General features: G+C 73.1%; 43 protein-coding genes (1 of these 43 running past the window's edge). 15 read left to right on the top strand and 28 right to left on the bottom strand.

Annotation, left to right across the window (positions count from 1 at the left end; all coding sequences use genetic code 11):
• Positions 1-311: 311 nt before the first annotated feature.
• The gene (locus tag ABZ312_RS03890) at positions 312-530 is read right to left on the bottom strand and encodes a hypothetical protein (protein WP_500331156.1); all 219 of its coding nucleotides are present in this window, start codon (positions 528-530) and stop codon (positions 312-314) included.
• A gap of 133 nt (positions 531-663) precedes the next feature.
• Positions 664-1,059 carry a superoxide dismutase, Ni gene (gene sodN / locus ABZ312_RS03885; protein WP_018563636.1) on the bottom strand — a complete coding sequence of 132 codons (396 nt, stop codon included), beginning with the start codon at positions 1,057-1,059 and terminating at the stop codon, positions 664-666.
• A gap of 138 nt (positions 1,060-1,197) precedes the next feature.
• Between sodN and sodX the strand changes: the two genes are divergently transcribed.
• The gene (gene sodX / locus ABZ312_RS03880; protein WP_499513909.1) at positions 1,198-1,632 is read left to right on the top strand and encodes a S24/S26 family peptidase; all 435 of its coding nucleotides are present in this window, start codon (positions 1,198-1,200) and stop codon (positions 1,630-1,632) included.
• Here sodX and ABZ312_RS03875 read toward each other — a convergent pair.
• Positions 1,536-2,165 carry a CGNR zinc finger domain-containing protein gene (locus tag ABZ312_RS03875; protein WP_499513910.1) on the bottom strand — a complete coding sequence of 210 codons (630 nt, stop codon included), beginning with the start codon at positions 2,163-2,165 and terminating at the stop codon, positions 1,536-1,538. The two genes, sodX and ABZ312_RS03875, sit on opposite strands and share 97 nt — an antisense overlap.
• Before the next feature lie 79 nt (positions 2,166-2,244).
• Here ABZ312_RS03875 and ABZ312_RS03870 point away from each other — a divergent pair, with 79 nt between their 5' ends.
• Positions 2,245-3,009 carry a methyltransferase domain-containing protein gene (locus ABZ312_RS03870; protein ID WP_500360311.1) on the top strand — a complete coding sequence of 255 codons (765 nt, stop codon included), beginning with the start codon at positions 2,245-2,247 and terminating at the stop codon, positions 3,007-3,009.
• Between the two features lie 69 nt (positions 3,010-3,078).
• Here the strand turns inward: ABZ312_RS03870 and ABZ312_RS03865 are convergent, their stop codons facing one another.
• The 3 genes from ABZ312_RS03865 to ABZ312_RS03855 are packed head-to-tail and all read right to left on the bottom strand — an operon-like array spanning position 3,079 to position 5,782.
• Positions 3,079-3,867: an amino acid ABC transporter ATP-binding protein gene (locus tag ABZ312_RS03865; protein ID WP_500331162.1), complete on the bottom strand. Its 789-nt coding sequence runs from the start codon at positions 3,865-3,867 to the stop codon at positions 3,079-3,081.
• Positions 3,864-4,814 carry an amino acid ABC transporter permease gene (locus ABZ312_RS03860; RefSeq protein ID WP_500331163.1) on the bottom strand — a complete coding sequence of 317 codons (951 nt, stop codon included), beginning with the start codon at positions 4,812-4,814 and terminating at the stop codon, positions 3,864-3,866. The genes ABZ312_RS03865 and ABZ312_RS03860 overlap by 4 nt, the downstream gene beginning before the upstream one ends.
• Positions 4,815-4,840: 26 nt before the next feature.
• Positions 4,841-5,782: an ABC transporter substrate-binding protein gene (locus tag ABZ312_RS03855; protein ID WP_500331165.1), complete on the bottom strand. Its 942-nt coding sequence runs from the start codon at positions 5,780-5,782 to the stop codon at positions 4,841-4,843.
• 499 nt (positions 5,783-6,281) lie between these two features.
• On the opposite strand from ABZ312_RS03855, the gene ABZ312_RS03850 reads away from it, so the two are divergent.
• The 3 genes from ABZ312_RS03850 to ABZ312_RS03840 all read left to right on the top strand — a co-directional run bounded on the left by ABZ312_RS03850 (position 6,282) and on the right by ABZ312_RS03840 (position 11,738).
• The gene (locus ABZ312_RS03850) at positions 6,282-7,529 is read left to right on the top strand and encodes an NAD(P)-dependent malic enzyme (protein ID WP_500331167.1); all 1,248 of its coding nucleotides are present in this window, start codon (positions 6,282-6,284) and stop codon (positions 7,527-7,529) included.
• 133 nt (positions 7,530-7,662) lie between these two features.
• Positions 7,663-8,625 carry a zinc-binding dehydrogenase gene (locus ABZ312_RS03845; RefSeq protein WP_500331168.1) on the top strand — a complete coding sequence of 321 codons (963 nt, stop codon included), beginning with the start codon at positions 7,663-7,665 and terminating at the stop codon, positions 8,623-8,625.
• A 224-nt stretch (positions 8,626-8,849) separates the two neighbouring features.
• Complete coding sequence (locus ABZ312_RS03840) at positions 8,850-11,738, top strand: helix-turn-helix transcriptional regulator (RefSeq protein WP_500360312.1); 2,889 nt, start codon at positions 8,850-8,852, stop codon at positions 11,736-11,738.
• A gap of 15 nt (positions 11,739-11,753) precedes the next feature.
• Here the strand turns inward: ABZ312_RS03840 and ABZ312_RS03835 are convergent, their stop codons facing one another.
• The 3 genes from ABZ312_RS03835 to ABZ312_RS03825 all read right to left on the bottom strand — a co-directional run bounded on the left by ABZ312_RS03835 (position 11,754) and on the right by ABZ312_RS03825 (position 14,851).
• Entirely contained in the window at positions 11,754-12,047 is a 294-nt protein-coding gene (locus ABZ312_RS03835; RefSeq protein ID WP_500436382.1) for a hypothetical protein, read from the bottom strand.
• 1,027 nt (positions 12,048-13,074) lie between these two features.
• Positions 13,075-13,980, bottom strand: coding sequence for a PadR family transcriptional regulator (locus ABZ312_RS03830; protein WP_499513919.1), 906 nt, complete (start codon positions 13,978-13,980; stop codon positions 13,075-13,077).
• Between the two features lies 1 nt (position 13,981).
• Positions 13,982-14,851: a DUF4097 family beta strand repeat-containing protein gene (locus ABZ312_RS03825; RefSeq protein ID WP_500331173.1), complete on the bottom strand. Its 870-nt coding sequence runs from the start codon at positions 14,849-14,851 to the stop codon at positions 13,982-13,984.
• 258 nt (positions 14,852-15,109) lie between these two features.
• Between ABZ312_RS03825 and ABZ312_RS03820 the strand changes: the two genes are divergently transcribed.
• Positions 15,110-15,679 (top strand): DUF4232 domain-containing protein, encoded by a 570-nt coding sequence (locus ABZ312_RS03820; RefSeq protein ID WP_500331174.1) that lies wholly within the window; start codon positions 15,110-15,112, stop codon positions 15,677-15,679.
• A 24-nt stretch (positions 15,680-15,703) separates the two neighbouring features.
• On the opposite strand, the gene ABZ312_RS03815 is transcribed toward ABZ312_RS03820, so the two are convergent.
• From ABZ312_RS03815 to ABZ312_RS03770, 10 genes are all read right to left on the bottom strand, one after another.
• On the bottom strand, positions 15,704-15,883 hold the full coding sequence (locus ABZ312_RS03815; protein ID WP_431967379.1) for a DUF6104 family protein: 180 nt from the start codon (positions 15,881-15,883) through the stop codon (positions 15,704-15,706).
• A gap of 154 nt (positions 15,884-16,037) precedes the next feature.
• The gene (locus ABZ312_RS03810; protein ID WP_500436380.1) at positions 16,038-19,880 is read right to left on the bottom strand and encodes a multifunctional oxoglutarate decarboxylase/oxoglutarate dehydrogenase thiamine pyrophosphate-binding subunit/dihydrolipoyllysine-residue succinyltransferase subunit; all 3,843 of its coding nucleotides are present in this window, start codon (positions 19,878-19,880) and stop codon (positions 16,038-16,040) included.
• A 204-nt stretch (positions 19,881-20,084) separates the two neighbouring features.
• Positions 20,085-21,182 carry a HAMP domain-containing sensor histidine kinase gene (locus ABZ312_RS03805; protein ID WP_500325557.1) on the bottom strand — a complete coding sequence of 366 codons (1,098 nt, stop codon included), beginning with the start codon at positions 21,180-21,182 and terminating at the stop codon, positions 20,085-20,087.
• Positions 21,179-21,925: a response regulator transcription factor gene (locus ABZ312_RS03800; protein ID WP_500325555.1), complete on the bottom strand. Its 747-nt coding sequence runs from the start codon at positions 21,923-21,925 to the stop codon at positions 21,179-21,181. Before ABZ312_RS03800 ends, ABZ312_RS03805 begins: the two co-directional genes overlap by 4 nt.
• A 61-nt stretch (positions 21,926-21,986) precedes the next feature.
• The gene (locus tag ABZ312_RS03795) at positions 21,987-22,670 is read right to left on the bottom strand and encodes a spermidine synthase family protein (RefSeq protein ID WP_500325553.1); all 684 of its coding nucleotides are present in this window, start codon (positions 22,668-22,670) and stop codon (positions 21,987-21,989) included.
• Between the two features lie 45 nt (positions 22,671-22,715).
• Entirely contained in the window at positions 22,716-23,327 is a 612-nt protein-coding gene (locus ABZ312_RS03790; RefSeq protein ID WP_500358886.1) for a hypothetical protein, read from the bottom strand.
• 31 nt (positions 23,328-23,358) lie between these two features.
• Positions 23,359-24,684 (bottom strand): hypothetical protein, encoded by a 1,326-nt coding sequence (locus ABZ312_RS03785; RefSeq protein ID WP_500436378.1) that lies wholly within the window; start codon positions 24,682-24,684, stop codon positions 23,359-23,361.
• Positions 24,681-25,466 (bottom strand): ABC transporter ATP-binding protein, encoded by a 786-nt coding sequence (locus tag ABZ312_RS03780; RefSeq protein ID WP_500325547.1) that lies wholly within the window; start codon positions 25,464-25,466, stop codon positions 24,681-24,683. The genes ABZ312_RS03785 and ABZ312_RS03780 overlap by 4 nt, the downstream gene beginning before the upstream one ends.
• On the bottom strand, positions 25,463-26,353 hold the full coding sequence (locus ABZ312_RS03775; RefSeq protein WP_500436376.1) for an anti-sigma factor family protein: 891 nt from the start codon (positions 26,351-26,353) through the stop codon (positions 25,463-25,465). The genes ABZ312_RS03780 and ABZ312_RS03775 overlap by 4 nt, the downstream gene beginning before the upstream one ends.
• Positions 26,347-26,913 carry an RNA polymerase sigma factor gene (locus ABZ312_RS03770; protein ID WP_500325543.1) on the bottom strand — a complete coding sequence of 189 codons (567 nt, stop codon included), beginning with the start codon at positions 26,911-26,913 and terminating at the stop codon, positions 26,347-26,349. Before ABZ312_RS03770 ends, ABZ312_RS03775 begins: the two co-directional genes overlap by 7 nt.
• Before the next feature lie 183 nt (positions 26,914-27,096).
• Between ABZ312_RS03770 and lon the strand changes: the two genes are divergently transcribed.
• Both lon and ABZ312_RS03760 read left to right on the top strand, forming a co-directional pair.
• Positions 27,097-29,538 carry an endopeptidase La gene (gene lon / locus ABZ312_RS03765; protein ID WP_500325541.1) on the top strand — a complete coding sequence of 814 codons (2,442 nt, stop codon included), beginning with the start codon at positions 27,097-27,099 and terminating at the stop codon, positions 29,536-29,538.
• Between the two features lie 284 nt (positions 29,539-29,822).
• A complete protein-coding gene (locus tag ABZ312_RS03760) occupies positions 29,823-30,251 on the top strand; it encodes a MarR family winged helix-turn-helix transcriptional regulator (RefSeq protein WP_499516945.1) in 429 nt (142 codons plus the stop codon).
• Between the two features lie 40 nt (positions 30,252-30,291).
• Here ABZ312_RS03760 and ABZ312_RS03755 read toward each other — a convergent pair whose 3' ends face one another.
• Complete coding sequence (locus tag ABZ312_RS03755; protein WP_500325539.1) at positions 30,292-31,137, bottom strand: hypothetical protein; 846 nt, start codon at positions 31,135-31,137, stop codon at positions 30,292-30,294.
• 357 nt (positions 31,138-31,494) lie between these two features.
• Here ABZ312_RS03755 and ABZ312_RS03750 point away from each other — a divergent pair, with 357 nt between their 5' ends.
• The 5 genes from ABZ312_RS03750 to ABZ312_RS03730 all read left to right on the top strand — a co-directional run bounded on the left by ABZ312_RS03750 (position 31,495) and on the right by ABZ312_RS03730 (position 36,942).
• A complete protein-coding gene (locus ABZ312_RS03750) occupies positions 31,495-34,089 on the top strand; it encodes a sensor histidine kinase (protein ID WP_500436374.1) in 2,595 nt (864 codons plus the stop codon).
• Positions 34,089-34,604 (top strand): roadblock/LC7 domain-containing protein, encoded by a 516-nt coding sequence (locus ABZ312_RS03745; RefSeq protein ID WP_500325535.1) that lies wholly within the window; start codon positions 34,089-34,091, stop codon positions 34,602-34,604. The genes ABZ312_RS03750 and ABZ312_RS03745 overlap by 1 nt, the downstream gene beginning before the upstream one ends.
• Complete coding sequence (locus tag ABZ312_RS03740; RefSeq protein ID WP_499513934.1) at positions 34,604-35,029, top strand: DUF742 domain-containing protein; 426 nt, start codon at positions 34,604-34,606, stop codon at positions 35,027-35,029. The genes ABZ312_RS03745 and ABZ312_RS03740 overlap by 1 nt, the downstream gene beginning before the upstream one ends.
• 1 nt (position 35,030) lies before the next feature.
• Positions 35,031-35,633: a GTP-binding protein gene (locus ABZ312_RS03735; protein WP_499513935.1), complete on the top strand. Its 603-nt coding sequence runs from the start codon at positions 35,031-35,033 to the stop codon at positions 35,631-35,633.
• 73 nt (positions 35,634-35,706) lie between these two features.
• Positions 35,707-36,942, top strand: a complete 1,236-nt coding sequence (locus ABZ312_RS03730; protein WP_500325532.1) for a styrene monooxygenase/indole monooxygenase family protein — start codon at positions 35,707-35,709, stop codon at positions 36,940-36,942.
• A 293-nt stretch (positions 36,943-37,235) separates the two neighbouring features.
• Here ABZ312_RS03730 and ABZ312_RS03725 read toward each other — a convergent pair whose 3' ends face one another.
• On the bottom strand, positions 37,236-37,862 hold the full coding sequence (locus tag ABZ312_RS03725) for a DUF4328 domain-containing protein (protein WP_500436372.1): 627 nt from the start codon (positions 37,860-37,862) through the stop codon (positions 37,236-37,238).
• Positions 37,863-38,105: 243 nt separating this feature from the next.
• Between ABZ312_RS03725 and ABZ312_RS03720 the strand changes: the two genes are divergently transcribed.
• Positions 38,106-39,530 carry a selenium-binding protein SBP56-related protein gene (locus ABZ312_RS03720; protein WP_500325528.1) on the top strand — a complete coding sequence of 475 codons (1,425 nt, stop codon included), beginning with the start codon at positions 38,106-38,108 and terminating at the stop codon, positions 39,528-39,530.
• A gap of 13 nt (positions 39,531-39,543) precedes the next feature.
• Here the strand turns inward: ABZ312_RS03720 and ABZ312_RS03715 are convergent, their stop codons facing one another.
• From ABZ312_RS03715 to ABZ312_RS03685, 7 genes are all read right to left on the bottom strand, one after another.
• On the bottom strand, positions 39,544-40,563 hold the full coding sequence (locus ABZ312_RS03715; protein ID WP_500325526.1) for a zinc-dependent alcohol dehydrogenase family protein: 1,020 nt from the start codon (positions 40,561-40,563) through the stop codon (positions 39,544-39,546).
• A gap of 88 nt (positions 40,564-40,651) precedes the next feature.
• A complete protein-coding gene (locus tag ABZ312_RS03710; protein ID WP_500325524.1) occupies positions 40,652-41,236 on the bottom strand; it encodes a TetR/AcrR family transcriptional regulator in 585 nt (194 codons plus the stop codon).
• A gap of 101 nt (positions 41,237-41,337) precedes the next feature.
• Positions 41,338-42,486: a C40 family peptidase gene (locus ABZ312_RS03705; protein WP_500325522.1), complete on the bottom strand. Its 1,149-nt coding sequence runs from the start codon at positions 42,484-42,486 to the stop codon at positions 41,338-41,340.
• A 126-nt stretch (positions 42,487-42,612) separates the two neighbouring features.
• The gene (locus ABZ312_RS03700) at positions 42,613-44,202 is read right to left on the bottom strand and encodes a chitinase (protein ID WP_500325520.1); all 1,590 of its coding nucleotides are present in this window, start codon (positions 44,200-44,202) and stop codon (positions 42,613-42,615) included.
• A gap of 154 nt (positions 44,203-44,356) precedes the next feature.
• The gene (locus ABZ312_RS03695; protein ID WP_499513943.1) at positions 44,357-44,623 is read right to left on the bottom strand and encodes a DUF8847 domain-containing protein; all 267 of its coding nucleotides are present in this window, start codon (positions 44,621-44,623) and stop codon (positions 44,357-44,359) included.
• A gap of 34 nt (positions 44,624-44,657) precedes the next feature.
• Positions 44,658-45,413, bottom strand: a complete 756-nt coding sequence (locus ABZ312_RS03690; protein WP_499513944.1) for a TetR/AcrR family transcriptional regulator — start codon at positions 45,411-45,413, stop codon at positions 44,658-44,660.
• A gap of 30 nt (positions 45,414-45,443) precedes the next feature.
• Positions 45,444-46,346 (bottom strand): AurF N-oxygenase family protein, encoded by a 903-nt coding sequence (locus ABZ312_RS03685; RefSeq protein ID WP_500436370.1) that lies wholly within the window; start codon positions 46,344-46,346, stop codon positions 45,444-45,446.
• Between the two features lie 52 nt (positions 46,347-46,398).
• Between ABZ312_RS03685 and ABZ312_RS03680 the strand changes: the two genes are divergently transcribed.
• Positions 46,399-47,154, top strand: the 5' portion of a protein-coding gene (locus tag ABZ312_RS03680) for a ferritin-like domain-containing protein (protein ID WP_500325514.1). Its footprint extends 327 nt past the window's final position; the window shows 756 of its 1,083 coding nt (coding positions 1-756); its start codon is at positions 46,399-46,401; its stop codon lies beyond the right edge, outside the window.

Genomic DNA, 47,154 nt, shown 5'->3' with positions numbered 1-47,154 from the left:
CCTGCAGTGCGTTCACCACGGGATGGATTCTTCCTGCTAGCACGTCGGTTGACCCGTACGAGTGAGATCGAGTCTACAGCGGCCCCACCCACCCGGCCCGGACCCACACCCCCTCACCTGCACCTTCACCCCGGGCCTCGGGAGCGGAACCGCCACGGGGGCGAGTCCATCAAAGCCCGGTCCCCCCGCACACGGACTTCCGCGGTATTGCCCCCGCCCTTCCGGAGCGCGTGCCTTCGCGCACGCGGGAGCGCGAGTGACGGCTCGGGGGTGGCGCGCCGGCACCCCGCGGAAGCGCCCCCCCCGGGCCGTCACTTGCCTCCGGCCCGGGGGGTCCGTACGGCGGCGGCTGGGCGGGCGGTGCGTCCGGGAGCGTGCCGGCGCCGCCGGAGGGGGAGGGGCGGGTCCGCCCCGTGCGCGGAGGGTGCCAGGGCGACCGCGTCGGCGAGACCACCGGCGGTCAGCGCGGCCACCAGGCCGAGTGCGGCCAGGGCGCGGGGGCGTGAGGTCCGGGGGGAGCGCAGCGGCATGGCGCCCATTCAAAGCGCGCCGGGAAGCGCTGTCCTGAGGTCACGGTCCGATCGGGGGGCGCGTACGACCGCGCCCGGTCCGCGCGGGCCCCTGCGGGGCCGCCCGGACCGGGCGCGGTGCGCCGACGCCAGGTCAGGCCTTCTTCGTCTCCTGGAAGATGGCGTCGATCTGGTCGATCAGGTCGAGCAGCTTCTGGCCGGTCGCCGGGTCGGTCGAGGCCTTGGCGGCGCTGCCCGCCTTCAGCGCGTCGTTGAAGAGCTGGTGCAGCTGCGGGTACTTCTCGAAGTGCGGCGCCTTGAAGTAGTCGCTCCACAGCACCGACAGGTGGTGCTTGACGAGCTCCGCGCGCTGCTCCTTGATGACGATGGCGCGGGCCCGGAAGTGCGGGTCCTCGTTGGCCTGGTACTTCTCCTGGACCGCCTTGACGGACTGCGCCTCGATGCGGGCCTGGGCCGGGTCGTAGACACCGCAGGGCAGGTCGCAGTGGGCGCTGACCTTGACCTTGGGCGCGAACAGGCGAGCGAGCATGACTGTCCTTCCTCGTGATCGTCTTTCCACCAGGGAGATTACTCCCCTGTCGAGTGGTTTTCTCGGGTGCCCCTTGGTGCTTAGGACAAAAGTCTGGTGTCACCCTGGGCTGGTGGAGCATGGAGGAGGAGGCTGAGCATGCGTGAGCCCGGGCTTGGGCAGAGGAGGAGAGTGCCGTACCAGCTGGTCGAGGTGACAGGTCCGTCGATGGTGCCGACGCTGCAGCACGGCGACTGGCTGCTGGTGCAGCACGTCAGGAGTGCCGCGGAGGTCCGCGAGGGTGACGTGGTGGTGCTGCGCCATCCGCTCCAGCAGGACCTGCTGATCGTCAAACGCGCCGTGGAGCGGCGCGAGGGCGGCTGGTGGGTGCTGGGCGACAACACCTTCGTGGAGAACGACAGCAGGGAGTTCGGCACCGTCCCGGACGAGCTGGTGCTCGCCCGGGGACGCGGGCGCTTCCGGCCGCCGCGCGAGGTTCAGCGGTCGGCGGCCGGCGTGGCGGGCTGGCTGGTGTCCTGCGTCAGGCCGCTCAGGGCGGACCGCTCGTTCTCCAGGCGCTTGCGGGCGCGGTAGGCCGCGACGTTGGCGCGGGTCGCGCAGCGGTCCGAGCAGTAGCGGCGGGACCGGTTGGTCGAGGTGTCGATGTAGGCGTTGCGGCACGTAGTGGCCTGGCAGATGCCGAGCCGGTCCACACCGAGGTCGGTGAGCTGGAAGGCCAGGCCCATGCAGGCGGTCGCGGCGTAGGAGGCGGTCGCCGTGGCCGCGTGCTCGGCGAGGTGCATGTGCCAGTCCGGCCGGCCGCTCTCGTCGAGGTACTCGTGGCCGGAGATCTGCGGGCTGACCGGGAACTCCAGCAGCAGTGCGTTCAGCAGGTCCACGGCGCGCACCTCGTCGCCCTCGGAGGCGGCCTCGAAGACGCCGCGCAGCCGGGTCCGGACGGTGCGCAGCCGCTGTACGTCGGCGTCGCCCACGCGGCCCGCCGCCTGGCTGGCCGGACCGAACAGCTCGCGCACGGCATCGACCGAGGTCAGATGGTCGAGGCCGCGCTCGGGCTCCTCGCTGTTCACCAGGCGCACGGCGTAGTCGGAGTAATAGGCGAGTTCCACTTGTAGTCCTTACGCGTGCGCTCTAAGGTCGGTAATGACTGCTCTTGCTCTAAGGGTATTACGACTGGAGGGGAACCGTATGTCCGACACCACTGCGGCGGTGACCGACTGGCAGGCCTGGCAGGACAGCTGGGACCGGCAGCAGGAGTGGTACCTGCCGGACCGCGAGGAGCGGTTCCGGGTCATGCTCGACATGGTGGAGGCGCTGGTCGGCCCCGCACCCCGGGTGCTGGACCTGGCCTGCGGCACGGGCAGCATCTCCGACCGGCTGCTGCGGCGCTTCCCGGACGCCGTGTCGACCGGCGTGGACCTCGACCCGGCGCTGCTGGCGATCGCCCGCGGCCACTTCGCCGGCGAGCGCAGGATCGAGTTCGTCACCGCCGACCTGCGCGACCCGCACTGGCCGCAGGCCCTGCCGTACGACACCTACGACGCCGTGCTCACCGCGACCGCCCTGCACTGGCTGAAGCCCGGGCCGCTCGAGGCCCTGTACGGGACGCTGGCCGGCCTGCTGCGCGACGGCGGGGTGTTCCTCAACGCCGACCACATGCCCGACGCCTCGACGCCGCGGCTCAACGCGGCCGTGCGCGAGCTGGACCGGGCCCGCCGCGAGCGGCGGAGGGCGGAGGGCGTGCTGGACTGGGAGCAGTGGTGGGCCACCGCCAAGGCCGACCCCGTGCTGGCCGGTCCCACCGAGGAGCGGTTCGTGATCTACGGTTCCCACGCCGACGGCGACGAGCTGCCCCCGGCCTGGCACGCCGCGGCCCTGCGGGAGGCCGGCTTCGGCGAGGCCCGGGAGGTCTGGCGTTCGGTGTCGGATGCGATCGTCCTCGGGCTGAAGTGATCCGTACCCCGCAGCGGGGGAACGCGTGAGGGGCGGCGCCGATCGGCGCCGCCCCTCACGCACGCGCGGTCAGAGGACCTTGGAGAGGAAGGCCTTGGTGCGGTCGTGCTGCGGGTCGGTGAGCACGTCGCGCGGGTGGCCGGACTCGACGACGACGCCGTCGTCCATGAAGACCAGGGCGTCGCCGACCTCGCGGGCGAAGCCCATCTCATGGGTGACCACGATCATCGTCATGCCGTCCTCGGCGAGGCCCCGCATGACGTCCAGGACGTCGCCGACCAGCTCCGGGTCGAGCGCGGAGGTGGGCTCGTCGAAGAGCATCAGCTTCGGCTCCATCGCCAGCGCGCGGGCGATGGCCACCCGCTGCTGCTGACCACCGGAGAGCTGGGCGGGGTAGTGCCCGGCCTTGTCGCGCAGGCCGACCCGGTCCAGCAGGGCCAGCGCGCGCTCGCGGGCGACGGCCTTGGCCTCCTTCTTCACCCGCACCGGAGCCTCGATCACGTTCTCGATCGCGGTCATGTGGGGGAAGAGGTTGAAGCGCTGGAAGACCATGCCGATGTCGCGGCGCTTCGCGGCGACCTCGCGGTCCTTGAGCTCGTAGAGCTTGTCGCCCTTCTGCCGGTAGCCGACCAGCTCGCCGTCGACCGAGAGTCGGCCGCCGCTGATCTTCTCCAGGTGGTTGATGCACCGCAGGAAGGTGGACTTGCCCGAGCCCGACGGGCCGATCAGGCAGAACACCTCACGCGGGGCGACCTCCAGGTCGATGCCCTTGAGGATGTGGGCCAGGCCGAAGTGCTTGTGCACCGCCTCGGCCTTGACCATCGGGTGGGCGCCGGTGCCCTTGCTGAAGTCGGTCATCGTGCCACCTCCGGGCGGCGGAAGGTGCCCAGGTTGGCCTTGACCCGCTGCCACGGGGTGGGCGGCAGGTTGCGGGTCGTCCCGCGGGCGTAACGGCGCTCCAGGTAGTACTGGCCCACCGAGAACACCGAGGTGAGGACGAGGTACCAGACCGCGGCGAGGAAGAGCATCTCCACGGTGGCACCGGTGGTGTTGCCGATGTCGGTGGTGGAGCGCAGCAGTTCGGCGTACTGGGCGGCCTGCGCGGCCAGCGACGAGGTCTTCAGCATGTTGATGAACTCGTTGCCGGTCGGCGGGACGATCACCCGCATCGCCTGCGGCAGCACCACACGGCGCAGGTTCTGGCCCTGGGTCATGCCCAGCGCGTGCGACGCCTCGGTCTGGCCCTCGTCGACGGACTGGATGCCGGCCCGCACGATCTCGGACATGTACGCGGCCTCGTTCAGACCCAGGCCGAGCAGCGCGGCCATGAAGGGGGTCATGAACTGGTTCATCTCGTCCTTGTAGAAGCCGAGATTGATGACCGGGAAGATCAGCGCCAGGTTGAACCAGATGAGCAGCTGGACGTAGACCGGGGTGCCGCGGAAGAACCAGATGTAGCCCCAGGCCACCGAGGAGGTCACGGGGTTCTTCGACAGCCGCATCACCGCGAGCACGATGCCCAGGACCAGGCCCAGCGCCATCGAGACCACGGTGATGACGACCGTGTTCCGCAGGCCCTTGAGCACCGCGGAATCGAACAGGAAGTCCGGGATCGCCCCGTAGTTCACGTTCGCGTTGGCGAACGCGTTGACCAGCAGCCCGAGCACGGCGAGCACCAGGATCGCCGAGATCCAGCGGCCGTAGTGCCGTACGGGGATCGCCTTGATGGCCTCCGGGCGGGAGGCCTCGGCGGGCGGGGTCCCGGCCGGGGTGCCGGCCGGGACCTTGTCATTCGCTTCGGACATGGAGGGAAGCCTCTTGCTGTCGTGACTCAGGAGCCGCCGTTGATCTTGGCCTCGGTGACGGCGCCGTCGGTGACGCCCCACTTCTCCAGGACCTTGGTGTAGGAGCCGTCCTTGATGACGGCGGTCAGCGCGGCCTGCAGCGCGTCGCGCAGCTCGGTGTTGGTCTTGGCGACCGCGATGCCGTACGGGCCGGCCTCGACCTGCTCGCCGGCGAGCTCGAAGTCGTTGCCGCCGCCGGAGGTCTTCACGGCGTACGCGGCGACCGGGAAGTCGGAGACGTCGGCGACGACGCCGCCGGCCTTCAGGCGGGTCTGCGCCTCGGTGTCGGTGTCGAAGGCCTGGATCGACATCGGCTTGTCGCACTTCTGGGCCTTGAGCAGGTCCTGGGAAGTGGTGCCGCGCTGCACGGCCACCTTCTTGCCGCACAGGTCGGCGAGCGACTTGACGCCCTCCGGGTTGCCCTTCTTCACGATGATCGAGGAGCCCGCGGTGAAGTAGTCCACGAAGTCGACGCCCTCGCCGACCTTCTTGCCCGTGGAGGAGTCGACACCCTCCTGGCGGTCCTTGGTGTCGCTCATCGCGGACATCACCATGTCGTAGCGCTTGGCGCGCAGACCGGTGAGCAGGGTGTCGAAGGTGCCGTTGTTGAACTCGACCTTCACGCCGAGCTGCTTGGCCATCGCGTCGGCCAGGTCCGGGTCGATGCCGACGTTCTTGCCGTCCTTGACGAACTCCACCGGCGGGTACGCGATGTCCGAGCCGACCTTGAGCACGCCCGCCGACTGCACCGACTTCGGCAGCTTGTCGAAGAGGGGCGCCTTGGATGCGTCGCTCGACGCGGACGAGGAGCCGCCCTTGTCCGTCTGGTCGCCGCAACCGGTGAGGACGAGGGCGCCGGCGACCGCGATCGCTCCGACCGCGGCGAAGCGGCTCGTCACGGTCGAGCGACGGGTGGTACGTGCGGTCATTGCTGGTTCCTCCTGCGGGGAATCCTGGGAGCAGCCGATCTTCCGGGTACACACGTTCGGGTGTCGTGAACGCGTGTGATCTCCGCATCTTGCCATCCGGACACGTCCTCTTGGGTGTCCGGATGTGTCAAAATCGCATAACGGGCGATCCCCTGGCCCCCCACCAGGCCGGTACACCAAGGCCGGACCGTGATGGGGCCGTGCTGCGAAGTTGCGTGCATCACTTTCCTTGTCCCGCTATTCGGACGACTTGTTGCGTTGTGCGCAGAAGTTCCCGATGTGCGACACCGTGGTGCGGCGCACAGACTCGTCAGCGGAAACCGTCTTCCGGTACAACAGACCCTTACCCCTCACCGGGGGCCCCTCGGCGTGCGTGCGGCGCGCCTGGCCTCCGTCGCGCCCGGGACCACTCGAGTCCGGGTGTACGGAAGCCGAGCCCACCTATCCCCTGTTGTAGGGGGTAGTACCCTCATAGACAATTCGGACAAAGGGGTCAACAGTGGCAGCGGAGATTGTCAATCCTCGCACCGACGGCACGGACAGCACCGACAGCACCGATCACGCGGAGAGCGCCGACAGCGACGGCCCGGAAAGCCCCGTGGACCCGGTGTTCGCCCTCCACCGCGGCGGCAAGATGGAGGTGACCGCCACCGTCCCGGTGCGGAACGCCGACGACCTGTCGCTCGCCTACACGCCGGGCGTGGCCCGGGTGTGCACCGCCATCGCCGAGCAGCCCGAGCTGGTCCACGACTACACGTGGAAGTCCCAGGTCGTGGCCGTGGTCACGGACGGTACGGCGGTGCTGGGCCTCGGTGACATCGGCCCGGAGGCGTCCCTGCCGGTGATGGAGGGCAAGGCGATCCTCTTCAAGCAGTTCGGCGGCGTGGACGCGGTCCCGATCGCGCTCGCCACCACCGACGTGGACGAGATCGTCGACACCGTCGTGCGCCTCGCACCCTCCTTCGGCGGGGTGAACCTGGAGGACATCTCCGCCCCCCGCTGCTTCGAGATCGAGCGCAAGCTGCAGGAGCGCCTGGACATCCCGGTCTTCCACGACGACCAGCACGGCACGGCCGTCGTCACGCTCGCCGCGCTCCGCAACGCCACCCGGCTGACCGGGCGCGCGCTGGGCGAACTGCGCGCGGTGATCTCCGGGGCCGGTGCCGCGGGCGTCGCCATCGCCAAGATCCTCGTCGAGGCCGGCATCGGGGACGTCGCCGTCACCGACCGCAAGGGCGTGGTGCACGCGGGCCGCGAGGACCTGAACTCCGCCAAGCGCGAGCTCACCACGTACACCAACCGGGCCGGGCTCACCGGGACCCTGGAGGAGGCGCTCGCGGGTGCGGACGTCTTCATCGGCGTCTCCGGCGGCACCGTGGCGGAGGAGGCCGTGGCCACCATGGCGAAGGGCTGCTTCATCTTCGCGATGGCCAACCCCACGCCGGAGATCCACCCCGACGTGGCGCACAGGTACGCGGCCGTCGTCGCCACCGGGCGCAGCGACTTCCCGAACCAGATCAACAACGTGCTCGCCTTCCCCGGCATCTTCGCGGGCGCGCTGCAGGTGCGGGCCTCCCGGATCACCGAGGGCATGAAGATCGCCGCCGCCGAGGCGCTGGCCGCCGTCGTGGACGGCCAACTGTCCGCCGACTGCGTGATCCCCTCGCCCTTCGACGAGCGCGTGGCCCCCGCGGTCTCCGCCGCCGTGGCCGCGGCCGCACGCGCCGAGGGCGTCGCCCGGCGCTGAGCGCGCCGTACGCCCGCAGACCACGCCGCCCGCGCGGCGCGGTGCCCGCCGGTCGGGGGCACCGCACCGCGCGGCGCGTGTCACATCCCCGTGCGGTTACGCCGGGGCACCGCGCGGCGCTAGCGTCAAGGTCATGTTCGCTGCCTACGCCGCCCGAATCGACCGCGACCAGCCGCTGAGCGGCCTCGAACTCGGGGAGCGCCCCGAGCCGGAGGCACGGCCCGGCTGGAGCACCGTCACCGTCAAGGCCGCCTCCCTGAACCACCACGACCTGTGGTCGCTGCGCGGGGTGGGGCTCGGCGAGGAGAGCCTGCCGATGATCCTCGGCTGCGACGCCGCCGGGATCGACGAGCACGGCAACGAAGTCGTCGTCTACCCCGTCGTCGGCCTGAGCGGGCACGGGGTGGGCCCCGACGAGCCGCGCAGCATCCTCACCGAGAAGTACCAGGGCACCTTCGCCGAGAAGGTCTCCGTGCCCACCTGGAACCTGCTGCCCAAGCCGAAGGAGCTCTCCTTCGAGGAGGCCGCCTGCCTGCCCACGGCCTGGCTGACCGCCTACCGGATGCTCTTCACCAACGCGGGGGTGCGCCCCGGTGACTCCGTCCTGGTCCAGGGCGCGGGCGGCGGCGTCGCCACCGCCGCCATCGTGCTGGCCAAGGCCGCGGGCCTGCGGGTCTTCGCCACCAGCCGCGACGAGGCCAAGCGGGGGCGCGCCGAGGACCTCGGTGCCGACGCCGCCTTCGAGCCGGGCGCCCGGCTGCCGCAGCGCGTGGACGCGGTCATCGAGACCGTCGGCGCCGCGACCTGGTCCCACTCGGTCAAGTCGCTGCGCCCCGGCGGCACGCTGGTGATCTCCGGCGCGACCTCCGGGCCCAACCCGAAGGCCGCGGAGCTCAACCGGATCTTCTTCCTGGAACTGAAAGTCGTCGGCTCGACCATGGGCACCAAGGACGAGCTGGAGGACCTGCTGAGCTTCTGCGCCGTCACCGGGGTGCGCCCGGTCATCGACACCGTGCTGCCGCTGGACCGGGCCCGCGAGGGCTTCGAGAAGATGGCGGGCGGGGACCTGTTCGGGAAGGTCGTCCTGACGGTCTGAGGCCCGGCGCGTGGGTCCGCGGGCCTCAGCGGGCCCCGGGCCCAAGGCCGTTGGGAACGCCGGGAGAGCAGTACGTGCGCCGGCAGCCACACCGGCGCGGCGCCGCCCGGGACGTCCCCGATCGTCACCGCACGCCAGGGCCCACCATCCCGGTGGCTGCGGCATCACAAGGACTGCGGCAATCTGGTCCGCGACGTGGTGGCCGGAGACTTCGGGGTGGGGCGATGGACACGGAGAACGCGGTGGGGACCGGAAGTGCCGGGGGGACCGGTGGGGATGACGCACCGGGTGGACTGCGGCTGTTCGGCCGGGCGCGGGAGCGCGCGGAGCTGGACGGTCTGCTGGCCGGGCTCCCGGAACGGGGCGGGGCCGTCCTGCTGACCGGCGAGCCGGGGGTCGGCAAGAGCGAGTTGCTGGCCTACGCGGCGCGCGGTCACGCGGGGCGGGTCCTGCGGGCGCGCGGCGTGGAGTCCGAGGCGGTGCTTCCGTACTCCGTACTCGCCGACGTCCTGCTCCCACTGCGCGCACACTTCGCGGAGCTGCCGCCGCCTCAGCGGCGCGCGCTCGAAGGCTGCCTGGCGCTGTCGGAGCCGGCGGAGCCCACCCTGTACGCGGTGTGCTCGGGTGCCCTCGGCGTCCTGGCCGCGGCCGGGGATGCCGAACCGCTGCTCGTCCTCGTGGACGACCTGCAGTGGGCGGACTCGTCCTCCCGGCACGTGCTGCAGTTCGTGGCCCGCCGGCTCGAGCGGGAGCGCGTGCTGCTGGCCATGGCGACCCGGCACGGCGCCGAACCGGAGACGGGCTGGGCCGGCGTGCCCGGGCTGGCCCTGTCCGGCCTGGACGGCGCCGCCTGCGCGGAGCTGCTCCTGGGCATGGGGCTCGATCCGGAGGACGCCGCCGTGGCCCGGCTGGTGGAGCTGAGCCTCGGGAACCCCCTCGTACTGGTCGAGTACGCCGCGTTGCTGCGGGACAGGAGGCACGCTCCGGATCCGTCGGCGGACGAGGCAGAGGATCCCTTGGCCGGTGCCTGGTCCAGCCCCCGCCCGCTGGTCGAACGCGCCTGGCGGGGACCCTTGCGGGCACTGCCCCCGGCCGCCCGGGAGGCGCTGACCTACCTGGCGGCGAGCCGCTCGGGGGACGGCACCGTCTTCGAGACGGTGCTGGCCTCGGTGGGTCTGTCGACGGCAGCGCTGCAGCCGGCCGAGGCCGCCGGCCTCGTCGTCCTCGAACCGGGATCCGGGTACCGGCTGCGCCACCCCGTGCTGCGGGGGCTGGTGCTGCACGGATGCCCGCCGGCGCGACGGCTGCGGATGTACCGGGTCCTGGCCGACTGCGCTCCTCCCGAGCTCCGGGCCTGGTATCTCGCGGCGGCCGCCACGGGGCCCGACGAACAGGTGGCCAGGGCACTGGCGGACGCGGCCGAACAGGCGAGGCGGCGTGGTGCGCCGGGCAGCGCCGCGGAGACCTGGCACCGGGCCGCCGAGCTGTCTCCGGCGCCGTCCGACCGGGCGGTGCGCCTGCTCAACGCGGCGGTCGACGGTTTCCACAGCGGCGCCGCGCGCAAGACCGTCCACTGGTGCGAGGAGGCGCTGCGGTGGAGTCCGGACCTCCGCCTCACCGCGGACATCGACCTGGTCCGCGGACAGGCGCACGCCTGGCTGGGCGATCCCGGGCGCGCGCACCGCGTCCTGGTGTCGGCCGCCGAGAGCGTGCGCGCCGTCGACCCGCACCGCGCCGGTGTGCTGTACGGCGCAGCCACCTTGCCCACCGCCATGTCCGGGCAGACCGGCCTCGCGCTCGATCTCGCCCGCCGCTGCGCGGAGTTCACCGAGGGGACGGCCGGGACGGCCCCCTCCGGAACCGGCGGTGACGGGCACGGCGCACCGGGACGGCGGCCACGACTGGGCGGTGCCCTGCTCGGTGCCACCATGGCGCTGGCCGGCCAGGTGCGGGAAGGCAGGGAACTGCTGCTGCGGGAGCGGGCGGCCCTTCCCGAGGCCGTCACCCCCGAGCTGCAGCAACTGACGGTGCAGATAGGCGAGGCCCTCTCCTGGGCCGACGAGGACGCTGCCGCGGCCTCCCTGCTCGGCGAGGTCGTCGAGCGGATCCGGCGCGGCGCCTCGGTGGGACTGCTCGCCTACGCCCTGGCCGGCCGGTGCGAGGCCGAGAGCTGGCGGAACTGGGCGGCGGCGAGGGCCGACGCCGTCGAGGCCGTCCGCTGGGCACGCGAGCTGGGCCAGGTCACCATGGGCAGCTACGCCGCCATCCTGCTCGCCCGTATCGACGGGCGCCGCGGCGACCGCCAGGGCTGCGAGCGGCACATCGCGGCCTATCGGGAGCGGAACGGCTGGCCGGTGACGCACGGCCTGGAAGTCCTGGCTCTCGGGGCCCTCGGCTCGGCGGCACTCACCGCGGGTGACCCGGACGAGTGCGTTCGCCATCTGGAGCGGGCCTTCGCGCTCGCCGAGGACTGCGGGCTGGGCAATCCCAACATGCTGACCTTCGTGGCCGACCTGGCGGAGGCGCACGTCCGCGGCGGGAACCGCGACCGGGCGGCCGGCCTGGCCGACTGGCTCGACGAGCGGGCCCGGGCCACCGGCCTGGCCTGGCCCGAGGCGGCGACGGCACGCTGCCGCGGTCTGCTGGCGACCGACGCGGACGAGGCGGTACGGCTGTTCGCCGCGGCGGACCGGGCGCACGCCCGCCGGGAGATGCCCTTCGACCAGGCGCGGACGGCTCTGGTGCACGGGGAGGTGATGCGGCGGTTGCGCCGCCCCGCGGAGGCCCGCGTCCCGCTGCTCGCGGCCCTCACCACCTTCAGCGCGCTGGGCGCGCGTCCCTGGGCCGCGAGGGCGGAGGCCGAACTGGCGGCGGCCGGACACCGCGTCGCGCCGCAGCGGGCGCAGGTCTCCCTCGCCGACCTGCTGACCGCCCAGGAACTCCAGATAGCCCGCGCCGTCGCCGGGGGGCTGAGCAACCTGGAGACCGCCTCGACCCTGTTCCTGTCCCGCAAGACCGTGGAGGCGCACCTCACGCGGGTGTACCGCAAGCTCGGCATCCGGTCGCGCTCCGACCTCGCCCGTACGCTGGCGGCGGCCGGCATGGTGCGGTGAGCAGGCTCCGGGCGGTCAGCTCAGCGGTGTCCACAGCGTCTTGGTGACCGGTGGCCGCCCCTCCCGCAGCGTGACCTCCACCGGCTGCCCGGCCTCGGGGGGCCCCGGGACGGGGTCGCCGCCCTGCGCGCGGCACGCCAGTTCGGCGTCCTCGGGGAAGGCGCTCTCCCCGGCGGACGGCTCCCAGGCGTACGGCACCCCGTGGACGGTGACGCGGAGCACCGGTGACGCGGACCCGTCCGCGGTGAAGGCGGACCGCCACGCGGCCCCGGCCAGGGAACGGGCCGGGTGGGGATTGCGGATGATCACCGTGACCCCGTGCCCGTCGCCGGTGACCCACGCCGTCAGGCGTATGCCGTCGGGGAGGGGGGACGTGCGTCCCGGTCGCCTTCGGGGGCACGGGCGGGGGCACGGGCGGGGCCGCGGGTGCGCCCCGCCGGGGGAGTGTCGGGGGAGTCACCATGCGCCCGGCGATCCTGCCCCGGGGGGATTCCTCGACGGCGGACCTGCGCAAGGCGACCTCCGAGCGGGAGCGGGGCGGCCGGTCGAGGTCGACGACCTCGGGTGCCTCGGCTGCCGTGCCCCTGAGGCTTTCGGCGACCATGCCGACGAGCCGGACGACGGTCCCGCGGAGCGTGCCCGAGCCGGTTCCGGCGGTGGCCGTCTCGCGTCCGCCGTTCCGGGCGCCGCCCTGGGTCCTCCGGGGTTCACGGGCGTTCCTGAGCGTCACGGGCACCGCCTCCGTCCGATCGGGCAGGAACTGCGCCCCGCACCGTGCGGGACGGCCGTCGTCATCGGGTCACCGGGATTCCCGCCGCTCGGACACCCCGGCCCCCGGCACTGTGGCCACCGGGAAGTCGACCGGCCGGACCGCCGCCGGGCCGCGGGCACGGCTCCCCCTGGGCCGGCCTGCGCGCACCCGACGGCGCCCGGCCGGAGCCGGTGCCGTCGCATCGGAGAGCCTGCCAGCGGGCGGGGGCCGCGGCATCGGGGAACTCCCTACGTCCTCCGCCACGGGTCCCGCTCGGGTCCGGACGTCCGGACTTCCGCCCCGCCGGCGGGGCCCCGGACGCATCGGGGACGACCCCGTCCGGGCCCTGCGGCCAGGGCGTGTCTGATGAATCCCGCCTGGCTCGTGACGCTCCCCCAGCTGGCGCTGGGAGGTGCCCCCAGGCACGGCACTCCCCCAGCCTTCGGCCGGGGGTGCCCCCACGCCGCGTTGTCGGAGTCGTCCACGTACGTCCAGTACGAGGCCGATCCTCCGCCTTGCGATAGCACGCACCAGCCGCCACGAGCCCCGCCGTCCGGGCGGACGGCGCTATTCATGGGACACGCCCTAGTCCCGGCCCTTGTGCTTGCCGCGCAGCACGACGCCGATGTGGGCGGCCGCCGTGGACAGATGGCGGCGGACCTCGCGCAACTGCTCGGCGTCCACGCCGTTGTCGCGGGCGGCGTCGCGGACGTCGTCGCGGAAGCGGTCCAGCAGGCGCTCCAGGTCGCGGGCAGGGTCCTCGGTCACGGCGGCGTCCTCCGCCCCCCACTCGGGCGCCTCGGCGGGCTCGGGCTTCACATACGGCGGCCAGGAGGTGGAGGTGCGGCCGAACTGGCCGAGCTCCCGGGTGAGTTCCGCCAGCCCCTCGCGGACGCCGGTCTGCCAGTCGCCGCGCCGGACGTGGTCCTGGACCTCCTCCTGGACGCGGCGCGCGATGCGCTGCACCTCGTCCCGTGCGGCGTCCTGGGCCTCCTTGGCGGCGCGCTTGGCGGTGCGGGCCTCCTCGCGGGCCTGCCGGATCTCCTCCTTGGAGCGGCGCATCTGCTCCTTCCAGTCCGCCGGGGAGGACTTCGGCTGGGTGTGCGCCGCCTGCTGGGCGGCCGCCCGGATCTCGCGGCGCAGGTCGCCCGCGGCGCCGCGGACGTCCTCGCGGATCTCGGCGGCGAGCGTGGAGACGGAGTCGCGGATCTCGTTCTCCAGGTCGGCGATCTCGTCGCTGCGGGAGGCGAGTTCCGCGCGGCCCGCGTCGGTGATCGAGTACACCTTGCGGCCGCCCTCCGTGGAGTGGGTGACCAGGCCCTCCTTCTCCAGCTTGGCCAGCCGCGGGTAGACGGTGCCGGCGGAGGGGGCGTACAGGCCGTGGAAGCGCTCCTCCAGCAGCCGGATCACCTCGTAACCGTGACGGGGGGCCTCGTCCAGCAGCTTGAGCAGGTAGAGGCGGAGCCGGCCGTGGGCGAAGACGGGGGCCATCTCAGACGTCCTTCCGGAACGGATCGGCGTCCGCGGGTCCGTGGTCCTCCTGGGGCGGGCGGCGCAGCAGCGCGATGGCGCCCGACACCGTGGTGGCCTTGAGCCGGGAGCCGCCGGACCCCATCCGGCCGGAGATCCGCTTGGCGCCCCACTGCCCGCTGACCCGCAGCTCGTCGAAGGCGCAGGAGACGTCGCCGCTGGTGGTGTTGGCGTCCACCTCGGCGTCCCCAGGCTCCGGGATGCGGATCGCGATCTCCCCGGAGACCGAGGTCAGGCGGACGTCCGCGCCGCTGCGCGGGTCCAGGTCGAGCACCATGTTGCCGCTGACCGAGTCGGCCTTGACGGCGGCGCCGCTGCCCTCGACCACGGTCAGGTCGCCCGAGACGGTGTTGACCCGCAGGTCGCCGGAGACCGCCTGGGCCTCCACGTTCCCCGCGACCGTCTCGGCGGTCACCGGGCCGGCCTGGCCGACCAGCGTGATGTCGCCGTTGACGCCCCGTACGGCGGTGCGGTCCGAGATCCCCGAGATCACGGCGTTCGCCCCGACCACCCCCACCGACACGCTGGTGCGCTGCGGGACGGCGAGCGAGACGACGGCGTGCCGCCGCCAGCCCTTGCGGTCGAGCCACTTGAGCAGGCCCTTCCAGGGCAGGTCCTCGTAGGTGACGGTGAGCGTGCCGCCCTCGTGCGACACGATCAGCGGGGGGCCGTCGAGCTCGCTCACCTCCAGCCGGGCCGGGCCCTCGTCGACGCCGACCACGTTGACGGCGCCGTTGACGATCCGGACGTGCAGGGTGTCGACGCTCGCGTCGAAGACCATCTTGTGCGGCTCGGTGACCGTCCACTCCCGTGAGCCGGGGGTTCCGCTCATTTCGCCCCTCCTTGGGGTCACCCGGGCACGCCGGGTCAACGCCGACAACGCAACATATCGCGTCTCTCCGATAGACACGATATATCGCGTGGATCGGAAGTCAAGGGAGCGCCGTGCGCGCCCCGGTGGCGGTTCGCGGCGGAACGGCGCCCGGACGCGGCCGGTCACGCGGCGAACGGGTGAGGTCCTCCCCGCGGGGCGCGGCGCCGTGCGCGCCGCGAGCGCCCGTACGGGCGCCGGGTGATGTGCTCATCCCCCATGGGCCCTCGAACCGCCACCGCCACCGCCGCGACCGTCCTGCTCCTGACGGGCCTCGCCCTGGCCGCCTGCGGCACCCGTACCGGGACCGGTGGGCCCGCCGCCGAGGTGAGCCCCGCGAACGCCCGGGTGAGCGCCTGCACGGCCGGCACGACCGCCGTGCGCTTCCTGGCCGCCACCGTCCACGCGACCGCCTCGCAGCCCGCGGTCGCCCGGGTCGAGGTCACCAACACCTCGGGCGCCCCCTGCACGCTGACCGGCGCCACGACCCTCACCGCGAGGGACGACCAGGACAAGGCCGCCCCCGTCGAGGCGGACAACTCCGCGGCCGGCACCGGAGCCGTGGAGCTCCGCGGGGGCACCACGGCCGTCGCCGACGTCCGCTACACCGACCTCAACGTCGAGGGGACCCCCTCGGCGCGCGAGGTCTGTCCCGTCCAGGCCTCCCGGGTGCAGGTCGCGCTCCCCGACGACGTGGCCCGTACGGTCGAGGTCACCACGGCCGACGGCACCCCGGCGGTCTTCAGCGTCTGCGGCGACGGGGTCCGGTTCGGCGCCTTCCGCACCTGAGCCCGGCGGTCCCGCCGCTCGCGGCTACTCGTCCTCGTCGTCGTCCAGCCGGGCCAGCCACGTCGCCAGCCGCTCCACCGGGATCTCGAACTCGGGGTTGAGGTCGACGAACTCCCGCAGCCGCTCGGCGAGCCACTCGAAGGTGACCTCCTCCTGGCCGCGCCGGTTCTCCAGCTCCTCGATGCCGCGGTCGGTGAAGTACAAGGGGTGCTCCGGATCAGGGTCGAAGGATGACGTACCAGGCCAGGATAGGTACTCCCGCCGCCCGGGCCGGGGGCCCCTCCTGCCGGCGTACGCGCAGGGGCCCCGCACTCGACGAGTGCGGGGCCCCTGCGCGTCGTACCGGGGACTACGGGCCTCAGAGCTCGAAGACCTCGTGCACCAGCTGCTCCTGCTCCTGCTGGTGCCGCTTGGCGGAACCGACCGCCGGCGACGAGGAGGACGGACGCGACACACGACGCAGCCGGTCGGCGTTGTCGGGCGCGGCGCCGAGCACCAGGTCGAGGTGGTCGATCAGGTTGAGGGCGATGAACGGCCAGGCACCCTGGTTGGCCGGCTCGTCCTGGGCCCAGACATACTTCTGGGCCTTGGTGAACGGGGCCAGGGCGGCCTGGATCTCCAGGCCCGGCAGCGGGTAGAGACGCTCGATGCGGATGAGGGCGGTGTCGAAGGCACCACGCTTCTCGCGCTCGGCGACGAGGTCGTAGTAGACCTTGCCGGAGCAGAAGACGACCTTGCGGACGTCCTCGGGCTTGACGGTGCTGTCACCGATGACCGGCTGGAAGTGGCCGGAGGTGAACTCCTCCGTCTTCGAGGTCGCCGCCTTCAGGCGCAGCATCGACTTCGGGGTGAAGACGATGAGCGGCTTGTGGTGCGGGTTGTGGACCTGCCACCGCAGGAGGTGGAAGTAGTTCGCCGGGGTGGTCGGGACCGCGACCGTCATGTTGTTCTGCGCGCACAGCTGCAGGAAGCGCTCGATGCGGGCGGAGGAGTGGTCCGGGCCCTGGCCCTCGTAGCCGTGCGGCAGCAGGAGGGTGACGCCGGAGGTCTGGCCCCACTTCTGCTCGGCGGAGGAGATGAACTCGTCGACGACGGTCTGGGCGCCGTTGACGAAGTCACCGAACTGGGCCTCCCAGGCGACCAGCGCGTCCGGGCGGGCCAGCGAGTAGCCGTACTCGAAGCCCATCGCCGCGTACTCGCTGAGCAGCGAGTCGTAGACGTTGTAGCGCGCCTGGTCCTCGGCGAGGTAGAGCAGCGGGGTGTAGTCCTCGCCGGTCTCCCGGTCGACCAGGACGGCGTGCCGCTGGCCGAAGGTGCCGCGGCGGGAGTCCTGGCCGGCGAGCCGGACCGGGGTGCCCTCCATCAGCAGGGAGCCGATGGCGAGGGTCTCGCCCATGGCCCAGTCGATGGTGTCGTCCTCGACCATGGCCGCGCGGCGCTGCAGCTGCGGCATCAGACGCGGGTGGACGGTGATCCGCTCGGGGATGTTGACCTGGGAGGCCGCGATCCGCTTGACGGTCTCCTGGCTGATCGCGGTGTCCGCCGGGACGGGGAACTCCGGGCCGGTGGCCTGGTTCTCCTCCTCCTGCGGGGCGGCCGGCGCGGTCGCCTCGCGGACCTCGGTGAAGACCTTCTCCAGCTGGCCCTGGTAGTCCTGCAGGACCTGCTCGGCCTCCTCCAGGGTGATGTCGCCGCGACCGATGAGGGACTCGGTGTAGAGCTTGCGCACCGAGCGCTTCTTGTCGATCAGGTCGTACATCAGCGGCTGGGTGAAGGACGGGTTGTCGGCCTCGTTGTGACCGCGGCGGCGGTAGCAGATGAGGTCGATGACGACGTCCTTGTTGAACGCCTGGCGGAACTCGAAGGCGAGCCGCGCGACGCGGACCACGGCCTCCGGGTCGTCGCCGTTCACGTGGAAGATCGGCGCCTCGATCATGCGCGCGACGTCGGTGGAGTACATCGACGAGCGCGAGGACTCCGGGGCGGCGGTGAAGCCGACCTGGTTGTTGATCACCACGTGCACGGTGCCGCCGGTGCGGTAGCCGCGCAGCTGCGACATGTTCAGGGTCTCCGCGACGACGCCCTGGCCGGCGAAGGCCGCGTCGCCGTGGAGCACGACCGGCATGACGGTGAAGTCCGTGCCGCCCTTGCCGATGACGTCCTGCTTGGCACGGGCGATGCCCTCGACGATCGGGTCGACCGCCTCCAGGTGCGAGGGGTTCGCGGCCAGCGAGACGGTGATCTGCTCGCCGTCCAGGCCGGTGAAGGTGCCCTGGGCGCCCAGGTGGTACTTCACGTCGCCGGAGCCGTGCATCGACTTCGGGTCGAGGTTGCCCTCGAACTCGCGGAAGATCTGCGCGTACGACTTGCCGACGATGTTGGCCAGCACGTTCAGCCGGCCGCGGTGGGCCATGCCGATGACGACCTCGTCCAGCCGCGATTCGGCGGCGGCGTCGATGACGGCGTCGAGGAGCGGGATGACGGACTCGCCGCCCTCCAGGGAGAAGCGCTTCTGGCCGACGTACTTCGTCTGCAGGAAGGTCTCGAAGGCCTCCGCGGCGTTGAGGCGGCGCAGGATGCGCAGCTGCTCGTCGCGCTCGGGCTTGGTGTGCGGGCGCTCGACGCGGTCCTGGATCCACTTGCGCTGCAGCGGGTCCTGGATGTGCATGAACTCGATGCCGACGGTGCGGCAGTACGAGTCGCGCAGCACACCGAGGATGTCGCGCAGCTTCATCAGCGACTTGCCGGCGAAACCGCCGACGGCGAAGTCACGCTCCAGGTCCCACAGGGTGAGGCCGTGCTCGGTGATGTCGAGGTCGGGGTGCTTGCGCTGCTTGTACTCCAGCGGGTCGGTGTCGGCCATGACGTGGCCGCGGACCCGGTAGGAGTGGATCAGCTCGAAGACGCGGGCGGCCTTGGTGACGTCGTCGTCGTGGCTGGCGTCGATGTCCTTGAGCCAGCGGACCGGCTCGTAGGGGATGCGCAGCGCCTTGAAGATGTCGTCGAAGAAGTTGTTCTCGCCCAGCAGGAGCTGGTTCATGATGCGCAGGAACTCGCCCGACGCCGCACCCTGGATGACCCGGTGGTCGTAGGTGCTGGTCAGCGTCATGACCTTGGAGATGCCCAGCTTGTTCAGGGTGTCCTGCGAGGTGCCCTGGAACTCGGCGGGGTAGTCCATGGAGCCGACGCCGAGGATCACCGACTGGCCGGGCATCAGGCGCGGCACCGAGTGGACGGTGCCGATGCCGCCGGGGTTGGTGAGCGAGACGGTGACGCCGGAGAAGTCGTCCATCGTCAGCTTGCCGATGCGGGCGCGGCGGACGATGTCCTCGTAGGCCTGCCAGAACTCGAAGAAGTTGAGGGTCTCGGCCTTCTTGATGGCCGCGACGACCAGCTGGCGGTCGCCGTTGGGCTTGACCAGGTCGATGGCGAGGCCCAGGTTGACGTGGTCGGGCTTGACCAGCGTCGGCTTGCCGTCCTTCTCCGCGAACGACCAGTTCATCGCGGGCATGATCTTCAGCGCCTGCACCATGGCGTAGCCGATGATGTGCGTGAAGGAGACCTTGCCGCCACGGGCGCGCTTGAGGTGGTTGTTGATGACGATGCGGTTGTCGAACAGCAGCTTCACCGGGACGGCGCGCACGGACGTGGCCGTGGGCAGCTCCAGCGAGGCGTGCATGTTCTTCGCCACGGCCGCGGAAGGGCCGCGCAGCGTCACGTACTCGGGTCCCTGGGCAGCCTCGGTGGCCGGGGCGGCCTTGGCCGTCGGCTGCGGCTGCGCCGGAGTGGGCTTCTCGACGGCGGGCTTCGCGGGGGCCGGAGCGGCCGGGGCGGGGGCCGGGGCCTGGGCGGCCGGGGCGGGGGCCGGGGCCTGGGCGGCCGGGGCCGGCGCGGCGGCGGGCGTCACGGGCGCCGGGGCCGGAGCGGCCGGTGCGGGGGCAGCGGGCACGGCCGGAGCGGCCGGAGGCGCTGCGGGGGCCGCCTGAGGCTGGCCCGAGGCGACTGCGGAACCCGTATCCGCTCCCGGCTTGTAATCGGCGAAGAAGTCCCACCAGGCTCGGTCCACCGAGTTCGGGTCCTGGAGGTACTGCTGGTAGATCTCATCGACAAGCCACTCGTTAGGCCCGAAGCCCGCGGCAGGGCCCTGGCCCTGCCCATCGGTTTCGGTCGGGACGCTCGAGCTACTGGGGTGTGGCGACACGGCGGCAACCGCCCTCTTCCGCTTCACAAGGTGATGGACAGCGGAAATAAAGGCTACGCCTACCTGAGCGTTTCCCGCAGGCGGGGAGGCCAGTCGTCGCCTAAGTCACATCGGAAAGGCGGTTTCGGGGCGGAGTTTGGCGGGAATGGGGACCTGAATCGACTGGTCCGGTTGCCTCTGGCAACGTCCGCCCTGGCGGGAGCGTCAAGCCGACGCCGTCGCCGACCCTGGGAGGGTGACGCGGATCCGGCAGCCGCGGGGGGACTCGGCCACCGCGATGCGTCCGCCGTGGAGGTCCACCGCCCAGCGCGCGATCGCCAGTCCCAGCCCCGTCCCGCCGTCGCCCGGTCCCGCGGTGCCGCGGTTGAACCGCTCGAAGACACGGGTGCGCTCGGCCTCGGGTATGCCGGGGCCCTCGTCCAGGACCTCCAGGTCGAGGCTGCCCGGACCGGTGCCGCGCCGGGCCCGGACGGTGACCCGGCCGCTGGGCGGGCTGTGCTTGACGGCGTTGTCGATCAGGTTGGCGACCACCTGGTGCAGCCGCTCCGCGTCCGCGTACGCGGTCAGCTCCGGCGGTGAGACGTCCAGGTGGAGGTGGACGTCTTTGCGCGCCCGGCCGCCGTGCGCCCTGGCGTCCTTCAGGCCGAGGCCGGCCGTCTTGATCACGGCCGACAGGTACGGCCAGACCTCGAAGCGCTTGGCGTCCAGCGGCACGATGCCGTTGTCCAGGCGGGAGAGGTCCAGAAGGTGGGCGACGAGCAGGCTCAGCCGCTCCGCCTGCTGCAGCGCGGTGCGCATCGTCTCCGTGTCGGCCTCGGAGACCCCGTCGACGACGTTCTCCAGGACCGCACGGAGCGCCGCGATCGGGGTGCGCAGCTCGTGTGAGACGTTCGCCACCAGCTCCTTGCGGTGCCGGTCGACGGCCTCCAGGTCGGCGGCCATCCGGTTGAAGGTCTCGGCCAGTTCGCCGACCTCGTCGCGGCGCACCGCGGTGACCCGCCGGCTGTAGTCGCCGCGCACCATGGCGCTGGCGACCGAGGTCATCTCGCGCAGCGGCGCGGTCAGCCCGTGCGCCACCAGCTGCGAGATCAGCAGCGAGGCGATGATCGAGAAGATGGTGATGATCCGGATCTCGGTCGCGGAGTGCATCGCCACGAAGATCAGGCCCGTGGTGATCAGCACGGAGGCGAGCACCAGGTACTGCAGCGCCGCCTTGATCGACCGGAAGGGGTCGTACGGCCTCAGCGCGGCCCAGGCACGTTCCCGCAGCTTCGGCGGGCGCGGCGCGCTGTAGGGGCTCACGGCGTGGGCGTCTCGAGCGCGTAGCCGACGCCGTGCACGGTACGGATGCGCTCCGCCCCGATCTTCCGCCGCAGCGCCTTGACGTGGCTGTCGACGGTGCGGGTGCCGGAGGCGTCCGCCCAGTCCCAGACCTCGGCGAGCAGCTGCTCCCGGGAGAGCACCGCGCGCGGCTGCTGGGCCAGGCAGACCAGCAGGTCGAACTCGGTCGGGGTGAGGTGCACGTCGGCGCCCCGGACCCGGACCCGCCGCTGGGCGTTGTCGATCTCCAGGTCGCCGAGCTGCATGTTGGCGCCGCGCGGGTCGCGGGCGGCGATCGTGGCGCGCTCCACGCGGCGCAGCAGCACGTGCACCCGGGCGACCAGCTCGCGCAGCGAGAAGGGCTTGGTCATGTAGTCGTCGGCGCCCACGCCGAGCCCGACCAGCATGTCGGTCTCGTCGTCGCGGGCGGTCAGCATCAGCACCGGGACCGGCCGCGAGGCCTGCACGCGGCGGCAGACCTCCAGGCCGTCGTACCCGGGGAGCATGACGTCGAGGACGAGGAGGTCGGGCTGCCAGGAGGCGGCGGTCTCCACGGCGGCGGGGCCGTCGCCCGCGGTGCGGACCTGGAAGCCCTCGGCCCGCAGGCGTGCCGCGATGGCGTCGGCGATCGTCGCGTCGTCCTCCACCACCAGCACGCGGCGCTGCGCACCGGGGGTGGCCGCCACCGCTGCGGCGTCGGCGGTCGTCGGCTGTGTGCTGTCCATGTGGGGTCCCCCATGGTCGTTTGCGTTGCGCAGCAGCGTACGGGGCGGGACGGCGACGCGGCTATGCGGGTTTGATTGCCAGGTGCACGACATCCGGAACGCCCCGATTCACCGGGATCTCGATGGTCCGGACCTGCGTGAACTGCGCCGACCTCAAGGCGTCGTCGAACGCGGCGGACGGCTGCGCAGACCATACCGCCAGTACGCCGCCGGGTTCGAGCCGCTCCCTGCAGGCCGCCAGACCCTCCGGTCCGTACAGCCCCCCGTTGCCCTCGGTGACCGTCCAGTCGGGGCCGTTGTCGATGTCCAGGCACAGCGCGTCGTACGTCACGTCCGCCTCCCGCACGTACGCCACCAGATCGCCCTCGACGACGCTCACCCGCGGGTCCTCGAGCGCGTGCTCGGAGAAGTCCGCCAGCGGGCCCGCGTGATGCCAGTCGATCACCGCCCGCTCCCGCTCGGCCACCGCGATCCGCGCCCAGCGCGGCTCGGCCGCCGCCCGCGCGAGCGAGAAGCCCACCCCGAGGCCGCCGATCAGCACCGACAGCTCCGCCCGGTCCGCCGGGAGGGCGTCCAGCGCCGCGTCGACCAGCAGCCGTTCCGAGCGGCCGTCGGAGGTGTCCATCAGGAAGGTGCCGTTGGCGATGATCTCGTAGCGGCCGCCCCTGCGCCGGAGCGCGACCTCCCCGTACGGCCCGTCACGACGGTCGAGCGTGACGGGCCGTTCCTCTTCGTTCGCGTCCATGGACCCAGGGTAATGAGATGACCCCTCCGGGCCGGACGGGGTTTTTCACCCGCAGCCGCCCGGGGCCGGCCCCCGGACGGCCACCAGCGCGACGCCGCCCGCGAAGAGGACGGCGGCGGTTGCCCAGGCCGCGGGCTGGGCGCCCGGCTGCATCGACCAGGCCCACACCGCGGCCGCCCCGCCCGGGGTGCGGGGAGCCGCGAGGTAGACGCTGCCGCCGTAGAGCACGGGCGGCAGCCAGCTCAGCCGGGCACCCAGGACGGCGGCGCCCGCGGCCGCGAGACCGGTGAAGCCGAGGACGCCCCGGACCATCGTCGGGGCACCGAAGCGGTCCGGGTCCCCGGGGACCGCTGCGCCCAGCCAGAGCACCGCAGGCCCGGTGAGGGCGAGCAGGTGCACGGCCCGCCACCGCCACCAGGGCAGCGGGGCGCCACGGTCCACTTCCCCGGAGTGGGTGTGGAGGGAGATCCCGGTGACGGCCGCCGCGAGGACCGGGGCGAGGACGACCACCGGGACGCGGGCGCCGGTGTCGAAGAACGGCCGGCTGACCAGCCAGTCCGCGCCCCAGCGGGAGGCGGCGAAGAGGACGGCCAGCGCGGCGGCGGCGCCGGGCAGACCGCGTGAGCGGACATAGAGGGGCAGAAGGGTTGGCGTCATCGTGAGGGCTCCTCGACGGGTCCGGTGGGGGTCACGGCGCCGGGACCCCGCCGACGTCGCAGGCCCGGACGCCGGCCAGGTAGCGGCCGAACCAGGCACGGCGGTCGGCGGCCGTCATGGCGCGCAGGCGCTGCGCCGCCGCCCGCGCGAGGCGGTTCTCGGCCTGGCCGGCGGGGAAGAGGGGACGCCCGAGGCGCAGCCACTCCTGGGCGGCGTACTCGTTGGCGTAGGCGCGGTCTCCGGCTCGGTCCCCCTCGCATGCGGCCGAGGAGGAGACCGCGTACACGAGGTCCCGGTAGAGCATGCCGACGTCGCCCAGGCGGCCTCGGAAGACGCCGCCGTACAGCTGGAACCGGACCTCCCCGGGCGGCACCGTCTCCGACGATCCCCCCTCGCGGTACCGGACGGGCGCCCCCGGGGCGCCGTCCAGCCGGGCGTCGACGCGGTCCACCACCGCGCGCACCGCGGGCAGGGCCGAGCCGTGCGCCGCGCGGACGCACACCGTGGGGGTGCCCCGGTCGCAGACGAGCGCGGACGCGGCGGGGTCGGGCCGCCACAGGTCCGCGCCGCTCCGGTACAGGACGGACGCGGCCGCGACGGCGACGACCAGCGGCAGGACGGCGAGCACCCGCCGCCTGGCGTGACCGGCCAGCAGCGCGGCGGCGGCCGTTCCGGCGAACCACACCGCCGCGAGAGGGGCGGCCCACCACACCGGGGCGTCACCGGAGGGGCCGGCGTACGCGGGGCTGAGTACCGTGGCCCCCGACTCGCCGTAGGCGCCGATGCCGAGCAGCAGATACCCGGCGACCGCGAGCAGCGGTGCCGCGAAGCGCCAGGGCAGTGCCCGCCCCGCCGCGAAGCCGAGCGCGCCCAGGGCCCCGAGCGCCACCGCGTCCGCGGCCGGCCGGTCCCACGCGGGGTGCCCGTGGGACGCGTACGGAAGGACCAGCGCCAGGCACACGCCGACCGCCGCCAGATAGCCCAGCACCGGCCAGGCCATCGACGGCAGGGCCGCGACCAGCGCCCTGCGCAGCGGCGGCCGCGCGGCCGAGGCGAGCAGGTCGCCGGTGCCGCGCCGCCGCTCGCGGCCGCCCTGCCAGCAGCCGGCGGCGAGGGCGAGCGGACCGCCGAGGAGCAGGCCCGCCTCACGCAGCGCGCCGTGGAGCACCGCCCAGTCGTCACCCAGCGAGTACCGCCTGGCCAGGACGGTGACGAGGACGCCGCCGGCCACGGCGGCCCCCGTCCACGCCCCGAAGCCGCGGAGCAGCTCGGTGCGATGGACACGGTGAACGCGGTGGACACGGGGCGCGGCGGGAGGCGCCGGGGGAGCGGTGGCCAGGGTGCCCGGGGCGCTCATACGGCGGCCTCCCGGACGCCGGAGGCCGCACCGCGGTGACGGCGCAGCGCCGCCGTGTAGCCGCGTTCGATCGGGCTGTCCCCGGCCGCGTCGTCGTCCCCGGCCGCGGCCAGCTCCGCCGCGGTGCCGCGGAAGGCGGTCCGTCCGCCGTCGAGCAGCGTCACCTCCGTGCAGGCGGTGGCCACGTCCTCGACGAGATGGGTGGAGACCAGGACGGTCGCCGTGGCGCCCACTTCCCTGAGCAGGGCGCGGAACTGCACCCGCTGTTCCGGGTCGAGACCGGCGGTCGGCTCGTCGAGCAGCAGCAGGTCGGGGTCGTTGACGATGGCCTGGGCGATGCCGACCCGGCGCACCATGCCGCCGGACAGGGTCCTGATCCTCACGTCGGCGCGCCCGGCGACGCCGACCCGCTCCATCGCGCGGTCGACGGCCGCCGGCACCGCGGCCTTGGGCATCTCCTTCAGCCAGGCCACGTACGCCACGAACTCGCGCACCGTGAAGCCCGGGTAGTAGCCGAACTCCTGCGGCAGGTAGCCCAGGCGCCGCCGGATCGCGGTGCGTCCGGCCTGCGTCGCCGGGTCGTGGCCCAGCAGCTCCAGGCGGCCCGACCGGTACCCGGCCACGGTGGCGAGCACCCGGATCAGCGAGGTCTTCCCGGCGCCGTTGGGCCCGAGCAGTCCGTGGACCCCGCGCCCGACGCGCAGGTCGAGGGCGTCCAGGGCGGTGGTCCGGCGATGTCTCACGGTCAGACCGTCGAGGGAGACGGTCGGCTCGGTCGTCATGGGCGCTCCAGGTGGTCGAAAGCGGTACGGCGAAGGGTCAGGAGAAGGGCGCAGGCGGCGCCGGCCGCGGCCCAGGCGGGCTGCGCGGCGGGGGAGAGCAGCAGGGGCGCGGACCCGGTCGGGAGCCCGCAGAGGACGACGGCGCACAGCCAGCCGGCCGTCACCACGGCGGCGGCCCGGTGGCAGCCGGTCCAGCTGCCCAGCGCGAGCGTGGCCCCGGTCAGCACGAGCCCCGGCAGCAGCCACGCCACCGCGGCGCCCGTGCCCGCCAGGACGCCTCCGGCGGCGGTCAGCAGCGGCACGGACACCGCCAGCACGGCTGCGGTGCGCGTGAGCAGCAGCCGCAGCCCCCCGGAGGGCGTCGACGCGGCCAGTTCGTGGGCCGGGTCGCCGTACCTCCCGTACGCGAGGGCCACGCCCACCGGCGGCAGCGCCGGGGCGAGCACCAGAAGCCAGGGGCGTCCCTGCGGCGCCCCGCCCAGACGCGTCAGGGCCACGGCCACCGCCAGCGTCAGCAGCACCGACGCCACCCAGGCCGGACGCAGCGTGCGCGCGGACCGGACGGCGGCGCGCCAGGGCCGGGCCCCGGCCGCCCGCGCGAGCGGCGGTTCCGGGGCGGGCACGCTGCCCGTGGCCGCGGTGAGCACCGCGGCCCGGACCCCGGAGAGGACCGCTCCGCCCTCGCCCGCCCTGGCCAGCGAGGAGATCCGGGCGGCGCAGGCCGCACAGGACTCCAGGTGCTTGTCCACCGACCAGGCGGCGGGGTCGGCGAGCGTGCCGTCGGCGTAGGCGGCGGCCGTGCCGTCCGGCACGTGCCAGCCGGTCCGGTCCGCCTGCGGGGTTCCGGGGGTGCGCCACGCGAGGCGTCCCCGGGCGGGGGTCAGCATGCGGCTCCTCCTGCGGTGCCGAGGGCGGCGAGGGCGGCGCGCAGTTCGCGGCGCGCCCGCGAGGCCCGGGTCTTGACGGTGCCTTCGGGTATCCCGAGCAGGCGCGCGGCCTCCCGCGTGGTGAGGCCGTCGATCACGGTCGCCCGCAGGACGGCCCGCAGTTCGGGGGAGATCCGGTCGAGCGCGGCGCCGACGTCGCCGTACTCCAGGCCGGCGAGGACGTGCTCTTCGGCGGAGGGGGTGGTGCCGGCCTCCTCCGCGGCCAGGAGGTCGCGGGTGCCGGCCCGCACCGCGGCGCGGCGGGCGTCCGCCAGCCGCCGGGCGGCGATCACCCACAACCAGCCGCCCGCGGCTCCGCCGCCGTGGGTGCCCGCCGAGCGCCAGGCCGCCATGAAGGTGTCCTGCAGCACCTCCCGGACGGTCTCCGGGTCCGGGCAGCGCCGCGTGAGCCGGGCGTGCAGCCATCCGGAATGGCGGTCGTACAGATCGGCGAGGGCCTGGGTGTCGCCCCGGGCGATCGCGCGCATCAGCGCGTCGTCCCCGGGCGGCTCATGGCTCATGGGGCGGAAGAGTCTCACGCCCCTCTATCGCCGCCGCCCCCGCGAACGGTTCTCGGGGGCGGCGGAGGAGGCGCGCACCGTGCGGCGCGGCCGATCGCTCAGAGCGAACACGGCTCGGGGAACACCAGGGGCATCAGATGCATTGAGTCTGCATAGCTCAACTTGATTGCTTAGGGAGAGATAATGGCTCAATCGTCTTCGTCGGCGTTCGCGCCGCTCACCCTGCCCGTGCTGCCCCTCGACGACTCGGTGGTCCTGCCCGGCATGGTCGTGCCGGTGGACCTGACCGACGCCGAGGCGCGCGCCGCGGTCGAGGCGGCGCAGGCCGCCCAGCGGTCCGGTCGGCCCGGACTCGGCAACAAGCCGCGGGTGCTGCTCGTTCCCCGGGTGGACGGGGACTACGCGGGCGTGGGCACGCTGGGCACCGTCGAGCAGGTGGGACGCCTGTCGGACGGCGATCCCGGTGCCGTGATCCGCGCGGTGAGCCGCGTGCGCATCGGCGCCGGCACGACCGGCCCCGGCGGCGCCCTGTGGGTGGAGGGCACCGAGCTCTCCGAGACCGCACCGGCCGAGGCCCCGGGCACCGTCGCGGAGCTCATGAAGGAGTACAAGGCCCTGGCCACCAGCTGGCTGCGCAAGCGCGGCGCCTGGCAGGTCGTGGACCGCGTCCAGCAGATCGAGGACGTCTCGCAGCTCGCGGACAACGCCGGCTACTCCGGCTTCCTCACCACCAGCCAGCGCATCGAGCTGCTGGAGACCCTGGACCCGGTCGCCCGGCTGAAGCTGGCCACGCAGTGGCTGCGTGACCACCTGGCCGAGCAGGACGTCGCGGAGACCATCCGCAAGGACGTCCAGGAGGGCATGGAGAAGCAGCAGCGCGAGTTCCTGCTGCGGCAGCAGCTGCAGGCCGTCCGCAAGGAGCTGGCCGAGCTGAACGGCGACCCTGAGGACGAGGCGGACGACTACCGTTCCCGCGTCGAGGCCGCCGACCTGCCCGAGAAGGTGCGCGAGGCCGCCCTGAAGGAGGTCGAGAAGCTGGAGCGGTCCAGCGACGCGTCCCCCGAGGGCAGCTGGATCCGCACCTGGCTCGACACCGTCCTGGAGCTGCCGTGGAACACCACGACCCAGGACGCCTACGACATCCCCGGCGCGCGGGCGGTGCTGGACGCCGACCACGCGGGCCTGGAGGACGTGAAGGAGCGCATCACCGAGTACCTGGCCGTGCGCAAGCGGCGCAACGACCGCGGTCTCGGGGTCGTCGGCGGCCGCCGCGGAGGCGCGGTGCTGGCCCTGGTGGGCCCGCCCGGCGTCGGCAAGACCTCGCTCGGCGAGTCCGTGGCCCGCGCCATGGGGCGGAAGTTCGTGCGGGTCTCGCTCGGCGGCGTCCGCGACGAGGCGGAGATCCGCGGCCACCGGCGCACCTACGTCGGCGCGCTGCCCGGCCGCCTGGTGCGCGCCATCAAGGAGGCCGGGTCCATGAACCCGGTGGTCCTGCTGGACGAGATCGACAAGGTGGGCTCCGACTACCGCGGCGACCCGGCCGCGGCCCTGCTGGAGGTCCTGGACCCGGCCCAGAACCACACCTTCCGGGACCACTACCTGGAGGTCGAGCTGGACCTGAGCGACGTGGTGTTCCTCGCCACCGCCAACGTCCTGGAGGCCATCCCCGAGCCGCTGCTGGACCGCATGGAACTGGTGCGGCTGGACGGCTACACCGAGGACGAGAAGGTCGTCATCGCCCGTGACCACCTGCTGCCGCGCCAGCGCGAGCTGGCCGGGCTCGGCGAGGACGAGGTGACGGTCGACGACGCGGCCCTGCGCAAGCTGGCCGGGGAGTACACCCGCGAGGCGGGCGTGCGCACCCTGGAGCGTTCGATCGCCCGCATCCTGCGGAAGGTCGCGGCCAAGCACGAACTCGGCGAGCGCGAGCTGCCGTTCACGGTGACCCCGCAGGACCTGCGCGACCTCATCGGGCGGCCGCACCACGTGCCGGAGTCGGCGCAGGACCCGCAGGAGCGGCGCACGGCGGTGCCCGGCGTGTCCACCGGCCTGGCGGTGACCGGCGCGGGCGGCGACGTCCTCTACATCGAGGCGTCGCTGGCCGACCCGGAGACCGGCGGCAGCGGGCTGCAGCTCACCGGGCAGCTGGGCGACGTGATGAAGGAGTCCGCGCAGATCGCGCTCTCCTTCCTGCGCTCGCACGGCGCCGAACTGGAGCTGCCGGTCGGCGACCTGAAGGAGCGCGGCGTCCACCTCCACGTCCCCGCGGGCGCGGTCCCCAAGGACGGCCCGAGCGCGGGTGTCACCATGACCACCGCGCTGGCCTCGCTCCTGTCGGGGCGGCGGGTCCGCACCGACGTGGCGATGACCGGCGAGGTGTCGCTGACCGGGCGCGTGCTGCCGATCGGCGGCGTCAAGCAGAAGCTGCTGGCGGCGCACCGCGCCGGGATCACCACCGTGGTGATCCCCAAGAGGAACGAGGCGGACCTGGACGACGTCCCCGCCGAGGTCCTGGAGAAGCTGGAGGTCCACGCGGTCTCGGACGTCCGGCACGTGCTCAAGCTGGCCCTGGAGCCCGCCGTCACCGGCGCGGACTCCGGGCTGGAAGCCCCCGTCGCGGCCTGAGTCAGGCCCTGACCGGGTGAATGGAGAGCGGCCCCTCCCACGGCCTGAGGAGGGGCCGCTCCCGTGCGTGTGGCAGCCGGCCCACGCGGCGGCGTCCGCGCGGCCGGGCCGTGCGGGGCGGGGACACCAAGCGGGGAAGGGCCCCTGGTCACGCCGTGCGTCGGCGTCTGCGAAATACTGGGGACGCTGTGTACACGGCGGCCGGATACGACAGGTTTTCACGACGGAAAGCGGGTGACGAGGTGGCCGGAACCGCCGGCTCCCCCGGGGAGGCGGACCCCGTGATGGAGGCCCTCGAACGCGAGCTCACCGTCCTGTTGCGGCGCGCCCGCGCCTCCTCCGGCGAGATGGCCCGCGAGGTCCATCCGGACCTGGAGCCCGCGGCGTACGGGATCCTCGCCAGGCTCGCCGAGACCGGTCCCGAGCGGGCCACCGTGCTCGCCGGCTACTTCGGCGTCGGCAAGGCCACGATGAGCCGTCAACTGCGCGCCCTGGAGGTGCTCGGGCTCATCCGGCGCGAACCCGACCCCGCCGACGGCCGGGCCTACCTGGTGCAGCTCACCACGGGGGGCGCCGAGCGCTTCTCACGCGTCCGCACGGCGCGCCGGGCGCGCTACGTCAGCCGGCTCAGCGGCTGGGACCGGGACGAACTGCGCGAACTGGCCCGGCTGCTGGGCCAGCTGAACGACTCGCAGGAGCAGGACGGCGCCTGATCCGCGCGGTCCTCCGCCCCGGCGCGCGGCCACGCCGCCGTCACCACTGCGCGAACACCGCGGTCGCGTCGTCGCGCGCCTTGCCGCGGGGGAAGCGGGTGCCGTCCGGGTCGGCGGACTCCGCGGCGCGCACGCGCCGCAGGAGCTCCTCGGGGCCGGCCTTGCGCAGCAGTGCGAACGTGCCCTGCCAGTCCTGCTCGTGGAAGACCTCGACCAGCCGGGCGGCGCCGTCCGTCAGGGCCGCGACCGCGCGGACCCGCGAGCGCGGCCGGGTGCCCGTGACGGCGCGCTCGGCGACCGCGGGGTCCGCCGCAGCGGTGAAGAAGCCGCCCTCGGCGTTGCGCAGGGCCTCCACCGCCCGCCCGTACTCCGCGGCGGCCTCGGCACGGGCGGCCGTGCCGCGCGGCAGGGCACGCACCGCGGCGCGCAGCGCGGGCACCGGACCGGGCAGCCGGCCCAGCCGGTCGTCGCGCACGGCACCGACGTGACCTGTGGTGTCCTCGATGAGCAACACCGAGTCGGATAGCACCAGATGCTCCACGGTGTCCGCATTCCACCGGACCGCCACCACGGTCGCCTGCGGGGTGCGGCGGTGAGAAAGGTCACAGGTGCCGCGGTGCGCGTCGGCCGTGCGCAGGACGGATTCCGCGAGACACTGCGCCAGGCTCGGGGCCGCGGGCGAAACGGACAGTTCGATCATGAATCCGCCCAGCTCGGCGACGTACCAGGGGACGTCGTGACGGCATCCCGTGGGGCCGTCGGGAGGGGTGACGCCGTCCAGCAGGACCAGTGAACCGCCGCCGCCTGACGCGGGCATGGCCACCACGACGAAGTCCTCGTTGGGGCGTCCGGGGCTGCCGGGCTCGGTCGCCGTCTCGATGCGCATGCGGCCAGTCTGCAGCAGCCGCCCGGGAGAGCTGTTCGAACCCCGGGGGCGCTCGCCGGGGGTTACCGGCCAGTGAAGGTGCGCATCCTGCCAGGGCGGCGGCTCCGATGCCAGTTCCGGTCCCGGACGGCCGGGGGGCGTGCGCGTAACGATCCAGCCGGGGAGTTGAACGTCAACTTGTCGTTGCGATTCACTCGTTCGAGTGTCGGGGCGGGGGACGCACATCTGCATTCCGGGTCGGCCTGAGAAGGTCGGGACGATGCCGGGATGAGGCCAGACGTTGCCGTGCTCGGCGCTCGGCCGATGTGTCGTCATCTCGGGACCAGTGGACCAGGCGAGACGGGATAGCGAGCACCGGTGCGAACACGACGTAACCCGCGGACCAAGCGCGTACGGCAGAGACTGCTGGGCGCCCTGCTGATCTGCGCCGTCACGGTCCTGGCCGCCTCTGCCCCGGGCGTGGCCACGGGCGTGCGCGATCTGGCCGAGTCCCAGCGGCTGGTCGGCATGACGCGGCTGGAGGCCCAGGCGGTCTCGTTGTCCCACGCCCTGGCCGACGAACGCGACGGCATGGCCGTCTTCGTGGCCGGCGGCCGCTCCACCGAGGGCGGCACGGGCGTCTCCGAGGCCCAGCGGGAGCGGGTCGACCGCCAGGTCCAGGAGGTGCTGACGACGGCGGCCGACACCGACACCGACGACGCCCCGGCCTTCGCCGACGCGACCGCCGAGGTCGTCCGGCAGCTCGGGGAACTCCCCGCCGTCCGGCAGAAGGTGCTCTCCGGCCCCGGCTCCGGCGAGGCGGCCGTCGCGGCCTACGACCCGGCGATCCGGGCGCTGAACGGGGTCGGCGCCGCCGTCGCCCGCTCGCTGCCCGCCCGCGGCGCCTCCGCCGACACCACCGCGCTGCCCGGACTCGCCCGCGCCGTCGACCAGGCTTCCGTCCAGCGCGGCCTGCTGGTCGGCGCGCTCACCGCGGGCGGCGAGGAGTCCGCCCTGGTCACTGCCGCGCAGACCGCCGCCGTCAGCGAGCGGTCCGCGCTCGCCGACTTCCGCGGCGGGGCCTCGCAGGCCGCGGTCGAGCAGTACGACCAGACGGTCACCGGCTCCGACGTCAACCAGGCCGACAAGCGCCTGAACCAGCTGCTGAACAGCTCCTCGCTGTCCGCCGCCGACCGCGCGCTCAAGCCGCGAGCGGTCCAGGCGGCGCTCTCCGCGCGGATCGACATGATGCGCGGCGTCGAGTCCTCGCTCGCCGCCGCCGCCGCCGACCGGCTCGCCGCGCTGCGGGACGACGACGTGACGGCCCTCGAACTCCACGTCGCCCTCGCCTCCGTGTGCTTCCTGCTCGTCCTCGGCGTCGGCGTCTCCACGGCCCGCTCCATCACCCGGCCGGCCGCCGCGCTGGGCCGCTTCGCCCGCGGGGACGTCCCCGCGGGCGAGCAGGTCAGGATCGTCGGCTCCGACGAGTTCGCGGCGACGGCCCGGGCGGTCAACGCGCTCCGCGCCGAGGTCGCCGGGCTGCGCGAGCGCGTCGCCGCGCAGGACGCCGAACACACCAAGCTCCAGGGCGTACGGGACGCCCTCGCCGCGGAACGCGACCTGCTGCACGGCCGGCAGGAAGCGCTCACCACGCGCCTGGGCGACCTGCAGGGCAACGTCCACGGCACCTACGTCAACCTGACGCTGCGCACCCTCGGTCTGGTCGAGCGCCAGCTCACGCTGATCGAGCGGCTGGAGGAACTGGTCCACGACCCGGACGAGCTCGCCCAGCTGTTCAAGCTGGACCACCTGGCCACCCGCATGCGCCGCAACAGCGAGAACCTGCTGCTGCTCGCCGGAGCCGAACACGGTCACGCGCAGCCCAAGCCCGTCCCGCTGGTCGACGTGGCGCGCGCCGCGGTCTCCGAGATCGACAAGTACGAGCGCGTCCGCATCCAGCAGCTGCCCGCGGGACGCATCGCCGGCTTCGCCTCCGACGACCTGAGCCACCTGGTCGCCGAGCTCCTGGAGAACGCGGCCGCGTTCTCCCCGCCGGAGACCGAGGTGGAGCTGTCCGGCTGGATGCTGGAGAGCGGCGAGCTGATGCTGTCGGTCGAGGACCAGGGCATCGGCATCCCCACGGCCCGGCTGGACGAGCTCAACGCGCTGCTGACGCAGGCCGATCCCGCGGAGCAGGCCTCCGGCGGCGAGGCCACCGGCATGGGCGTCTACGTCGTCGCCCGGCTCGCCGCCCGGCACGGCATCCGCGTCCAGCTCCGCGACGCCAAGCGCGGCGGCACCACCGCCGTGGTGGTCGTCCCCGCGGCGCTCACCGCCCCGGCGGAGGACCCGGACGGCCCGCAGACCCCCGTGGAGGCGGCCGTCGCGGGCGAGCCGTGGCAGCCGGGCACGGCGCTGCGGAGCGCACGCGACGAGCAGGCCGGGAAGGCGGAGCGGACGGCACCGGCGGCCGTGGAGCCCGTGGCGGAGCCGTCGCCCGATGAGGCGCCCGGTCCCGGGGGCGACGCCATCGAGCACGCCCGCGCCGACCAGCCCGCCCCCGCCCCGACACCGGCCCCGGAAACCGCGTCGGCACCGGGCGGAGCCGCCGAGGCGCCCGCTGCGCCGCCCGCGGCACCGGCTCCGGCCTCCGTGGAGATGCCGGACGGCGTGGCGCTGACCGCCAAGGGGCTCCCGCAGCGGGTGCCGCGGTCCACGGGGCTGTCGGGTGAACCGCAGCTCCGTGGGCGGGCCCGGCAGGGCGGCGGGGTGGACCCGGAGGAGCTGCGGCGCAAGCTCGGCGGCTTCGCCCGGGGCCTGCGCGACGGCCGGGCGGAGGCCGAGGCCGAGACGCAGGAGATCCGGCGCGGCGTGCCCGCGCCGAGGACGGCCGCGGACGCGGCCGCGGCAGAAGGCAGTTCGGGGGGACACCAACAAGTCGAAGCCGAAGGCGTCGAGGAGGCACGCGGTTGATGTCGGCCGGTACGGACACCCAGAGTGAACGGGGCCTGAGCCACGAGGCACGTAGCCTCCAGTGGCTGCTGAGCAATTTCGTGGAGGACGTGCCCGGGGTCCGCTCCGTGGCCGTCGTGTCCTCGGACGGACTGCTGCTGCTGACCTCGGAGCCCGAGGACGAGGCCGACGCGGCTGACGAAGGCGCGGAGGACGGCGCGGCCGGACGCCCCAAGGGCCCGGCGGGCACCTCCGCCGACCTGGCCACGGTGGTCTCCGGCATCGCCTCGCTGACCGACGGCGCCGCGCGCCTGATGGACGGTGGCGGCGTGCGCCAGACGGGGGTGGCGATGGAGAACGGCAGCGTGTTCGTGATGACGATCGGGGACGGTTCGCTGCTCGGCGTCCACGCGGACGCCGAGTGCGACATGAGCGTGGTGGCCTACCACATGGCCCTGTTCGTGGGCCGGGCCGGCCACGTGCTCACCCCGGCGCTCCGCACGGAGCTGCGCCAGGCGATCGAGGGGGGCCGCTGATGCGCCGTCCGGTGATCGCCGCGGCCCGGGCGGCCGCCGTCCTCCCCGTACGGGGTGCCGGGCGCAGGGCCGCCCGGGTACGCCCGTACGCGCTGACCGGCGGCCGTACGTCCTTCGGCCACGTGCTGCTGGTGGAGACCTTCGTCGCGACGATCGACGCCTCCACCGAACGCAGGGAGCTGACCTCGGGCAGCTGGGCCGAGCGCGTCATGCCGGAGATGCGGGCCATCGTGGAGCTGTGCCGCCGGATGCGCTCGGTGGCGGAGATCTCGGCGCTGCTGCGCATGCCGCTCGGCGTCGTCCGGGTGCTGCTCAGCGACCTGGCCGATCAGGGAAGGATCCGCGTGTACGGGACCGGGCACGGGCCCGGCGCCCCCGATCGCGCACTGCTGGAGAGGGTTCTCGGTGGACTTCGCAGGCTCTGACATGTCGTCCCTCGCGGAAGAAGACGGCCTGCAGGAGTGGCAGCTGGACGTGAGCCAGGCCCCCACCTCGACCAAGATCGTGGTGGCGGGCGGCTTCGGCGTGGGCAAGACCACCTTCGTCGGCACGGTCTCGGAGATCACCCCGCTCACCACCGAGGCGGTGATGACCAGTGCCAGTGAGGACATCGACGACCTCGGGTCCACCCCGGACAAGACCACCACCACGGTGGCGATGGACTTCGGCCGGATCACCCTCGACCGGGAGCTCGTGCTCTACCTGTTCGGCACCCCCGGCCAGCAGCGTTTCTGGTTCATGTGGGACGACCTGGTGCGCGGGGCGATCGGCGCCGTCGTCCTCGCCGACACCCGCCGCCTGGCCGACGCCTTCCCGGCACTGGACTACTTCGAGAGCAGCGGCCTGCCCTACGCCGTGGCGGTCAACCGCTTCGAGGGCACCACCGCCTACGACGAGATCGACGTCCGCGAGGCGCTCGCCGTGCCGGACGAGATCCCGGTGGTGATATGCGACGCCCGCGACCGCCAGTCGGTGATCCAGGTACTGCTGGCCCTGGTCAAGCAGGCCCTCGTCGCCCAGCCGGAGTAGCAGTCTTCCGGCGGGGTCGTGGGGACGCCCGCCGGACGCATCCCAGCCGCACCGTACGAGAGAGCATGCCGCCTTGCGCAAGATACTGATCGTGGGAGCCGGCCAGTCCGGGCTCCAACTGGCCCTGGGCCTGCAGTCCCGGGGATACGAGGTCACCGTCATGTCCAACCGCACGGCGGACGAGATACGCCAGGGGCGTGTCATGTCCACCCAGTGCATGTTCGGCACGGCGCTGGGCCACGAGCGCGACCTCGGCCTCGGCTTCTGGGAGGACCAGACCCCGCGGATCGAGGGCTTGGGGGTCTCCGTCGCCGCCCCCGACGGATCACGGCCCGTCGACTGGGTGGGACGGCTCGACGCGTACGCGCAGTCCGTCGACCAGCGGGTGAAGATGGCCGGCTGGCTGGAGACCTTCGTCGAGCGCGGCGGCAAGCTGGTCGTGCACGGCGTGACCGTCGGCGACCTGGACTACTTCTCCCGCGCCTACGACCTGGTGATGGTCGCGGCGGGCAAGGGCGAGCTGGTCTCCATGTTCGGCCGGGACGCCGAGCGTTCCCCGTACGACAGCCCGCAGCGTGCGCTGGCCGTCGCCTACGTGCACGGCCTCGGCCCGCGTCCGGAGCACCCCGACTTCCACGCGGTGCGGCTCAACATGGTGCCCGGCGCCGGCGAACTGATCGTGATCCCGGCGTTCACCACCTCCGGCCCCTGCGACATCCTCTTCTGGGAGGGGCTCCCGGGCGGTCCGCTCGACGTCTTCGGCGGCGTCAAGGACCCGCAGGAACACCTGCGCATCACCCTGGAGCTGATGGAGCGCCACCTGCCGTGGGAGCACGACCGCGCCCGTGACGTCGAGCTGACGGACGCCGGCGGCACCCTGGCCGGGCGTTTCGCGCCGGTGGTCCGGCACCCCGTCGCGGAACTGCCCTCCGGCGGGCTGGTGCTGGGCGTCGCCGACGTCGTTGTGGCCAACGACCCGATCACCGGGCAGGGCTCCAACAGCGCCTCCAAGTGCGCGGCCGCCTACCTCGACGCCATCGTCGAGCACGGCGACAAGCCCTTCGACCGGGACTGGATGGAGTCCGCCTTCGCCCGCTTCTGGGCCACCGCCGAGCCGGTGACCAAGTGGACCAACGCCCTCCTCGGCCCGCCGCCGGAGCACATTCTGGGCCTGATCGGTGCCGCCGGGCAACTGCCGGCGGTCGCGAACCGCTTCGCCAACGGCTTCGACGATCCGTCGGACTACGAGTCGTACTTCTACGACCCCGGGGCCACCTCCGCCTACCTGGCCTCGGCCGCCGGGGCCTGACGGCCTAGGGCCCGTCGTCACATTGCCGCCTGCCCCGCGCCGCTCCGCCAGCCGGCGCTGGGAGGTGCCCCCAGGCACGGCACTCCCCCCAGCCTTCGGCCAGGGGGAGTTGTCGAGTCGTCCGAGTAGCCCACTACGAGGACGACTCTCCGCCTTGCACCGCACTTGGGGGTATCTCCCAGCGGAGCTGGGGGAACCGCGGGGCCCGCCCTCCGGGCGGCCGACGTCAATGTGACGGCAGGCCCCAGGGGCCCCGGCGGTGCACGCCGCCGGCGCCGGACGGCCCGCCGCCCTCAGCCCCGCAGGCGCGTTCGCTGCATCGCGGCGAGCCGCAGCACCATGGCGATGCACAGCGCCCCGGCCAGGACGTAGAGCGCGGCGCCGGCCGTCTGCGCCGCGGACGGGCCCGTGGTGGCGGAGGGGGAGGCGAGGAGCTGCGCCGCCACGAAGAGCAGCCACCACGAGGTCAGCAGCACACTGGTGCGCCGGGGGCGTCCGGGCGGGGAACTGGCGGCCCAGATGTCGTTGATGATCCGCTTGGGCAGGACGAAACCGACCAGCGGTATCAGCCACGCGCCTGTGGTCCAGCCGCGTCGCATCCGGTGGCCGCCGGGCGCCAGCGCCTCGGCGTTCACCCGCATCTGCCACAGCCAGCGCAGGAAGACGACTCCGGTGAGCACGAAGGCGAGATGGCTCAGACCGGTGAGGGTGACGACCTCGTCGCCACGCGCAAGGGCGGCGGCCGAGCCGCCGGCGGCGCGGTCGAGGAGCAACCGGGCGACGAGCAGCGCGGCGTTCACCAGTACGCAGGCCCCGAGCGCGGCCACGACGAGGACGGTCGTCGCCTTCGGGACGAAGACCGGCTCGCCCTCGGCCGGCCGCACGGGCGGGGACATGACGGTGGCGTCGTCGTGGGTCACGAGGCCGCAACCTATTGCCGGCCCCGCCATCCGGTCCAGTGCCGCCCGCGTCCCGGCAACCGGGCCCGGCGCGGGGCGGCCGTCCGGGCGCCCGGGGTCCCGCCTTGGCACCTCTGCGGGGCTGTGAAACGCTCGTCGTACGGGACATCTGTCCGGCGTCCGCACACAGATCCCGCACGGCCGGGCCTGGTCGTCCGCCGCAAGGCCCCTGGTCCGGGCTCCCGTACGGGAGAGGGAACAGCCATGACGACGACCGAGCACGACCGCGACGGCCACCGTGACCCCACCCTGTACCGCACCCCGGCGGACGCCGTCGCCGCGCCCGCCGAGAAGCTCGCCTACGTCGTCGGTTTCGACCCGGCCGGGGAGCGCCCGGACGCGCTGTTCACCGTCGTCACCGATCCGGGATCACCGGTGTACGGCCAGGTGGCCGCCCATGTGGAGATGCCCGACCGGGGCAACGAACTGCACCACTTCGGCTGGAACGCGTGCTCGAGCGCGCTGGCCCACGCCGGCCACCACCACGCGGCGCGGCGCTACCTGATCGTCCCGGGTCTGCGCTCCTCCCGGCTGCACGTCCTCGACACCTGCCCCGATCCCACCCGCCCGCGCCTGGTCAAGGTGGTCGAGGCCGGGGAGCTCGCCGCCGGGGCCGGTTACTCGCGGCCGCACACCCTCCACTGCGGCCCCGACGGGGTGTTCCTGTCCTGCCTCGGCGGCGCGGACGGCGCGGACGGGCCCGGCGGCGTCGCACTGCTGGACCACGAGACCTTCGGCGTGCTGCGGGCCTGGGAGAGCGAGCGCGGACCGCAGTCGCTCGCCTACGACGTCTGGTGGCACCTGCGCGAGAACATCGCCGTGACCAGCGAGTGGGGCAGCCCCTCGATGATCGAGGACGGGCTCGTGCCCGAACTGCTGCTGGACCGCCGCTACGGGCACGCGGTGCACTTCTGGGACCTGGACACGGGCCGGCACCTGCAGCGCGTCGATCTGGGGGACGAGAACCAGATGGTGCTGGAGCTGCGTCCCTCGCACGACCCCGAAGCCACCTGGGGGTTCGTGAACACCGTCGTCGACGTCGAGGACCTGTCGGCGTCGGTGTGGCTGTGGACCCGGGAGGGCGGCGACTTCACGGTCCGCAAGGTGATCACCCTGCCCGCCGAGCCCGCCCGCGCGGAGGACCTGCCCCCCGCGCTGCGGCCGTTCGGCGCCGTGCCCCCGTTGATCACCGACATCGACCTGTCGGTGGACGACCGCTGGCTGTACGTCTCCGCGTGGGGGACCGGTGACCTCCACCAGTACGACGTGGGCGACCCGCTCCGGCCGAGGCGGACCGCGTCCGTGCGGCTGGGCGGCATCACCGGCCGGCAGACGCACCCCGCCGAGCCGGACGTCCCGCTGACCGGCGGAGCGCAGATGGTCGAGCTCAGCCGCGACGGACGGCGGGTGTACGTGACGAACTCCCTCTACGCTGCCTGGGACGCGCAGTTCTACCCCGAGGGCATCGACCCGTGGATGGTCAAGCTCGACGCCGACACCTCACGCGGCGGGCTCCGCGTCGACAGCGGCTTCTTCCCGCACGGCCCGGACTTCCGGGGACTGCGGGTGCACCAGACGCGCCTGGAAGGCGGCGACGCCTCCTCGGACTCGTACTGCTACCGCCGCTGACCGCCGGGCACCGTCACCCGGCGACGTCCACGACGACCTTGCCCCGGCCCTCGCCGCGCTCGACCACGCCGTGCGCCTCGGCGGCCGTGGCCAGGGTGAAGCGGCGCGGGTCGACCAGCGGCCGCAGCGCCCCGGCCTCGGCGAGGGCGGCGGCCTCGCGCAGGATCTCGCCGTGGTGCTCGCGCCCGCGGCCGGTGAGCATCGGCAGCAGTGTGAAGACCCCGGAGTAGCTGGCACCGCGGAAGGACAGCGGCGCGAGGCTGTGGCTGCCCCAGCCGAGGGCGCTCACCACATGACCGGTGTAGGTGCGCACCGCGGTGAAGGAGGCGTCGAGCGTCTCCCCGCCGACGGTGTCGACGACGACGTCGAAGCCCTCGCCGCCGGTGTGCTCGGCGACGTAGGCGTCGACCGGGGTCGCGGTGCGGTCGATCGGGGTCGCCCCGAGGGCGGCGATGGTCTCCAGGCTGCGCGGCGAGCCGGTGGCGAAGACCTCGGCGCCGCGGGCCCGGGCGAGCTGGACGGCCACGTGCCCGATGCCGCCGGCCCCGCCGTGGACGAGCACCTTCTGTCCGCCGTGCACGCCCGCCCGGTCCACCAGCCCCTCCCAGGCGGTGATGAAGACCAGCGGGAGCGCCGCTGCCTGACGCATCGTCAGCGCGGCGGGCTTGCGGGCCAGCAGCCGGGCGTCCACGGCCGCGTACTCGGCCAGTGACCCCTGGAGGTCGCCGACCCCGCCGGTCATGCCGAAGACCTCGTCCCCGGGTGCGAGGCCGGTGACGTCCGCCCCGACCTCCTCGACGACACCGGCCAGGTCGAGGCCGAGCACGGCGGGCGGCCGGATGCGGGCGTGGGCGGCCTTCCCGGCACTGATCTTGGTGTCCAGGGGGTTCACCCCGGAGGCCGCGATCCGGACCAGCGCCTGGCCGGGGCCGGGTGCGGGGGTGCGGATCGCGCCGAGGACGAGGGGGCTGCCGAACTCTTCCAGCAGGACCGCGCGCATGGTGGTGGCCACCGGGGGGCGAGAGGAGGTCATCGGATGTCCTTTCGAACGGACAGGTCTGTTTGATTCGGGTCGAAGGAACGCCCTCGTCCTCATGGTGCGGACGAGGGCGGGGCCGGGATCAGACGGTGGGCGGGCAGGCCCGCTCGACCGCGGCCCGCGCCGCGGCCTTGGCTGCGGCCGGCATCGCCGGGTCCTGTTCGAGCTTGCCCGCGGCCAGGGTGCCGTCGACGAGCAGGGTCAGCTGCAGTGCCAGCTCGTCGGGGTCCGCGGCGCCGGCCGCCTCGGCCAGCCCGCGCACCCATGCCCGCACGGCCTGCTTGTGCGTCAAGGTCACCTCGTGCGGCAGGCTGCCCGGCTCGCTCTCCGCGGCGGCGTTGATGAAGGGGCAGCCGTGGAAGCCGTGGCGCTCGTACGAGGCGGAGACGGCGTCGAACAGGCCCACCAGTTGCTCGCGGGGATCGTCCCCGGCCGCCAGCGCGGCGGCGCGCAGCCTGCCCCGCCAGGAGTCGTCGACCCTGCGCAGGTACGCGGCGGCCAGTTCGTCCTTGGAGGGGAAGTGGACGTAGAGCGTGGACTTGGCCACGTCCGACTCGGCGATGATCCGGTCGATCCCCACGCCGCGCAGGCCGTGCGCGGCGAACAGTGCCTCGGCCGTGGTCAGTATGCGCTCGCGCGCCGGGGGGCGCTTCGCCGTCGTGGGCATGGTGCTCACCGTGGTCCTCGCCGGGGCCCGGCGGGCCCCTCACGGCAAAACTAACAGACAGGTCTGTCCGATGCCGCTGAGGTCCTGGTCACACCGCGGCCTCAGGAGTTCGAGGCGCCGCCGAGCGGGGTCGGGTCGTGGGCCGACTTGGGGGCGACGGGGGAGACGTAGTGCTTCATCGACGGGTCGTCGGAGTCCGGCCGGACGGCGCCGAGGACCGGGTTGGCGGCGATCGGGGAGATCTTGACGAAGCCACCCGGGCGAGGGGCCTGGATGACCATGCCGTTGCCGATGTACATCGCCACGTGGGTGGCGCCGGGGAAGTAGACCACCAGGTCGCCGGGGCGCAGCAGGTTCAGCGGGACGTGCGGCAGCTGCTTCCACTGCTCCTGGCTGGTGCGCGGGATGGTGGTGCCCGCGTGCTCCCAGGCCTGTGAGGTCAGGCCCGAGCAGTCGTACGCCTTCGGGCCCTCGGCACCCCAGACGTAGGGCTTGCCGATCTGGGCGTAGGCGAAGCTCAGCGCCCGGTTGCCGGCCTTCGACGGCGCGAGTGCCGTGCTGCCGAGCCGGCCGGACCGCAGGAAGGCCGCCTGCGCCTGGTCGATGCCCTGCTGCTCCAGCTGCTGGAGGTCCTCGATCTGGGCGCCGGTCAGTCCGGCGAGGATCCGTTCGACGTCGGCCAGCTGCCGCTCGATGTCCTCCTTGGCCTCGCGCTGCTTCTCCTCCAGCTGCTCCGAGCCGTCCAGCGCGTGCTGCTGGGCCCGGTTGAGCGCGGCGATCCGCTTCTCGCCGTTCTCCAGCTGGGCGACGAGCTCGGCCTGGCTGCCGGCGGCGCGGTCGAGCATGTGCCCCTGGGTGAAGGCGTCCTGCGGGTCGTTGCTGAGCAGCAGGTTGAGGTACGGGGAGACGCCACCGGACTTGTACTGTTCCCGCGCCAGCTGCCCGGCCAGGGCGCGGGCGTCACTGAGCGCGGTGCGCTCCTCGGCGAGCTGGTGGTCGAGGCGGTCGGCCTTGCTCTGGTTCTCCTCGAGCTCGGCCTTGGCCTGGTCGTAGGTCTCGGTGGCCTGCTCGGCCTTGTGGTAGAGGTCCTGCAGCTGCTCCAGCAGCACGACGAGCGTCCGGTCGTCCGGCGCCGGATCGTCGGGAGCGGCGTAGGCCTGGGCGGGGATCCCGAGCGCCGCGGCGGCCAGCAGCGTCCCGCAGACGAGTGCCCTGCGCACCCACTCCTTGGGCCGGTGTGCTGCTGACATCCCGTCACCTCCGCCTGTTCCACCGATACCTGCGGGTAGATCCTTACATGATCGGGTCGGCTACGACAGAGGGACGGGCCGGAACGGGCGGCTCCGCCGGTCGCGGAGCCACCCGTTCGTCCGGCGTCATCCGAAATAGGTGTCGAAGTTCCGCTGGAATTCCCAGTTGCTGTACTTGTCCCAGTTCACGGACCAGGTCATCAGGCCGCGCAGCGCGGGCCAGGTGCCGTGGGTGGCGTAGCCGCCGCAGTTGACCTGCCGGGTAAGGCAGTCGAGCGCCTTGTTCACCTCGGCCGGGGTGGTCCAGCCGTTGCCCGCGTTGCTGCTGGCGGGCAGGCCGACGGCCACCTGCGACGGGGAGAGCGGCGGGAACACCCGGGAGGTGTTGCCCGCGACCGGGAAGCCGGTGAGCAGCATGTCGGTCATGGCGATGTGGAAATCGGCGCCGCCCATCTGGTGGTACTGGTTGTCCAGTCCCATGATCGGCCCGGAGTTGTAGTCCTGGACGTGAAGGAGCGTCAGGTCGCCGCGCAGGGCGTGGATCACCGGCAGGTACGCGCCGGCCCGCGGGTCCTGGGCGCCGTTCGGGCCGGGGCCGTAGAACTGGTACCCGAGCTGGACGAAGAAGGTCTCGGGGGCCATGGTCAGCACGAAGGCGCCGCCGTACCTGGCCTTGAGGGTCTTCAGCGCGGAGATCAGGTTGACCACGACCGGGGTCGTCGGGTTCCTGAAGTCGGTGTCACCGGCGTTGAGGGAGAGCGAGTGGCCCTCGAAGTCGATGTCGAGGCCGTCCAGTCCCCAGGTGTCGATGATCTTGCCGACGGAGCTGACGAAGGCGTCGCGGGCGGCGGTGGTGGTGAGCTGGACCTGGCCGTTCTGGCCGCCGATGGAGATCAGCACCTTCTTGCCCTGCGCCTGCTTGGCCTTGATCGCGGCCTTGAACTCCGCGTCGGACTCCACGTTCGGGCACTCGGCGACCGGGCAGCGGTTGAAGCGGATGTCGCCGGAGGTGGTGGAGGTGGGCTCGCCGAAGGCGAGGTCGATGTAGTCCCAGCTCGCGGGGACGTCTGCCATGCGGACGTAGCCGGAGCCGTTGGCGAAGCTGGAGTGCAGGTAGCCCACGAGGGCGTGGGAGGACGGCGTCGGATCGGTCGGGGTGGGGGTCGGCGTGGGGGTGGGAGTGGGCGTGGGGGTCGGCGTCGGGTCGGTGGGGGTCGGGCTGGGCGTCGGGCCGCCGGGCCCGGTCAGCGACAGGTCGTCGGCGTAGTACGTGGGCTGCGCGTACCAGCCGTGGACGTAGACCGTCGCGCTGGTCTGGGTCGGGCCGGTGGTGAAGCTGACGTTCAGTTGCTGGTAGGCACCGCCGGTGCCCGGGGTCCAGGTGCTGGTGCCGCCGTCCACGCCGATGTAGACGTAACTCCCCTTGACCTGCGCCGAGAAGGTGTACGCCGTGTTCGGGGCGACGCCCACCGTCTGCTTGCACTGCGCGGTCCCGGTGCCGCTCGGGGTGCCGGCGAGGGCGCGACTGCCGCTCTTCGCCTGCCCGGTCACCACCTGGGTGGTGCCGGAGTCGCAGCTCCAGCCGGACAGGTTGCCCGACTCGAAGCCTCCGTTGACCAGGAACTCACCGGCGTGCGCCGTGGGGGCGAGGGCGACCAGCCCGCCGAGGACGGCGGTGCAGGCGAGGGTCGCCGTCGCGGCGACGAGGTGTCTCATGGGGGGCCGCTCCTTCGGGGGCGAGAAGAAGTGAGCATGACAACTCGCAGCAAACAGGTCTGGACCAATCCTGTCAATGGTCCGGACCATCCCCGTGGCCGGTCACCCGGATCACCCGTCCGGCGGCGGTCCGCCCCGCGACCGCCCCGGCGGCTCACGTCCGCGGTTTCGACCAGGGCCAGCGCGGCTTCTCCGGCCGGTTCCCCTCCGGGTCGTAGACGAAGACCCAGCGCGTACGGCGCTGCGCGCGCGGGCCGGGACTGGGCTCGCGATGATAGACGTGCACGACGGGGGGTGCGCCGTCCTCCTGCGGCACCGGTACCTCGTACACCTTCGGGGGCTGCCCGGTGATGCCGGTCAGCACCCCCAGCACCCGGCCGTCCAGCGGCCCTCCGACGAATTCCGTGTCCTCATGCCTCACGGGGTCAGGGTAGGCCCTGGGGAGGGGGCCACGTTCAGGAAACGGCAGGTGGGAGCAGATGTGCGACTGCCTGGGCCAGCGGGGTCACCCGGCGGGCCAGGTCCCCGGCGGGGCTGCCCGCGCTCTCCCGCTCCAGGGCGGCCAGTGCGACCTCGGCGGTCTCCTGGTCGGTGGTGGAGCTGACCAGCAGGAGCGCGATGAAGTGGTCCACCAGCCACCGCCGCAGCTCCTGGGCGGGGGGCTGCTTGCCCTCGTCCAGCCAGGTCAGCGAGACGGCCTCGACGCTGGCGATCCAGGAGCGCACCATCATCGCCAGCCGCGGTCCGGGGTGCGGCGCGCCCAGGTGCATCAGGATCTGCTCGGCCGCGCCGCGCCGGACACCGTCCACGATGGCATCGGTCCGGCTGGTCTCCGCGACGCTGCCGCCGCGCAGCAGGGCGGAGTACGCCGCGTCGTGCTCGTCCACGTAGGAGAGGTAGCGGTCCAGCGCGTTGGACAGGCGCTGGGTCATCTCGCCCTCCGCGGGCTCCACGAAGCAGGTCCGCAGTTCCTCGGCGGCGTTGCGCATGGCGGCCTCGTACAGCTGCTGCTTCCCGCCGGGGAAGTAGCGGTAGACCAGGGGACGCGAGACCCCGGCGGCCGCGGCCACGTCGTCGACCGAGACGTCCTCGGGCCTGCGGTGCCCGAACAGGTCCACGGCGGCGGCGAGCAACTGGGTACGGCGCTGCTCGACGCTCAGCCGGCGGTAGGCGGGGGCGGCGGCGGGCGCCGGCGTCGAACTGCCGTTCATGAACGCCAGCGTATCCGCCCGCGCGCCGTGCTACCCGAGAAGTCCCGAGCTGCGCCACATGCGCCGTACGCCCGGACCCTCGAACATGCCGATCTCCTCCAGGAAGTCCATCAGCTTCCGCGCCGCCTGCCGCATCACGTCGCGGCGGTGCGGGCTGGTGCGGGCCAGCTCGGCGGCGTGCCGGGGGTCGAGCCCGACCGAGGCGTACACCTGGGGGCTGATCAGCGACCGGGCGATCACCCGTGCGGCCTCGGCGGAGGAGATCCGGGTGAAGGCGATCTCCCAGCGCGGAGCCGAGCTAATCTGGCGGCGCAGCTCCTCACGGGCGTAGCGGATGTGCCGGGCCTCCTCGACCACGTGGATGCGGGTGACGCCACGGGTCAGCGGCTGCACGCGCTCGTCCGGGAAGGTCAGCCGCTGCATCCAGTCGAGGATCTCCTCGGCGAGCAGGGTGCCCGTGAAGGAACCGGGTGTGGTGGAGACGGTCTTCAGCACCCGCCCGAGGTTGTGGTCCGTGCGCGAGGGCTTGTAGACGGGTGTGCCGAGCCGGGTCACCAGCCGCGCGAACATCTTCGAGTGGCGGCACTCGTCGGCGATCTCGGTGAGCGCGTAGCGGACGTGCCCGCTGGTGGGGTCCAGGTCGTAGGAGTGCCGCAGCAGCAGCTGCATGAGGATGATCTCGAACCAGATGCCGATCGAGGCCAGCGACGCCGCCTCGTGCCGGCTCAGCTCGATCCGCTGTTCCTGCGACATGTGCTTCCACAGCGGGGTGTCGTACAGGGAGCACAGCTCGGGCGGCCAGAACCACGTGCCGTCCTCGAACGGGGCGTCCCAGTCCAGCTCGGTGTCGGGGTCGAAGGAGTGCTTCGCGGAGGCGTCGAGCAGCCGCTCCGCCACTTTTTCACGCGTTGCAAGAGGGGTGCCAGCGGTCATGCTCTTATGAGACTGTGTGTCAGCAAGCCCGTCAAGAGTCGAGGAGACGCCAATGCCGTCGCAGGACAACCTGTGGGAGATCCCGGCTTCCGGAGCCGCCCGCTTCTCCTGGGAGTACGACGACGGGCGCGACCGGCTGCTCGCCCTCTACCAGAAGGGCAAGGACAAGCAGTGGGACGCGGTCACCCGCATCGACTGGGACATCGAGGTCGACCCGTACGACCCGCTCGGCGTGCCGGACCAGAACATGACCGTCTACGGCACCCCCTACTGGGACAAGATGTCCGAGCGGAACAAGCGCGACATGCGCCGTGCCTACGCCTCCTGGCAGTTCAGCCAGTTCCTCCACGGGGAACAGGGCGCCATGGTCTGCGCCGCCCGCATCGTGGAGTCGGTGCCCGACCTCGACGCCAAGTTCTACTCCGCGACCCAGACCATGGACGAGGCCCGGCACGCCGAGATCTACTCCCGCTTCCTGCGCGAGAAGGTCGGCATGGTCTACCCGATCAACGACTCGCTGCAGGCCCTGCTCGGCGACACCCTGCGCGACTCCCGCTGGGACATGCCGTACCTGGGGATGCAGGTGCTCATCGAGGGGCTGGCGCTGGCCGCCTTCGGCATGCTGCGCGACACCACCGACAAGCCGCTGCCCAAGCAGATCCTCGCCTACGTCATGCAGGACGAGGCCCGGCACGTCGCCTTCGGGCGGATGGCGCTGCGCGACCACTACAGGCAGCTGTCCGACGCCGAACTGCGCGAGCGCGAGGAGTTCGTCATCGAGGGCTGTTACCTCATGCGCGACCGGCTG

Source organism: Streptomyces sp. NPDC006207 (assembly GCF_040613835.1).
Lineage (GTDB): Bacteria > Actinomycetota > Actinomycetes > Streptomycetales > Streptomycetaceae > Actinacidiphila.
The sequence above is the reverse complement of the archived record's forward strand: the minus strand, read 5'-3'. Positions and strand labels throughout refer to the sequence as shown.

Coding starts and splice junctions, on each gene's coding strand:
- ABZ312_RS03890 (WP_500331156.1), bottom strand. CDS start 530: ATGCCGCTGCGCTCCCCCCGGACCTCACGCCCCCGCGCCCTGGCCGCA.
- sodN (WP_018563636.1), bottom strand. CDS start 1,059: ATGCTCGCTCGCCTGTTCGCGCCCAAGGTCAAGGTCAGCGCCCACTGC.
- sodX (WP_499513909.1), top strand. CDS start 1,198: ATGCGTGAGCCCGGGCTTGGGCAGAGGAGGAGAGTGCCGTACCAGCTG.
- ABZ312_RS03870 (WP_500360311.1), top strand. CDS start 2,245: ATGTCCGACACCACTGCGGCGGTGACCGACTGGCAGGCCTGGCAGGAC.
- ABZ312_RS03865 (WP_500331162.1), bottom strand. CDS start 3,867: ATGACCGACTTCAGCAAGGGCACCGGCGCCCACCCGATGGTCAAGGCC.
- ABZ312_RS03860 (WP_500331163.1), bottom strand. CDS start 4,814: ATGTCCGAAGCGAATGACAAGGTCCCGGCCGGCACCCCGGCCGGGACC.
- ABZ312_RS03855 (WP_500331165.1), bottom strand. CDS start 5,782: ATGACCGCACGTACCACCCGTCGCTCGACCGTGACGAGCCGCTTCGCC.
- ABZ312_RS03845 (WP_500331168.1), top strand. CDS start 7,663: ATGTTCGCTGCCTACGCCGCCCGAATCGACCGCGACCAGCCGCTGAGC.
- ABZ312_RS03840 (WP_500360312.1), top strand. CDS start 8,850: ATGGACACGGAGAACGCGGTGGGGACCGGAAGTGCCGGGGGGACCGGT.
- ABZ312_RS03830 (WP_499513919.1), bottom strand. CDS start 13,980: ATGGCCCCCGTCTTCGCCCACGGCCGGCTCCGCCTCTACCTGCTCAAG.
- ABZ312_RS03825 (WP_500331173.1), bottom strand. CDS start 14,851: ATGAGCGGAACCCCCGGCTCACGGGAGTGGACGGTCACCGAGCCGCAC.
- ABZ312_RS03820 (WP_500331174.1), top strand. CDS start 15,110: ATGGGCCCTCGAACCGCCACCGCCACCGCCGCGACCGTCCTGCTCCTG.
- ABZ312_RS03800 (WP_500325555.1), bottom strand. CDS start 21,925: ATGGACAGCACACAGCCGACGACCGCCGACGCCGCAGCGGTGGCGGCC.
- ABZ312_RS03795 (WP_500325553.1), bottom strand. CDS start 22,670: ATGGACGCGAACGAAGAGGAACGGCCCGTCACGCTCGACCGTCGTGAC.
- ABZ312_RS03790 (WP_500358886.1), bottom strand. CDS start 23,327: ATGACGCCAACCCTTCTGCCCCTCTATGTCCGCTCACGCGGTCTGCCC.
- ABZ312_RS03785 (WP_500436378.1), bottom strand. CDS start 24,684: ATGAGCGCCCCGGGCACCCTGGCCACCGCTCCCCCGGCGCCTCCCGCC.
- ABZ312_RS03780 (WP_500325547.1), bottom strand. CDS start 25,466: ATGACGACCGAGCCGACCGTCTCCCTCGACGGTCTGACCGTGAGACAT.
- ABZ312_RS03775 (WP_500436376.1), bottom strand. CDS start 26,353: ATGCTGACCCCCGCCCGGGGACGCCTCGCGTGGCGCACCCCCGGAACC.
- ABZ312_RS03770 (WP_500325543.1), bottom strand. CDS start 26,913: ATGAGCCATGAGCCGCCCGGGGACGACGCGCTGATGCGCGCGATCGCC.
- lon (WP_500325541.1), top strand. CDS start 27,097: ATGGCTCAATCGTCTTCGTCGGCGTTCGCGCCGCTCACCCTGCCCGTG.
- ABZ312_RS03760 (WP_499516945.1), top strand. CDS start 29,823: ATGGAGGCCCTCGAACGCGAGCTCACCGTCCTGTTGCGGCGCGCCCGC.
- ABZ312_RS03755 (WP_500325539.1), bottom strand. CDS start 31,137: ATGCGCATCGAGACGGCGACCGAGCCCGGCAGCCCCGGACGCCCCAAC.
- ABZ312_RS03745 (WP_500325535.1), top strand. CDS start 34,089: ATGTCGGCCGGTACGGACACCCAGAGTGAACGGGGCCTGAGCCACGAG.
- ABZ312_RS03740 (WP_499513934.1), top strand. CDS start 34,604: ATGCGCCGTCCGGTGATCGCCGCGGCCCGGGCGGCCGCCGTCCTCCCC.
- ABZ312_RS03735 (WP_499513935.1), top strand. CDS start 35,031: ATGTCGTCCCTCGCGGAAGAAGACGGCCTGCAGGAGTGGCAGCTGGAC.
- ABZ312_RS03720 (WP_500325528.1), top strand. CDS start 38,106: ATGACGACGACCGAGCACGACCGCGACGGCCACCGTGACCCCACCCTG.
- ABZ312_RS03715 (WP_500325526.1), bottom strand. CDS start 40,563: ATGACCTCCTCTCGCCCCCCGGTGGCCACCACCATGCGCGCGGTCCTG.
- ABZ312_RS03710 (WP_500325524.1), bottom strand. CDS start 41,236: ATGCCCACGACGGCGAAGCGCCCCCCGGCGCGCGAGCGCATACTGACC.
- ABZ312_RS03705 (WP_500325522.1), bottom strand. CDS start 42,486: ATGTCAGCAGCACACCGGCCCAAGGAGTGGGTGCGCAGGGCACTCGTC.
- ABZ312_RS03700 (WP_500325520.1), bottom strand. CDS start 44,202: ATGAGACACCTCGTCGCCGCGACGGCGACCCTCGCCTGCACCGCCGTC.
- ABZ312_RS03690 (WP_499513944.1), bottom strand. CDS start 45,413: ATGAACGGCAGTTCGACGCCGGCGCCCGCCGCCGCCCCCGCCTACCGC.
- ABZ312_RS03685 (WP_500436370.1), bottom strand. CDS start 46,346: ATGACCGCTGGCACCCCTCTTGCAACGCGTGAAAAAGTGGCGGAGCGG.